This window comes from Lentibacter sp. XHP0401 (assembly GCF_025751535.1).
Classification (GTDB): domain Bacteria; phylum Pseudomonadota; class Alphaproteobacteria; order Rhodobacterales; family Rhodobacteraceae; genus Lentibacter.
The window spans coordinates 109758-164948 of sequence record NZ_JAOWLC010000001.1; the positions used below are offsets into that span (position 1 = coordinate 109758).

The window sequence follows — 55191 nt, forward strand, 5'->3', positions numbered from 1 at the left end:
AACGCGCTTTTGCTCCTTTATCCGCCCGAGAGGCTGGCGTTTTTTCTGCGCGGAAACGTCTGAGCCGTCAGTTTGTGCCTAAGCGCCTATCGCGCACTTCTTGCTGGCGCAAGGGGAGCTTGTCGATTGAGCGGGAGATTTCGCGCACGTTCCAGGGTAGCGGTTTGCGCAGGTATACTTGCCCGTCTTTGCCAACCAGCATCAACATAAATCCGCGCGGGCGGTATTGGGTGCGCAGCGCGCTTTTCAGGGCGGGGTCGGAATCCAGCACGATCTTCACATCACGTTCGGCCAGATCATCTGGGCGTTCGGCCAGAAGCTCGATCTGTTCGATGAACCGCGGATCGGCATCGCTTTCGGCGAAGACAATGACGAGCCTGTTTGTCCATAAAAATCGAGACAAATCTGCCTCTTCGGTGGCAACAAGCATGTCCTCAGGCAGCTCTGCACGGAGACTTTCGGCCTGTGCGAAGCTCGCGAAAAAGACTGCAATTCCAAAGCTTAAGACACGTAACATAGGCCCTCCTGTTGGCTATGATATAGGCGCTTTAACCTGCATTACGATAGAAAAAGCACCCCATCACGATTTTTCGATGCTGTTAAGTGCTTGCTTAGCATCTGTAAGCCACACTCTGTCCCAAAGAACCGGCTCTGCGCGCGAGTGCGTGCAGTCCAATGAGGGGCTGAGCAAAATGCAGATTATCTTCCATCTCGGTGCACACCGCAGTGCCACAACGACGTTTCAACACTACATGCGCAGTCATGCGGCTGGGCTCAGCACACTCGGGATCGGGTTTTGGGGGCCGCAGCGTTTGAGAGGCGGCGGTTTGTTTGACGGGCTTTATGCGGGGCCAAACGGAAGTGTGAGCGATGACGCGATCGCGGCAGCAAAACCACGGATTGCCCGTGCGCTGGCCGTAGCACACGCCCGGGGCATGCGGTACCTTGTGATCAGCGATGAAAATGCGCTCGGGTCTGTCAAAGGCAATTTGCGCCACGCTTCGCTTTACCCGGATGCATTGAGCCGCTTGCAAGGTTTTGCGCGGGCACTTGACCGCCCTGTTGACAAGGTGCTGCTCGGGATGCGCCCGCTGGACAGCTACTGGAGCTCGGCCATTGCCTATGGGGTGAAACGTGGGGCGGCTTTGCCTGACGATGTCCGGCTTGATGCCATTGCCAACAGTAAACGCAGCTGGCGCGATGTGGTTTGTGATGTGGTCGAGGCTTTTGACGGGGCTGATATCGAGCTGCACAGCTTTGCGGAGTTTGCCGATTACCCTGACACGCGCTTGGCGCTGGCGCTGGCCAGTAGTGCCACGCTGCCAACGGCAAAACGCGGGGTCAGATTGAATGCTGCGCCCGATCTTGAGGGGCTGCGCGCCTGCCTCAGTGACCGTGGCGCGACGACAAATGCGCTGCCAAGCGGAAAGGGGCGCTGGCTGCCTTTCACAGCGGCTCAAAGCGCCGTGCTTGCCGAACGCCACGCAGACGATGTGTTCTGGTGTGTGTCGGGCGCGGGCGGCATTGCCAAATGGATTGACGTAAAAGAGCCAAGAGAAGCAGGCATAAGTCTGACCGTGGCTGCAAGAAGAGGACATATCTATGACCAAGCGAGACACATGGGCCAAACAGGCTGAAAAAGAGCTGCGCGGACGCAGTCTTGAGGATCTGACGTGGAAGACGCTCGAAGACATCGAGGTGAAGCCCGTTTATTTTGAGGAAGACCTTGAGGGCATGAGCCACCTTGGTTCTATTCCCGGATTTGAGCCGTTTACGCGCGGCGTGAAATCTACCATGTATGCAGGCCGCCCTTGGACGATCCGCCAATATGCGGGCTTCTCCACTGCCGAGGAAAGCAACGCCTTTTACCGCAGGGCGCTGGCCGCAGGGCAGCAGGGCGTTTCTGTGGCCTTTGATCTGGCCACGCACCGTGGATATGACAGTGACCATCCCCGCGTTGTCGGCGATGTGGGCAAGGCGGGCGTTGCGATTGACTCGGTCGAGGATATGAAAATCCTCTTTGATGGTATTCCGCTTGATCAGGTTTCTGTGTCAATGACCATGAACGGCGCGGTAATCCCGATCCTTGCGAGTTTTATTGTGACAGGGGAAGAGCAGGGGCATGACCGCTCTGTTCTGTCGGGCACGATCCAAAACGATATTCTCAAAGAGTTCATGGTGCGCAACACCTATATTTACCCGCCCGAACCAAGCATGAAGATCATTTCGGACATCATCGAGTTTACCTCAAACGAGATGCCAAAATTCAACTCGATCTCGATTTCGGGCTACCACATGCAGGAAGCAGGCGCGAACCTTGTGCAGGAGTTGGCCTATACGCTGGCGGACGGGCGCGAATATGTGCGCGCGGCGATTGAGGCGGGGATGGATGTCGACAAATTCGCGGGGCGGCTCAGCTTCTTCTTTGCGATTGGCATGAACTTTTTTATGGAGGCCGCCAAGCTGCGCGCTGCGCGTCTTCTGTGGCACAGGATCATGACTGAGTTTGACGCCAAATCCGAGCGCTCCAAAATGCTGCGCACCCACTGCCAGACATCGGGTGTGAGTTTGCAGGAGCAAGACCCTTACAACAACGTGATCCGCACGGCGTATGAAGCGATGGCGGCTGCGCTTGGTGGCACACAGAGCTTGCATACCAATGCGCTTGACGAGGCGATTGCGCTGCCAACAGAATTCAGTTCGCGGATTGCCCGCAACACCCAGCTGATTTTGCAGGAAGAAACCGGCATCTCCAATGTCGTGGATCCGCTGGCGGGCTCTTACTATGTTGAAAGCCTCACGAGCGAGTTGGCCGAGAAGGCCTGGGCCTTGATGGAAGAAGTTGAAGAGATGGGCGGGATGACCAAGGCTGTGGCCTCGGGCATGCCCAAGCTGCGCATCGAGGAAAGTGCTGCGCGCCGCCAGGCCAAGATCGACCGTGGCGAAGAGGTGATTGTGGGCGTGAATAAATACCGCCTCGCCAAGGAAGACGCGATCGACATTCTGGATGTGGACAACGTGGCGGTGCGCGAAAATCAGGTGAAGCGCCTGGCCAGTATTCGTGCGAGCCGCGATGAGGCCGCCTGTGAAGCCGCTTTGGCCGAGCTTTCGCGCCGTGCGAAAGACGGTGGAAACCTGCTTGAAGCAGCTGTCGAGGCCGCGCGCGCGCGCGCCTCTGTAGGAGAGATCAGCATGGCTATGGAAAAAGAATTCGGCCGCCATAGAGCCGAAGTCAAGACGCTCGCGGGCGTCTATGGTGCGGCCTATGAAGGCGACGAGGGCTTTGCCAAAATTCAGGCAAGCATTGAAGCCTTTGCCGAGGAAGAAGGCCGCAGGCCACGCTTGCTTGTGGTGAAAATGGGTCAGGACGGACATGACCGTGGCGCGAAAGTGATTGCAACGGCCTTTGCCGATATCGGATTTGATGTGGATGTTGGCCCTCTTTTCCAGACTCCTGAGGAAGCTGCGCAAGATGCCATCGACAACGATGTGCATGTGATCGGAATTTCATCTCAGGCAGCGGGACACAAGACTCTTGCGCCGCAGCTCATTGAGGAACTGAAGGCCAAAGACGCAGGTGATATCATTGTCATTTGTGGTGGGGTTATTCCGCAGCAGGATTACGAGTTTCTCAAGAAAGCGGGCGTAAAGGCGATTTTCGGGCCAGGAACAAACATTCCTGAGGCGGCGGAAGATATCCTGCGGATCATCCGTGAGGCGCGCGGGTAAGAGAGCGAGGGCAGCTGCATGACTTATGAGTTTGACCATCTGGTGATCACGGCGGATACGCTTGAAAACGGTGTGGTATGGGCGGAAGAACACCTTGGTGTGCCGCTTCAGGACGGTGGAAAACATGCGCGTTACGGCACGCACAATGCGCTTTTGGGGTTGGCCGACGGGCTGTACCTTGAGGTTATCGCGGTTGATCCGGAGGCGGAGCCGCCGAGCGGACCCCGCCTGTTCGGGCTCGACACCTTCAACGGACCACCGCGTTTGGAAACTTGGGTGTGCCGTGCCTCGGGGCTGGCTGATCTTGCGTTGCCCAAAGGGTTTGAGCGCGTTGTGTTGCTCACGCGCGGAACACTGAGCTGGGATATGGCAGAGGCAACGGGGGGAATGTTGCCTTTTGGTCAGTGCCATCCTGGTCTGATTGATTGGGGCACAACACCGCATCCCGCGGCGTCGCTTTCATCGTCCGGATTGAAGCTGCTGAACCTGACCTTGGCGCACCCTGATGTGACTGGTTTGAAAGCTGCTTTGGAGCCGCTGGAAGACGCGCGAGTGTGTACTGAAAAAGCGGATGTGCCGCTGGTTTCGGCTGAATTTGAAACCGCGGATGGCCGGAAAATAACCTTGTGAGTGTGCGTTTGGCCAAAGCCCGTGATGCGCCGGCTATTGCAGTGATTTGGAACAGGATTATTCGTGAGACGCTGGCGACTTTCACCACCGTGGAAAAAGATGCGGATGCGCTGGCAGAGACAATTCGAACTGAACCGAAGCGCTGGTGTGTTGCGACGGTTGAAAGTGTTGTCGTCGGTTTTGCCTGCTACTCTCAGTTTCGCGGTGGGCCAGGATATGCACATTCAATGGAGTACACCGTCCATCTCGCCGAAGCTGCCAGACAGCGCGGGCTCGGGCGCGCGCTTTTGACGGCCATAGAGAGGGCCGCAAAAGCTGAGGGTGCACATTCGCTCTACGGCGGAGTGAGCGGGGCAAACCCTGAAGGGCTGGCATTTCACGCGAAAACCGGCTTCACGCTGCTCGCGATACTGCCTGAGGTGGGCCGCAAAAAAGACCAATGGATCGACTTGCATCTTTATCAGAAATTTCTCTGATTGCGCACTGACACTTCTGGCTGCGCGGGGTAAGCTCTGCGCATGTCGATTTGGAGCCGGATATCTGCTGCCGTTTCAGCGCTGTCACAGGGCGAGCCCCTGAGCGCTGTTTTTGCGCATCTACGGACGCCGCCCGAGCGTTCGATTGCTTTTACTATCGCTGTGATTGCGCTTGGTGCGAAGATGGCGAAGGCCGACGGCCAGGTGACACGGGATGAGGTGATGGCCTTTCGCGAAGTCTTCCAGATTGCGCAGGAAGATGAGGCGGGTGCAGCTAGAGTCTTTAATCTTGCGCGGCAGGATGTAGCGGGCTTTGAAGACTACGCGACACGCGTGCGCGAGATGTTTGGCAAAGGCCATGAGGCGCTTGCAGATCTGCTGGAAGGACTCTTTCATATCGCGGTGGCAGACGGAATGTATCATCCTAACGAGGATGAGTTTTTGCAATCGGTGGCCGATATTTTCGGGCTGGGCGAGCGCGAATTTCGCCAGATCCGGAGCCGTTTTGTACCAGAGGCCGAAGCCGATCCTTATAGTGTTTTGGGGGTTAGCCCCGAGGCGAGCATGGCTGACGTGCGCAAGGCATGGCGCGCTCATGTGCAGGAAAGCCACCCCGACAGGCTTGTGGCACGGGGCTTGCCGCAAGAGGCCGTGAAGATGGCCGAGAAACGGATGGTTGCGATTAACCGCGCCTGGAAAGAGATTAAGGATGCGCGCGGTTAATGCGGATTGCGACCTACAATATCGAGTGGTTCAACAATCTGTTTGATGATGCGGGGAAGCTTATGATGGATGATGGCTGGTCGGGCCGTCATGATGTGACCCGCGCGATGCAGATCGAGGCGTTGGGCTTTGTCTTTACGGCGCTTGATGCGGATGCGATCATGGTGATTGAAGCACCCGATGAGAACCGCCGCAGGCATACTGTGCCTGCACTGGATGAGTTTGCGCACGTGTTTGATTTGCGCGCAAAATCAACGCTCATAGGCTTTCACAACGATACGCAGCAAGAAATCGCACTGATGTATGACCCTGCTGCGCTGACAGTGCGTCACGCGCCTGTTGGTGACGAAACGGGTAAAAAAGGTTCCGGGCAATCGCCACGGTTTGACGGGACATTCCGGATTGATCTGGATGTGGATGCGCATGAAGATTTGGTGCAGTTCTCCAAGCCCCCCCTTGAGGTTGAGGCGATTACGGCCAAGGGACATCTGCTTAGGCTGATTGGGACTCACCTAAAATCAAAAGCTCCACATGGCGCGCGCAATGAGAGCGAGGCGATGAAGCTCTCGATCCAGAACCGCCGAAAGCAGCTTGCACAGGCGATTTGGCTGAGGCAGCGGATTGAGGAACACCTTGGTGCGGGGGAAAGCCTGATGCTTTTGGGTGATCTCAATGACGGTCCGGGGCTGGACCAGTATGAAGACCTTTTCGGGCGATCTTCGGTTGAGATTATCATGGGCGAGCATGGCCAGAACCGTCTGTATGACCCACATGCGCGGCTTGGCTTGCAGCGCCGCCTCGGGGCGACGCCAACCTCTGCGCGCTTCTATATTCGGGAACAGAAGCGTTATTTACAGGCGCTTCTGGATTACATCATGGTCTCATCAGACCTTGCCGCAAAGCAGCCAATCTGGCGCATATGGCACCCGTTTGATGACCCCGAATGCTGGCGTGTCCCCGAGCTACGGGATGCTTTGCTCACAGCATCAGACCATTTTCCCGTAACGATGGATATAGATATTTAGGGGGCCTCAAAGGTGAGGCCAAAGGAAATAAGACCATCTGCGCTGTCAGCGTTCATCGGGGTGAATTGCACAAAAGCGTGGCCCTGCCGTAGCTGTGCTCCGCCGATAAAGACAACATCACCGCCGAGATGGGTTTTGAAATTGCGCCCGTCTGTCGGGTAGTGAGCGAGGCCTGCAAAGAGGCCTGCATCGCCTGTTTTCCACTGTTTCAAGGGAAGGTAGCTTGTTGCGGCGATGGACACCCGCTCGTAGCTGTTGAGATAGATGCCAAGGCTGAGGGCAGTGCGTTCGCGCTCCCATGTTGCAAAAAAGCCTGGATTGAATTCGTTAAAACCAGTGCCCCCGATGTGTTTTGATCCGAGCAAAACAGAAAACCTGTCTGGCCCTGCGTGCAGTGAAGTTGCGAAAAAGCAGAGGCAGAGGGCAATGATGGTGCGCATTATGGTGTATCTTTCTAGGGAATGGTCGGGTGCCCGAGGCATTGGAAACTGATTTGAGAGAGCTTATATAAAGAGAATGAGACAATATTTAGCCATTGCCAGCATGATTTTTGGGCTTGCTTTTGTGCCCGCTGCGGATGCCGAAGAGAGCGGCAGTTCGCTTATGGAGCGGGGGGCAAAGCTGTTCTTTGAGGGCATCCTGAAAGAGGTTGAACCTGCGGTGAAAGACCTTCAGGGACTGTTGGAGGATATGGAACCCGCGCTGCAGGATTTTGTGCAGCAAATGGGCCCGGCGCTGGCGGATCTGATGGACGAGATAGAAGATTTCAGCGCGTATCATCCGCCCGAGATTTTGCCGAACGGGGATATTATCATGCGCAAGAAAACGCCTGATGAGTTGCCCCCTACACCTGAGGATGGTGAGGCGGTAGATCTCTAGGCTATTGTTTTAAAATAATGTTTGGCGTTGCCGGGAAGGCTGCTGCCAGAGAATTGAAGCGCGCTTCGGCGACTTCACCAAAGAGCGGCACAGCATCCGGACTGAGCGTAAGTTCGAGAATGCGTTTTTTGGGATAGAGACGCATTTTTCCGATGTGTGCATCTTTTTGCAGCCAGAGCATTGCCCCGAAGCGCATGGCTTTTCCAACCGTTTCAGCAACTTGCTGATCTGCTTCCGAGATAAGCTCTGCTATGGGCTCAAAGCGCGCGGTTGTAATGCGCGAATTTGAGTAACGATAGAGCAGAGCGAGGCCCAGAAATACCCGCTCGTTGTGACGGATGCCGCCCAGATTGGCTTGGGTGGCAAGGTTGAAGCAGGTTTCGGCGCGGTAATCGGGGTGCGCACGCCAGCTTACGTCATGAAGCAGGCAGGCGGCTTTGATCAGCTTGAGCCGCTCGGGCGAGGCCGATTTGAAGAGCGGTTGGATAAATTCGTAAAGCGTGCGGCCGAATCCGGGAAGGCGTGCATCTTTTGATTCAGCGAAGCGGCAAGCCTCGATGAGCGGATCACGATCGCGCAAAGCTTGCGGCATTTGCTCATAAAGCATTCCTTCGCGGATTCCGTAGGAGCTGATGGCGATATCGTGTGGTCTGAACTCTCGCACCACTTCCTTAAGAACTTCTGAAGCGATCGGGACGAGCTTCATGCGGCTTGAGGATACGCCCGCCTGATTCCTGACTTCTTCGGTGTCGTTTCGGGCAATAAATTCGGATGTTGCGGTGACGGCTTTGCGGCTCATCCTGTATTCATGTAGCACATGCAGCGGATAGCCGCGCCGCTCCATGTCGATCCGTGCGATGGCCCGCCATGAGCCGCCGACAAGAAACAGGCGGTTGTGCTGCGGGCCGAGCCGCGCGTGCAGGTCCTGAATCGTGCTGCGGATGATCTCTTTGCGGGCCTTTTTGCCACCCTTCACACTCATTAGACGCTGCGGACCGAGGGGCGAGCTGACGCGCTTGCCGACCACGCCATCGGAGATTTCAGCAAGCTCCATGGAGGAGCCGCCAATATCGCAGACGAGGCCGTAAGACCCTGGCCAGCCTAGCAAAACCCCTTGTGCCGAGAGGCGGGCTTCTTCTTCACCATCAATCACATGAAGCTGCAAGCCTGTCTCGGATTCGACAAGGTCGCGGAACTCTTGCCCGTCTTCGGCCTCGCGCACGGCGGCTGTGGCGACGGCTGTGAGAGGGCCTGTGTTCATACCCGCAGCGAGGCGCTGAAAGCGGCGGATCGCACTGAGCGCGCGGGTGCGCCCTGACGGGTTGAGGCGGCCTGTTTCGGCGATACCTTCACCGAGGCCGCACATGACCTTTTCGTTGAAGAAATAAGCGGGGGAGCGGGCGGCACCGTCAAAGACCACGAGGCGCACAGAGTTTGACCCGACATCCACCACACCGACGCGACTGAGAGCTCGCGCCTTGGGGTCTTGAAAGAGCGGGCGGCCAAAAAGCCCCCAATCACTTGAATTCGCTTGGTTTTCGCCGTCCATCCGCGCCCCCGAAAGCGTTCTGGCTCCCTTATGGCGCGCGGGGCGGGGTGCGTCAACACCGCAGGTTCGGGTTACCGATGCGTAAAAGCCGCGCAGGGGGGATTTACGAATTTTGGAGGGGCTAAAACAGGGGGGTGAAAAGCGTGCACAACGCGTGCACCCCCGTGCACCGCCAAAAGCGAGTCGTTTTGATGAACCATGCGGAGCGGAGGGTTAACGCCGTTTCAATCTTCTGCGTGGGTGAGCTTTGGCACATCCGATGCCCCTGCGGAGCCGCGCCCCGAGAGGGAGGGGTTTTCCATGAAGAAGCGATGACAGTTGAAGCTGAACGTGCCTTCGGGCAGCTCTTCACGTGTGAAGCGGCCCGAGGCGTCCATCACCCAGCTTTGGGCTGTATCGGCCATGTTCGCCGCCATGACCTGACTTGTGATCTGGGCTTTGACTGTGGGGTTGTTGATCTCGACCAGTGTTTCGACGCGGCGCGAGAGGTTGCGACCCATCCAGTCGGCCGAGGAGATAAACACGCGGGATTTCTTGTGTGGCAGGCCGTGGCCCGCGCCAAAGCAGACGATGCGAGAATGCTCAAGGAAGCGCCCGACGATGGACTTGACACGGATGTTCTCGGATAGGCCTTTGACACCCGGTCTGAGGCCGCAGATTCCACGGATCACGAGGCTGATCTCGACACCGGCTTGGGAAGCGGCATAGAGCGCGTCGATCACTTCGGGTTCGATGATCGAATTCATTTTGGCCCAGATTTGCGCAGGGCGGCCTGCGCGGGCGTGTTCGGCCTCGGCTGCGATCATCTCCAGCAGGCGGGGTTTGAGGCTGAGCGGCGAGATGGCGAGGTTTTCGAGCGCGTCGGGTTCGACGTAGCCGGAGAGATAGTTGAACACTTTGGTGGCATCGCGGCCCAAGGCTGCATCGCAGGTGAAGAGCGACAGGTCGGTATAGATGCGCGCAGTGATGGGGTGATAGTTGCCTGTGCCGTAGTGGGTGTAGGTGACAAGGCGGTCGCCCTCGCGGCGCACCACAGTGGAGATTTTGGCGTGAGTCTTGAGGGTGAGAAAGCCATAGACCACATGCGCGCCCGCGCGCTCGAGGCGGCGGGACTGGCGGATGTTGGCTGCTTCATCAAAGCGGGCCTTCAGCTCGACAAGGGCGGTGACGGATTTGCCTTCTTCGGCAGCTTCGCAGAGCGCTTCCACGATCGGGCTGTCGCGCGAGGTGCGATAGAGCGTTTGCTTGATGGCCACCACATCGGGGTCGCGGGCGGCTTGCTGAAGGAAGCGCACGACCATATCGAAGGTTTCATAGGGGTGATGGAGCAGCATGTCTTTCTGGCGGATCGCAGCGAAGATATCGCCCTCGTGGTCTTGCACACGCTCGGGGATGCGCGGGGAAAAGGCGGGCCAGAGCAAATCGGGCCGCTCGTCGAGCACGAGGCCTGACAGGTCGGCGAGGCCGATCATGCCGCTGATCTCGACGATCTCGTTTTCGGTGACATGCAGCTCGCGCTGGATCATTTTGAGCAGCCGTGTGGGCGCATCTGCCGAAATGGTCAGGCGCACAACCTCGCCGCGGCGGCGCCGCTTGAGCGCGGTTTCAAACTCGCGGACAAGATCTTCGGCTTCGTCCTCGACCTCAAGATCACTGTCGCGCAACACACGAAAGCCACATGCGCCTTTGAGGCGAAACCCCGGAAAGAGGCTTGGCAAATGCTCCAGCACCAACTCTTCCAGCGGCAGGAAGCGGAACTGACCTTCGGGGGCGGGCAGGGCGACAAACCGTGCGATCTGCGCGGGAATGGGCAAAAGCGCCTGAAGCTTGCGCTTTTCGCGTTCGCTCTCAAGCTCGAGTGCGAGCGCGAAGCCTGTGTTGGGGATAAAAGGAAACGGATGTGCCGGATCAATCGCCAGGGGCGACAGCACGGGGAAGACTTGCTCCAGAAACACTTCGCGCAAGAGAGATTTGTCCTCATCTGTCAGCTCGTCGCGGGTGCAGATATCAATGCCTGCTTCTGTCATTTCTTCGGTGAGGGCGGCAAAAATTTCTTGCTGGCGCGCGAGAAGTTCGCGGGCATTGTCATTGATCAGCACAAGCTGATCGGCAGGGGTGAGCCCGTCAATCGCGGGGGTGGTCACGCCCTCTTTGACCATCTCGCGCAGGCCCGCCACGCGCACGGTATAAAACTCGTCGAGATTGGTTGCGGATATCGAGACGAACCTGAGGCGCTCGAGCAGCGGCACGCGGGGGTTTTCGGCTTCTTCCAGCACACGCCAGTTAAACCCGAGCCAGCTGAGCTCGCGGTTCATGAAGCGGGCAGGGCCGGCCAGATCCCCTTCAAGTTCTTGGGGCTCGGGGAAGGGTGCGGCGAGAAAATCGGCAAGAATCGGAGCGTGGGTCATGGCCGGGGTATAGCCTTCATATGTAACAGTTTTCAGATGTCCGTCAGAATAATGCGCGGCACATGGCGCAATGTCCACCGCCGCTTTTGCGGCGCTCAATCGGGGCGGATGTTGTTGCAGGGGGCTACGGAAGGGGAAGCCTTCAGCTTTCCCCTTTGATTTTGCGCCGCATCGAGCGTTGATAGAGGGCCGGGGAGAGGCGCATCACCCAGCCTGCCAGCCGTGCAACACGGCCCACGGGGATAAACTCGCGTTGCTTTTTGACGCCGGTGAGGATTATCCGTGCGGCTGCGTCGGGGCTCATGTAATCTATCCCGTCTGTTGCTGATCCGGGGCGCGCGATGCCGTCTTTTGTGCGAGCGGGATTGCCGATGTTTGTTGCGACAAAACTGGGCGCCGCGATCAGGCAGCGCACACCGAAGGCCGCCTCTTCGGAGCGCAGGGACGAGAAAAAGCCCTGCAAAGCATGTTTTGAGGCAGCATAGGCTGTGCGGCCATGCAAGGGCGCAAAGCCCGCGACCGACGAGACCGCCAGATGCGTGCCTTGGCTTTTGCGCAGCTCTTGCAGGAACAGGCGCGCCATTTCGACGGCGGCGAAATAGTTGATCTCGAAAACGCGCCGGTGGCTTGTTGCGTCGGCCTCGGCGAAGGGGCCGATCTGGGACACGCCTGCGTTGTAGATCACCAGATCAATCGAAGGCCGCGCTGCGATGATCTGCGCGGCGGCATTTTCCAGCGCTTGGGTGTTTGTCAGATCCACGGATACAGGCGTTCGGCTTTCTGTTGTCTCCAGCCCCTTGATATCAACGTCCATCAAGACGCAGTGCCATCCTTCGGCTTCAAGCTGCCCGGCCAGTGCGCGGCCCAATCCGCCATTGCCGCCAGAGATAACAGCCGTCTTCATAGGCCTGCCTCGCGCGTCCAGAGGGCAAACACTTCAGCCGAGGTCAGCTCGGGTGTGTAGCCGAACACGCTTTTGAGGCGCGCATTGTCCAACACGGGGCGGTATTGCAAAAAACGCACCTGCTCGGGGCCGTATTGCGAGAGGCCCAGCGGATGCGCTACGGCCAGTGCGGCCTTTACGGCCCAAGCAGGCAGGCGCAAAACAGATTTGTTCAGAGCGCGGGCCAGTTCATCAACCGAGAGCCAGCCATCTCCAGCCACGTTATAGACGCCTGCGGGGCCATCCGTTGCGGCGCGTTTAACAATGCGGGCGAGGTCTTTTGTCCAGATGAAAACGAAGGGGCTGTCGCTGCCTTTGATGGCAAGCAGCCGTTTGCGGCGAAAGAGGGCTGTGATCTGGGTGTCTGTTCCGGCGCCAAGCACCGTTCCGACGCGCAGGACAACCTGCTCAAGCTGCGGGTGCTGTTGTCGTGCCGCTGCCAGCATCTCCTCAACCTGCCGCTTGTGATCGGCATAGGCGAACTCGGGGTTGCCGCGGCAAGGGTCATCCTCGCTCAGCGGCAGGGGGTTGTCGGGGTAATAGCCATAGGCTGCGCCCGAGCTTGTCACCACCAGCCGTTTGACCCCATGTGCGACACAGGCCTTGAGCACATTGCGGGTGCCGGTGACATCGACTGCAAAGGCCTGTTCACGGCTCATGCCCTGCGGTGGCGTGACGATAGAGGCGAGGTGAACGACAACATCGGGGCGCACCTCTTTGATGACGGTGTCAGGGTCCGTGCCTGTGACATCCATGCGCCGGAACTCCAGATGATCCGGCAGGCCCGCCCGGGTAAGGTCTGTGACCACAATGCTATCTGCGGGCAGGGCCGCAGCAAGGGCGCGGCCAACCATGCCCGCGCCGCCAGTGATGAGAATACGGGTCATGGCGCGACCTTTCTGCGGGACATGATGTTTGCAAGGGCCAGCCCCGAAATGGCGTGCCAGATGCCCCAGAAGGCAGCGACAATTGCCATGCCGCCGAGACCGCCGAAGAAACCGAAGATCAGAACCAGTCCGAGCCCCGAATTCTGGATGCCTGTTTCGATGGTGACGGCCCTGCGATCAAACGGGGACAACCCCGCAAGGGTTGCCAGCGCGTAGCCGCCGCCAAGGCCGAGTGCGTTGTGAACGATGACCAGCCCTGCGATGCTGCCCGCGAAGGCAAGGAACAGAGGCCAGTTTGCCGCCAGTGCCAAAGTGACAAAGCCCACAAAAATCGCCATCGAAAGCCATTGCAACGGTTTGCGCAAATTCCGGGTCAGATCGGGGCGGTTTGTGTTGAGGGCAACGCCCAGAACCAGCGGCAATATCAGCATGAGACCAACCGTGATGGCGACGCTGAGCGGGTCAATCGCTGTGGCGCGCAGGATTTCGGCGGAGGGGGGGTAGAGGCTGCCCCAAAAGGCGATATTGAGCGGGGTTAAAGCTATTGCGCTGACGGTTGCGAAGGCTGTCATCGACACTGACAGGGCGGTATTGCCGCCTGCGCGGTGGGTGATGAAGTTCGAGATATTGCCGCCCGGGCAAGCCGCGACGAGGATCAGACCGAGGGCAACCGAGGCTTGCGGCTGTGCTGCCATAACGAGCAGGAATGTCAGTGCTGGCAGCAGAATGAACTGCGAGAAAAGACCGACAATCAGAGGCTTGGGCGCTTTTGCCAAGAGCTTGAAATCGCGCGGCTTCAAGTCGATGGCAATCGAGAACATCACCACAGCAAGGATTGCATTGAGCAAGGTCAGCGAGCCGGCGGAGAAATCTATAACCGCGTCGTCGATCATGACTTGCCACCCGCAAGCTTGCCGATCCATTGCGTCACGGCTTTGCGGTAGGTTGCCTTGTCGACATAGTAAGCCATGCGCGGCAGGTCGATATAGTTCATCCCGCCTGTAGCGCGGTCATAGCCTCGGGCTTTGGTTTTTTGCAGCTCGAGCGCTGCCGGGGTTTGGGCGCGCAGACCTTTGATGTAGCGCACCACCATTTCGGCCTGTTCGTGCCGCCCCTGCCAGCCAAGGCCGGACGCCTCGACCATGCCGAGCACAAAGACATCGTCGCGCTCGGGGTGCATTGCGTTGAGGTATAGGTGAGGCGCATCGCCCTGCCAGTTGAGGTGCGCAGTGTCGATGAACGGATAGTCGAGCTTGTAGCCCGTTGCCGCGAGGATCATGTCGTAATCCTCTTGCGTGCCGTCTTTGAAATGCACGGTTTTGCCATCAAAACGGTCGATATCTGGGCGGATTCTGATATCACCGTGGCCCGCGTGATAGAGCACCAGCGAGTTGACCACCGGATGGCTTTCGTAAAGTTTATAGTCCGGCTTCGGGAAGCCGTATTTTTGCGGATTGCCCACAAACCATTTCAGGATTGCTCCGTCGATAATCCGCTTGAGCGCCATGGGCAGCTTGATCGCGCCGCCCAGCGTATCGGCGGGTTTTCCGAAGACATATTTGGGCACAAAGTAGTAGCCGCGCCGCATTGACAGCTCGCAGGATTTCCCAAGGTGAATTGCATCAACCGCAATGTCGCAGCCCGAGTTGCCTGCGCCGATGACGAGCACCCGTTTTCCATCAAACTGGCTGGCGTGGCGGTACTCTGACGAGTGGATCAGTTCGCCTGTGAACTCCCCCTTGAAGGTGGGCATGTTCGGTGTGCTGAGGGTGCCGTTGGCGATGAGCAGGCCTGAATATTCCCCGGTATGCTCGCCGGTGTCATCAGACCAGGTGATCTTCCAGCCGTCATTCGGGCCGCCAAGCGGTTTGCAGGACAGCACCTTGGCGCCGAAGCGGTAGTGTTTTTCCAGATCGAAGTGTTCAGCGAATTCCTTGAAATAGCGCTTCATTTCACGGTGCGAGGGGTATTCGGCCACCTCTTCACGCATCGGAAAGTCGGTAAATTCGGTCATTTTTTTGGATGAAATCAGATGTGCGGTTTCATACATGGTCGAAAGCGGGCCGTCGATGTCCCACAGGCCTCCGACGCCGGAGTTCAACTCGAATCCCTGAAATTCAATGCCTTGTTCGACCAGCAGCTTTGCCGCAGCCAGACCCATCGGCCCTGCTCCTATCAGAGCAAGCCGTTTGTTCGCGTCTCCCATCGCGTCCTCCCTTGTTGATCGTTAACTTGAACAATAGTTCAAAATAAGGCAAGATGTTTTCATGATGGTAGTGCAAACGACTGAAGAACATAGACAAAGAGCCCCTTCAGCGCGGGCTTTGGCCACCAAAGCCCGCGTGTTTGATGCGGCAGAAAAGGTGTTTTCCGAGCGGGGGTTCGATGGGTCATCGATCCGTGACATTGCCGCCGAAGCGGGGGAGCCTGTGGGAACGATCCACCATCACGGAGGGGGCAAGGCGGCGTTGTTTCACCGCACGGTGTTGCGCCGGGCTGAAGCGCTCTCGTCTGAGCGGTTGCAGGCATTGGAGCAGGCCCGGAGCGAAGGGGCTTTGACGCTTGAGGCTGTTCTCGCTGCGTTTATCCGTCCGTTTTTCGAGCTGTCGGAGCAGGAGCCGCGCTGGCGAAATTATGCGCGCCTTGTTGCGTTTGTTTCTGTCGATGACCGCTGGCGCGGCATCTCGGCGCAGTGCTTTGACCCGACCGCCGAGGCGTTTCTGGACGAAATCCTCAAGCTTTCCCCTCACGCCTCGCGCTCGCAGGTTGCGGAAGGGTTTGTCTTTTCTGTTTCGGCCATGCTCGCACTTTTGACATCGCGCGAGCGCATTCGTGCGCTCGGCGCCGGCCTTGAGACGGAGCACGACCAGATCGACCATCTCATCCGCTTTTGCGCAGCGGGTCTGCGGGGAAAGCCTTAGCCGGCTTCCCCCGTTGTCAGGCTGCTGCTTTGGCTTGAATGGCCGCGGCTTCCGAGCGGGCAAAGAGCAGGTCATAGAGGACGGGGGCCGCGATCAGTGTGAGCACCGATGCGAAGGCCAGGCCACCCATGATTGTGACTGCCATCGACACGAAGAAGGCGTCTCCGAGCAGGGGGATCATGCCGAGGATGGTTGTAATGGCTGCCAGAAACACCGGTCTCAGACGTGATACGCTTGCCGAGACAATCGCTTCGCGCAGGGGGGTGCCTGTTTCGCGGACGAGGTCGATTTCCTCAACCAGAACGATGCCGTTCTTGATCAGCATACCGGAGAGAGACAGGAGCCCCAGCAAAGCGGTGAAGGTGAACGGCAAACCCGTGCCGAGCAGGCCCAGAACGACGCCGTTGACCGACATGGGAACGAGGAGCCAGATGATGATCGGTTGTTTGAGGCCATTGAAAAGAAGAATGGAAATCAGGATCATGATGAGAGCCGACAGCGGGAGTTGACTGCCGAGGCTGGCTTGGGCATCTGCCGAGTTTTCAAACTCGCCGCCCCATTCCATCCGGTATCCTACGGGCAGCTCCATCGCTTCGATCGAGGCGCGAATTTCCGAGTGAACCTGCGCGGCTGTCAGGTCGGCCCGAATGTCGGCTCCGACTGTGATTGTCGATAGTCTGTCGCGGCGATGAACGAGGGTGTTTTGAACCTCGTAGGTGAAACCGTCCAGAATTTGCTCCAGCGGAACAGACGTTCCGGTGTTGGCCGATGTCGCCTTCTGGTCGAGCAGATTGCCGGACTCGCTTTCGGGGCGCTTGATAATAATGGGGATCAAACGCTCGCGCTCGCGGAACTGGCCGCCGGTCGTTCCGTCGGTTTCATACAGCATGACATTGGCCACATCATCGCGGCTGATCCCGGCTGTTTGGGCGCGCTGTGTTGCATAGATCGGCTTTATAACGATCTCGGGTTCGCGCCAGTCAATCCGTGTCGAGGTGATCCCGTCTGATGCTTCTGCCATGCGTGACATGGCTTCTTGAGCCAGTTCCCGCAGAATGTCGGGATCGGAGCCAGACAGGCGCACTTGTATGAGGTCTCCGCCACCGGGGCCGAAGACAAGCCGTTTGGTGCGGAATTCGCCATCGGGCAGTTGTTCTTTTCCGAATGCTTCAAGCTCTGATTGCAGGGCCGGGATTTCATCAATGGTTTTTGTGCGCACGATGAGATGGCCATAGGACGAATTGGGGCGTTCGGCATCATAGGTGAGCATGAAGCGCGTGGCACCCTGTCCGACAAATGTTGCGACGGATACCACATCGTCTCTTTCGGAAAGCCAGCTTTCAACCAGTTTCATCTGGTTTGAGGTGGCCTCGATCGACGTGCCCTGAGGCAGCTTGTAATGGACAAAGAACAGCGGTGTGTTCGAGTTGGGGAAGAATTGTTGTTTGACCATACCGAAGCCTGCGAAGCAGAGCACTGTGATCGCAACCAGACCCACCATGACTAGAGCGCGCGCATTGAGCGCCATTGTGAGGGTTTTGCTGTAGAGCTTGAAAAGCTTGCCGCCGTAGGGGTCATCGCCCTCGATATGGTCATGCTTGAAGAGGTAATGGCCGAGCAGCGGCGTGACTGTGATGGCCAGCACCCAAGACAGTAAAAGCGAGATCCCGATAACGGCAAACAGCGAGAACAGGAACTCGCCTGTGGCATCGGGAGACAAACCGATGCCCGCGAAGGCCATGATTCCGATGACGGTTGCGCCGAGCAACGGAATTTGGGTTTTTGCGGCGGCATCATCGGCGGCATCGGTTGATTTCCGCCCGTGGATCATCGAGATCTGCATACCTTCAGCCACAACAATCGCGTTGTCGACAAGCATCCCCATGGCGATAATCAGAGCACCGAGGGAAATGCGCTCCATTTCGATTGAAAACAGCCACATGAACATAAGTGTTCCGACGACCGTCAGCAGAAGTGTCGTGCCGATAACGACACCGGCGCGCCAGCCCATGAACAGTGCAAGAACGATCACGACGATGGCGACAGATGTTGCAAGGTTGACCAGAAAGTCGTTTGAAGCCTTTTCCACAACGAGGTGTTGTTGATAGATCGGGTGCAGCTCGACACCATAGGGGATTGCAGTTGAGAGCTCGGCCAAGCGCTGGTCAACCCTGTGGCCGACCTCGACGATGTTTTCCGATGAAAGCCCCGCGATCCCGAGGGTGAAGGCTTCTTCGCCATTGAAGCGAACCAACAGGCTCGGGTCATCAATGCGGCCGCGTCGCACGGTTGCGAGGTCGGCCAGATTGATGACCTTGCCCTGTGTGCCGACAGACAGACCTGCAATCGCGGAGACGGTGTCTGAGCCTTCCGGTGTTGTCAGGCGCACGCTGGAGCCGTTGCTGTCGATTGAACCTGCGGGCGCGACAGAGTCGGCTGTGGCAATCGCGGAGGCAATTGCGGCGGCGGGAATGTTCTGGTTTGCAACCAAAGTCGAGTTTGGCTCGACGAATATCGCCTCTTCGGGAAGGGCGGATACTTCAACATCGGCCACGCCTTGCACAGCCAGCAATTCGCGGCGCAGGAAGGTTGCAAGCTCGTGCTGCTCTGCATCGGTGAAGCCTTGGGCCGTGACGGCGTAATACAGACCGAAGACATCGCCGAAGCTGTCATTGACAGAAGGTGTGCTGACCCCGGAAGGCAGGCCCGCGGAGGCATCGCGCACGCGGGCGCGCAGTTTGGTCCAAAGATCGGGCAATTCGCTTCCGTCGAAGGTAGATTTCATCTCGACAGTTATTTGCGACATGCCCGGCTGGTTGATGGAGCTGATCTTGTCGACTTCGCCCATTTTCTGGATGGCGCTTTCAAGAGGCTCGGAAACCTCAAGGGCGACTTGTTCGGCGCTTGCCCCCGGATACTGAGTGACGATGACCGCCGATTTGATGGTGAAGGCAGGGTCTTCGAGGCGGCCCAGATTGAGGAAGCCGTAAATGCCGCCGAACAGACAGACGAGGATGATCAGCCATGTATAAAGCGGCTTCTCGATCGAGGCGCGTGCGATGTTTATCATGTTCTGTCCAACTCAGTTTGAAAATCCGGTGAAGCGGCGCACCGCTTGACCGTCTTCAAGGGCGTGACCGCCTGTCAGGACAATTTCCTCGCCGCCTTCAAGACCGGACAAAACCAGAAACTTGCCGGTTGGTTGCGGCTCGATTTTGACAATGCGGCGGGAGACGGTGCCCTGGCCGGTATCATCCGACGGGGTGAAGACCATCACCGAAAGCTCGTTATCATTGCCTGTCGGCAGCAGGGCTGTTGCGGGAAGGACGATCCGGTTTGTTTCGGAGCCCATGGAAACCGTTACGTTGACAGAGCTGCCGGGGAGAACATTGAGGCCTTCTTGTGGCTCCATTCCGAGGGTGATCTTGAAAGTTTGGCCTATACTGTCTGCCTCGGCCTGAAATTCGCGGATGCTGACCGGAAAACTCGTTTCATGGGCCGGAAACATGGCTGTGAAGACGACATCTGTTCGGTCACCGGAAAACTGGAAGAGGATTTCGGGCACATCTATTTCGATACGGATTTCCGACATGTCATGCAGGCGCACGACAGACGCGCCGGCGCCGACCATGTTGAACTCGGATGTGTTTCGTGAGGCCACAAGCGCGTCAAATGGTGCAACAAGTGTTGTGTGCTCCAGCGCGTATTCCGCATTTTTGAGGGCGATGGCCGCAAGCTGGACCTCGGTTTCGGCATCGTCGATCGTTACGGTGCTGACGGCATTGCCCGAGAGCTTTTGCAAACGGCTGAATGTGCGGTCTGCCTGGTCTTTTTGTAGCCTTGCCTGTTCCAGCGAGAGCTGGAAGGTTTCCTGATCCAGACGCGCAATCAATGCGCCTTTCGGGACGATTTCACCTTCACGCACGGGGAATTCGATAAGCTCGCCGCCGACCTGAAACGCAAGATCAACTGATTTTCGTGCTACGACCTGACCAAAGAAATGCCGGGTCGGGACGTGCTCGCCCGCGACGACCGTCATGAGTTTTACCGGTTTTACCGCTGCGGTATCTGCCATTGCAGGTGCGGCGGTGCATAGGGCCAAAGCGGCTATCCGGAGTATGGTTCTCAACACTTTGAAGTCTCCTGAAATGTTGTGTCGTAGATTGTTTTGCGCACGATGTCGCTCAGTTCGGCGAAGGTGCGTGTTTGTGCATCGTTCAGGCCTGTGACTGTCTGGAAAAGCTCGCTGGCCTGCTGCAGCATCTTGGAGCGCAGGTCGATGCCGTAAGGTGTGAGTGACAAGAGGAAGGCACGGCGGTCGCGTTCGTCGCGGTGTCTTTGCGCCAACCCTTTGCTTTCGAGCAGGTCTGCAAGGGCCGTTACGCTCGACGGCAGCGAATTGGTGATGCGGGCAAGGTCGCCGAGGCGACGGGGCTTGTCCAACTGGACCAGCAGGTGGCGTGCCTGATCGGTTAAGCCATCATTCTGGGACAGATCTTCGATTGCGACGCGGACGCGCGTGTGAAGTGCATATACGCCCAACAGGGCTCTTACCTCGGGGGGGAGGGCGCCATCATTATTCGGGTCTGTTGTTGGTACTGTATCGCAGTTCATATCGAATCCCGTTTTCCCGGTGTTATGCTCATTTACTTCGTTAAATGAAATATTCAATATCCAAAATGATTCTGCGAGGTAACATTTTTGTGGCCGTGGCGCGGGGCGCGCAAAGGCAGGGGCATACATGAACTGTATGAAAGGCAAAACGGGGATGTCGGTTTGTGGCCGGTGGCCGCATTGTCCGGAGGCCGGCGCTAGGCCATGCCCGCCAGAACCTCTGCCGCCAGTTTACGGCTCACCTCGCGGCCCTCGCTCAATGCCACAGCGTCAAGCGCCTCGACAATGCGCCGTGCGGCGGCAAAGCTGCGCTCCATGTTTTTGGTGAGATAGGCGAGCACATCGGGGCGCGGGTTGAGCTGGCGGTCGGCAAAGAGCTTCATCAGCACTGCAGCGAGCAAGTCATCATCCGGCGGTCCGAGCGGGACGGCGGGTGTGCCTTGCATACGGCTCGTCAGATCGGGGAGGGAAAGCCCCCAATGCGCAGCTTCGCCTGTGCCTGTCAGAAGTAGCGAATGTCCCTCGGCAAGTGTCAGGTTGTGCAGATGAAAGAGCGCATTTTCGCAGGCTTTATCCCCTGCAATCGCCGGCACATTCTCAACCGCGACGGGGCCGCGCGCCAGCGTTGCAATGTCGGCCCGGGAGAGGGCAGAGGCCTCGACGATTTGAGCCTTTGCAAGCGTGGCCCAGACATGGGCAAGGTGGGTTTTTCCAGCGCCTTCTTGACCGATAAGCAGAAGCTTGCGCGAGGGCCAGTTCTGCCAGCCCTCGATCATGGCCACCGCGGCCGCATTGGACGGTGAGACGAAAAAGTCGTCACGCCCGAGCGTTTGCAATGCGGGCAGATCAAAGGTGAGTTGGCGAGTCATCAGCTTTCGTCGGCGTCAAGTGCTGTGGCTTCTTTGGCGGCGCGCATCGCGGTTGCCGAGGGGCCGCCATTTTCGCCTTCAAGGCCTTGGTAGAGTTTGCTGGCTTTGTAATTATAGATGACAAACCGCGTCAGTACGCCGATGGCGGCGGCGACAGGCACAGCCACCAGCATCCCGACAAAACCGAAGAGCGTGCCGAAGACCGAGAGCGAGAAGATCAGCCAGACGGGATGTAGCCCGACAGATTTTCCGACCAGTTTCGGCGTGAGCACATTGCCCTCGATCACCTGACCGATCACGAACACCGCGGCAACGAGGCCGAGCGAGAGCCAGTCGCCCCAGAACTGGAACAGCGCCAGTCCGATGGCGAGGACGCCGCCGAGGATGGCTCCGAGGTAAGGAATAAAGGTGAGCAGGCCCGCGATGAAGCCGACGATGAGGCCGAATTGCAAGCCCACGAGCATGAGCGCAACCGCGTAATAGGTGCCGAGGATCAGGCAGACTGTGCCCATGCCGCGCACGAAGCTTGCCATGGTGCGGTCGACATCGGAGGCCAGTTGGCGAATGACGGGGGCGTGGTCGCGGGGGAGCACATCGTCGAGGGCGGCGACCATGCGGTCCCAATCGAACAGCAGGTAGAAGGCCACGACCGGCACAATGACCAGCAGCATCACCAGATTGATGATCGACATGGCTGAGGATAGCACGGTTTGCAGAAGCTCTCCGCCGCGTTCTTTTACGGTGTCGCCCACTGCAATCAGCGAGTTTCGCAGGGTGCTGTCATTGTCCATCAGCGAGGGGAAGCGCTCGGTGAGGAAGGTTTGCAGATCGGCAAAGAGCTTGGGGGCTGTGTTGAAGAGCGAAACGGCTTGCTCGACCATCACGGGGATGACCAGAAGCGCGAGGATCACGAAAAGCATCAGGGCCACGAGGGTGATAATGGTGGTGGATACCGCGCGGGAGAACCCCATGGCTTCCAGCCTGTCGGCCACCGGATCAAGAAAATAGGCCACGGCTCCGCCGAGCACGAAAGGCAGGATCACATCGCCGAGAAACCAGAGCGCAAGACAGAACGCGAGCGCGGCAACGCCCCAATATTTGAGCTGATCTCGGACTGGAAGTGCCATGTAAGCCTCGTTAAAACCCTTTGCCTTTAGACATGTCGCAACTGGCGCTCAAGCGCAAGAGGCCCGCAGATTATTCCGCGGGCCTCAAGCGGTTCGCCTGTCGCTTGGGGCTTAGTGACAGGCGGGCCGTGTGCCAGGGAGCAGCACTTTGTCGATCACATGGATGACGCCGTTGGAGGCTTTGATATCGGCAATCACGACATTGGCCATCGTGCCTGTGCCGTCATTGATTGTGACACCGCCAGCGCCTTTGGTGATGCAGAGGCGCTCGGATGTGAGCATGGGTTTGAAATAGGTCGAGCCATTCGGGATGCCTGCGGCCATGAGCTTGCGGTCATCGACATGATAAAGCAGCACATTGGTGAGCTGGTCTTTGTTCTCGGGCTTCAGCAGTGTTTCGACTGTACCATCCGGCAGGGCTGCGAAAGCATCGTTTACAGGTGCGTAGACAGTGAAGGGGCCGGGGCCTTGCAACGCTTCGGCGAGGCCTGCGGCGGAGACAGCGGCAACAAGGGTGCTGAAGCGGTCGTCGCCCGAGGCGATTTCGACGATGTTCTGGGTGCCGTGATTGTCGGCCATTGCGAGGGGCGCCGAGAGCGCAACGAAAGCTGCGGCAAAGGCCGCTTTTACAGTATTTTTCATGGTGTTCTCCGATGTTGGAAAGAGTGATGTTTGAAAGAGTGGGGCTTCAGGTGGCTGTGCCCGAAGCCCGTTTGATTATGTGTTCAGCACGAGGGCGCGTTGCCCGGCAGAACGACTTTGTCGACCACATGGATCACGCCGTTGGAGGCTTCGATATCGGCGATGACCACGTTGGCCATTGTGCCCGAGCCGTCATCGAGCATGACACCGGCATCGGATTTGGTGATGCAGAGCGTGGCGCCGTCCATGGCTGTGCCTGCGGCCATTGTGCCCATGGCAATATCGCCTGACATCACTTTGCCGGGGACAACGTGGTAGAGCAGCACGTTTGTCAGATCGCCTTTCATTTCGGGTGTGAGCAGGCTTTCGACTGTGCCCTCGGGCAGCGCCGCGAAAGCATCGTTAACGGGTGCGAAAACGGTGAAGGGGCCTTCACCCGACAGCGTCTCGCCCAGATCGGCGGCTGTGACCGCGGCGACGAGGGTTGTGAAACGCTCGTCAGCGGCGGCGATTTCAACGATATTTTTGCTGTGGCCATCTGCGAAAGCAGATGCGGCCGTCGCGGCGAAGGCGGTGGCGAGAGCGAATGTGCGTAGCATATGTGTAACTCCTGTCAGTGTGTGTCTCGTTTTGTTCGAGTAAAGGGGTTACGCGGGGTGTTGGCTGTTGGATGTGTTGATGACGGTTCTGTGATCAGGCGTGATTGCGCCCCCTTGCGAGGCGGGGCGCAAAGCCATAAACGGGGGGAAATAACTGGAAGGTTTTCCCATGCGTCTGAGCCGCTATTTTCTGCCCGTTCTGAAAGAAACCCCTGCGGAGGCGCAGATTGTCAGCCACCGGCTTATGCTGCGGGCGGGGATGATCAAGCAGTCTGCTGCCGGCATTTACTCGTGGTTGCCGCTTGGCTTCAAGGTTTTGCGCAAGATCGAGAATATTGTGCATGAAGAGCAGATGCGCGCGGGGCATATGCCGATGTTGATGCCGACGATCCAGTCTGCAGACCTGTGGCGCGAGAGCGGGCGGTATGACGCGTATGGCGACGAGATGCTGCGCATCAAGGACCGTGGCGGGCGCGACATGCTCTTTACGCCCACAGCCGAAGAGCTTGTGACGGATATTTTCCGCTCACATGTGAACAGCTACAAAGACATGCCGCTGACGCTCTACCAGATCCAGTGGAAATTCCGCGATGAGGTGCGCCCGCGCTTTGGCGTGATGCGGGGCCGCGAGTTTTATATGAAAGACGGCTACAACTTTGACCTCACCAAAGAGGACGCTTTGCACGCGTACAACCGCCACCTCGTGAGCTATCTGCGCACTTATGAGCGGATGGGCTTGCAGGCGATTCCGATGCGTGCAGATTCCGGCCCTATTGGCGGCGATGATACCCACGAGTTTCTTGTGTTGGCAGATACGGGCGAGTCCGAGGTGTTTTATGATGCCGAAATCACCGATCTCAAGTTTGGGGACCGCGAGATTGATTATGCCGATCATGCGGCTTGTCACGCGGTTCTCGAAGAGTTTACCAGCCGCTATGCGCGCACGGACGAGACGCACGACGAGGCAATTTTTAACGAGGTTCCCGAAGAACGCCGCCGCACCGCGCGGGGCATCGAAGTTGGTCAGATATTCTATTTCGGCACGAAGTATTCCGAAGCCATGGGCGCGACTGTTCAGGGACCTGACGGCAAGCCTGTGCCTGTGCATATGGGCAGCCACGGGATTGGCGTGAGCCGCTTGCTTGGGGCGATCATTGAAGCGAGCCATGACGACAACGGCATCATCTGGCCCGAGGGTGTAACACCGTTTCATGCCGGCATCGTCAACCTCAAGCAGGGCGATGCAGAGGCCGATGCGGCCTGTGAAGCGCTGGAAGCCGCGCTGGAAGCCCTGGGGCTTGAGCCTTTGTATGACGACCGCAACGAGCGGGCGGGCGGCAAGTTTGCCACGATGGACCTCATCGGCCTGCCATGGCGGATCACCGTCGGGCCACGCGGCCTCAAGAACGGTGTTGTCGAGCTGGCCAGCCGCCGCACGGGTGAAAGCGAAGAACTGCCGCCTGAAGAGGCCGTTGCCAAACTGGCCGAGATTTACAAGGGACATATGGTAAAGGGGCTGTGAGGCAGCCTGTCCTTTTGATCTGTTGAGGTTGATATGATCGGTGAGGTGTTTTCCGTTCCGGCCCGCATCGGTTTTACGGTGCTTTTGCTCTCGGTTCCGTTTGTTGCGGGGCTGAGTTTGGTCAGCCCGTGGTGGATATTGCCCATGGCGTTTGTCTTTGTGATGGCGGACGTGATGGGCAAATGGCGCCTGATGTTTCGCGGGGCACCTTTGAGCAAGGTTGCTGGCTTTGCGTTGAAGGCGTTGGCGGTCCAACCTTTTGTGGTGGGCGCGGTATACCTGCTTGGGCTGGCGCTGGGCCTTGTGACCGGTGCGCCCAGCTTTTCACCGTTTCTTGAGGGTATGACAGCGTTGCATATCGCAGTTTATGCGGTTGTCATGTATTTTGCCGGGCTGTTGCTGATCTGGCTGGAGCACGGCAAGCCAGACCTTGAGGCGGCGATGAAGGAAGAGTTCAAACGCGCCGCCAGAACATCGGCGCAGAAGAACGAGGGGATTGCAGCACTGGCCGAGCCGGTGACGGTCGAGACCTTCTTTGACTGGCATCATCATTCCAACAAGGATTACGAGGCAGACGCGCTGAAGGATACGGCCTATGTGAGGGAAGCAGATATTGCTGCGCGCGAGGTCGAGCTTGGCGTAACGCTGCCCGAGGGGGTGCGCGCGCTCTATCTCAGGCAAAACGGCGGCGGGCTGCGCGATGTCTACGCTGGCGATTGGCGTGTGCCGCTGGAAGATGATCTCACGCCATTTTCGGGCTATGAGGAACTTGTGCCGCTACACAGTATGCGCAGCCTTTACGAGAGCATCAGCGACTATGCTTATGAGGAGCAGTCAGAGATGTTTCCCAAGGGAGCGAAGCGGATGATCGTGCTGGCTCAGTGGTATCGGGAGACGTTATTTCTGGACTATCGCGGCGGCGACGTGCCGCGCGTAGGCTTTTTTGACTTTGACCGCTCCGAGAATTTGCAGGATGATAGCTGGCAGGACGAAGCTGTTTTCTGGGAAAGCTGGGAGACGTTTTTTGCGCAGCTTTATCGGCAGAAACGCCATGGGTGAGGCAGTATGATTGCACGGGTTGTGACATTGGCAGGCGGGTTGGCCGGGGCGGCGGGCTTCTCGCAATTTCCCGAATTTTCGCAGCAATACATCCAGCGGATGGGTGGGGCTGTGGACGAACTGGGGCGCTTTGTGGCCGAGTTTGATGCGGATGCGGCGAGCCTTAATGTGAGCCGCGAGCAGGCGTTGATCCAGATGCGCTACGGTGGCGCTATGGGGGCCGTGCGCGCGGACACGATGGAAAACACGATTGCGCGCCACGCGCGGCTTAGTGCTGATCTTGCTGCCTTGGAAGGTGTCGGGCCGTTTACCCGCGCCTACGAGATGCGCCGCTTTTCCGACAGCGAAATAGCCGCGCGGGCCTGGGAGGCGTATAAGCCTGCCGTGCCGCTCACCTTTGAAGGCGGGGTCTTTGCCGGCACTGGGTTTCTGGGCGGACTTGGACTTATCGGGGGATTGATTGCGCTGTTACGCGGGGTTTTCGGGCGGCGGCGCGCGCAGGGCGCCTAGCTGTCATCCTGAGCGCCCAAAACCTTCGATTTAGGCGGCAGAGAGCGTGTCGCCCAAGCGGTCTGTGGCGGGGTCGGGGCGACCTTGAATGACGGTGATGTTTGCCATGGCGCTCTCTTTATTGGGCCAAGTATAGGCCTTTGGGCAAATCGTGGCCATGATCTGCGGCAAGACGCGCTTCTGCTTGACCTTGGGGCCAAGCGCGCGCATTTTGCCGCGCAATTATAAAGAGAGCAGACCTATGGCCATGACCCCTCCTTTTGCGCGCTACGAGTGGATGATAGCGTGGCGCTATTTACGCGCGCGTCGTGCCGAGGGCGGCGTGAGCGTGATGACGTGGATTTCGCTGATCGGGATTACGCTGGCTGTTATGGCGCTGATTGCCACGCTGGCCGTACGGGCGGGCTTTCGGGCGGAGTTTGTTGATACCATTCTGGGCGCGAACGCCCATGTGACGGTGTATAATGCTGCCGAAGTGCAGGAAAACGGAGTGCTGGACCGCACAATTCAGGACTATGAGGGCATGGCGACGCGCCTTCGCGCGGTTGACGGTGTGACGCGGGCGGCGCCGCTTGTGAAGGGGCAGGTTATGGCCAGCGCGGGCGGGCGCAATGCGGGCATTGAAGTTTACGGGATCACGGCGGAAAACCTCATGACCATCCCGCGGATTGTGGAACCGCAGGACAGCTCGGGAGACATCACCCGTTTTGAAGAGGGCATTGCCATCGGCTCGGGGGTTGCGCGCGAGTTGGGTGTCGTGGCGGGTGACAAGATCAAGGTGATCAGCCCCAACGGTGTGAAAACAGCCTTTGGCACGAGCCCGCGGGTGAAGGCCTATGAGGTTGCCTATATCTTCACGGCGGGGCGCTATGACATTGACCGCACGCGCGTTTATATGCCGTTTGGTGAGGCGCAGACTTTCTTTAACCGCGAAGGGCGGGCGGACGAGATCGAGGTGATGGTGGCGACGCCTGACGCTGTGGACGCGATGACTCTGCCGCTCATTCAAGCGGGGGGGGAGCGGGCGCTGCTCTGGACATGGAAAGATGCGAGCGGCGGGTTTCTCAAGGCGCTCGATATCGAGGACAATGTGATGTTTGTGATCCTGTCGATCCTTGTTCTCATTGCCGCGATGAATATTGTTTCGGGGCTGATTATGCTCGTGAAGAACAAGGGGCGCGACATTGGGATTTTGCGCACCATCGGCCTTACGGAGGGTGCTGTCTTGCGGGTGTTCTTTATTTGCGGAGCGTTTACGGGGATTATCGGAACAGCGCTTGGCGTGTTGCTCGGCTGTTTGTTTGCGATCTATATCGACCCGATCTTTGCGATTGTGAACGGAGTGTCCGGCGGCGGGATATGGGACCCTGCGGTGCGGGGGATTTCATTCCTGCCTGCGAAGCTCCAGTTCAATGATGTGATGTCTGCTGTGGCGCTGAGCCTTGGGCTGAGTTTTATCGTAACGATCTTTCCGGCGCGGCGTGCGGCGCGGATGAACCCTGTGGAGGCGCTGCGCTATGAGTGATCCTGTGTTGCGCCTGACGGGCATCGAGAAGGTTTACAATAAAGACAAGCCCAACGAGGTGAGCGTTCTCAGGGGCGCAGATCTGACGATTGAAGCGGGTGAGATCGTGGGGCTTGTAGCCCCTTCAGGCGCGGGCAAATCGACGCTTCTGCACATTGCCGGATTGCTTGACATGGCGAGTGCGGGAACTGTCGAAATCGGCGGGCAGGATATGACGGGGAGAAGCGACCGCAAGCGCACACGGGTGCGGCGAGAGGATGTGGGTTTTGTTTACCAGTTTCACCATTTGCTGCCCGAGTTTACCGCTCTGGAGAACGTGATGCTGCCGCAGCTTGCCAACGGCGTGGCGCGTGGTGCGGCCAACACCCGTGCCATGGAGCTTTTGGGACATGTCGGCGTGAGTGAACGCTGTGAGCACCGGCCAGCGGATATGTCGGGCGGCGAGCAGCAGCGCGTTGCGTTTTGCCGGGCACTCGCGAACGGGCCGCGGCTTTTGCTGGCGGACGAGCCAACGGGAAACCTTGACCCCGGCACGGCAGATCAGGTGTTTTCGGCGTTGATGAGCCTTGCGCGGGAAACCGGACTGGCAGCGCTGATTGCCACGCACAACCTTGAGCTTGCCGCGCGGATGGACCGCCGTGTGCGGCTTGAAGAGGGCGTTCTTGTGCCTGCCTGAATGCGCCATTTGCAACTTGGAGTGGCACGGTAAGGCCAGAGAAAACGCACATTTTTGACAAATTGAAAGTAGATGCTTGAGCTCAACAGGGCGCTATGACCCTGACGAGCAAGAGGCAGATACGATGTTCACTTCAATGATTTTGATGGCGCTTATTGGTGCCCCGTTGATGTTGGTTCCGCTGCTGGACAATGGTGGCGGTGACGACGAGAACGATGTGAATGCGGCGGGAGCTGCCGATGTTGACACGGGAGAGGCTGCACAAGGACCCGAGACAGACGGTGCGGGTGTCGATACGTTTTTAAGCAATGATGAAACCTCCGGCGGGGATTTAAGCGCTGCTGAGGTCGATGACGCCTCTCGCGGACAGGTAACTGACACTGCGGGTGTGACGGCAAATGGCTCGGTTGAGGCAGATGTTATCACGGGCGGTTCGCTGGATGACGAGCTTTCAGGGTATTATGGCGATGATACGATTTATGGCGATGAGGGCGATGACGCACTGCGCGGCGGTTATGGCAACGATGTGCTCTATGGCGGTGAGGGAGATGACAACCTGAACGGCAATGCCGGAAACGACTATCTTGACGGCGGTGCGGGTGATGACCGTATCGACAGTGGCGAGGGTGACAATACGCTGATTGGCGGTGAAGGTGCTGACCTGTTGATGGCCACGCTGGGCGATGATGTGCTGAACGGCAACGAGGACGACGGCAGTTCGGATGACGAGATCGACCGGCTGATTGCCAGCTTTGGCGACGATACCCTAATGTTGGGCGAGGGCGATATCGGTACAGGCGGCGCGGGGGCGGATGCGCATTACATTCTGGCAGATGTTGATTTGGGAGTGACCATCACGGACTTTGATCCGGCTGAGGACAGTATCATCGTGTTGCATGACGAGGCCGATGTGCCGACGATCACCGAGCAGCGGATTGACGCGACGGGAGTGACTGTTGTGCTTTCAACCGGTGTCGAGATTGCGCTCAATGGGCTTGAGAGCACCGTGCCTGCGGCGCAGTTCGGCTTTGAGGCCTTTGGCGCGGTGGCTTGAGAGCCAGCTTTCCAAAGTGGTGGGAGAGCCTGACCTGCCCCAAGCGACGCTCTTCGGTGTTGAGGTCGGGAGTGTCACCACCTTGGGGCCATCCGGCTGCTTGAAGAGGCCTGTCTCACCGGCTTCTTCAAGCTGTTTCCGTTCTTTGCGACGCGGTTCGGCCTTTTCCGTATTGGTCGGGCCTTTTTCGGGATTTCTTTGCAAAGACTTGCAGGTGTTAAACCTGCTGTGTGAGCCAGACGCCTGAGGCCATGAGGGCGATGCCGCCTGCGCGGGAGAGCGAGAGCGGCGAGATACGCGCACCAAAAAGGCCGAAGTGATCAATGATCGCGGCAGAGATAAGTTGCCCGAGCAGCACGAAGAACACCGCATTGCCGACGCCGAAGCGCGGCGCGACCCAAGTTATCGAGAGCACATAGAAGGCCACGAGCAGGCCTGCCAGAAACAAGTGTTTGGGCTGGGCGGGAGCTTGGGCGAGCGCACTTGCGCTGCCTGTGAGAAAGAGCACCACAACAGCCGCGGAAAGCGCCACGCAAAACAGGATCAACCCTGCGGCGAAGGGCGTTCCGAGGCGCGTGCCGAGACTTGCATTAAGCGCGGCCAGAACGGGAATACCGATGCCTGCTGCGAGCATGATGAGGGCGTATGATGTGGGGCTGTGCATGGAGTTGTGCCTTTCAGGCGAGGTAGAATGTGGCTGTTGCTGTGGCGATGTCTTTGCCCAGAGGCTCGGCACGCATCACAGCGCGGGTGAAGATGAGGTTGCGGCCCGGTTTGACGATTTGGGCTTCGCAGACGACCAGATCGCCAAGGCCTGCGCGCAGGAACTGCACTTCGAGGTTGGTTGTGGCGACGGGTTTCATCTGGCCGAAAAGCCCCGCGCAGGCAAAGACCATTGCGGTATCGGCCATGGCTGCAAGCGCCTGACCCGAGAGCACATCGCCCATTCGGGTGAGATCGGGGGTGATGGGCATTGTGAGGGTTGCGCCATTTTTGCTGATATCGGTGATTGTGAGGTCAAGCGCGCGCACCCAAGGGGCGAAGGCTGTATCAAAGATGGTTTGGGCCTGGTCTGGTGTAAGTGTCATGGAGTTCTCTTGTGTGGTTGGGCCAAGAGTGGCATGGCGCGAGCGGATGATCCAGATCAAAGCGTAGGCAAGTGCCACGCTGTCAGAATGGCTCAAACAGGAGTGCGACATGAAAACGATAACGACAGAGGCGTTGGTTTTGGCTTTGGCCGCGATGGCGGGCCTTGCAGGATGTGTGGACGAGACAGCACGCAGGGACGACAGCAAGAGCGGCTCGATGTTGTTTGCCGAAAATTGCGCGGCTTGCCATGGCGCGAATGCGCGCGGACATGGTGATGCGGAGTCGGGGCTTGAGCAGGCACCAGCGGATTTAACACTTATTTCGGAGCGCAACGGCGGGACATTTCCGGCAGATGATGTGCTGGCCAAGGTGCACGGCTACGGCGGGCCGGGGCATTTTGGCGATATGCCCGATTTCGAAGATATCGGCGCGGGCAAAAAGGTGATGTGGGAGACGCAAAACGGGCAGAAAATCGCCACTCCGCGCGCGCTTGTCGAGATTGTGGGCTATCTGGAAGGCTTGCAGCGCTAGGGGCGTTTCTTTAGGCTTAAGAAAACCATAAAGGGGCGAGCAGATGCGGTTTGTTTTGACAGGGTTGGCGGCGGTTGCTGTCGCGGCTTGCATGAATACGGAAATGCCTGACGCCAGCGAAGGGCGCGCGGCCTATGATGCGAATTGCGCTATGTGCCACGGGGCCAGCGGCAAGGGCGACGGGGAGCTTGCGGGCGATCTGAGCGTGAAACCCGCGGACCTGACGACACTCACCCGCGACAACAGTGGAAAATTCCCTGTGAACCGCGTGCTGAGTTATATCGACGGTTACACGCGGCAAGGGCGTGAAGATGTGGAGATGCCCGAATTCGGCCTGCTGCTTGAAGGGCCAAGTGTGCCGATCAAGACGGGCGAGGGCGTGTTTACGCCGACGCCACGGCCTTTGGCAGCACTGCTGGCTTACTTGGAGAGCATTCAGGGGTAATCTCGAATTTGCTTCGCAAATCCGACCCGCTGGGGGCTTTGCCCCCAGACCCCCAGGATATTTATGGCAAAAAGAAAGGGGAAGGTTAGGTCCAATCGAGGACGACTTTGCCTGAGCCTTGCTGCATGGCATCAAAGCCTTTTGCATAGTCGGCCACTTTGAGGCGATGGGTGATGACGCCGCGCACGTCGAGGCCGTTTTCCAGCATGGCGATCATTTTATACCATGTTTCAAAGATTTCACGGCCGTAGACGCCTTTGAGGGTGATGGCTTTGAAGACGATGCGCGACCAGTCGACAGGGCTTTTGCCCGGCGGGATGCCTAAGAGGGCGATGCGCCCGCCCATGACGAGGTTTTCGACCATTTGATCGAGGGCGGTTTGGGAGCCGGACATCTCGAGGCCGACATCGAAGCCTTCCTTCATTTTGAGCGCGCCTTCGACCTCTTTCAGTTCTTGTGTGGCGACATTGACGGGGACGACATCGGCCACGGAGGCGGCGAGATCGAGGCGGCGCTGGTCGATGTCTGTGATGACCACATGGCGCGCACCCACATGACGCGCGACGCAGGCGGCCATGATGCCGATGGGGCCGGCGCCTGTGATGAGCACGTCTTCTCCGACCAGATCAAAGCTGAGGGCGGTGTGAACGGCATTGCCTAAAGGATCGAGGATTGCTCCGATTTCATCGTCAATCGCATCGGGGAGGGGAACTACGTTGAAGGCGGGGAGGCGGAGATATTCGGCAAAGGCGCCTTGCTCGTTGACGCCGATGCCGCGGGTTTGCGGATCAAGGTGGAACTTGCCTGCGCGGCTCTGGCGGGATTTTTTACCGATAAGGTGGCCTTCTCCAGAGCAGCGCTGACCAAGAGCCAGATCGGTCACATCACGGCCAAGCTCGACGATTTCGCCTGCGAATTCGTGGCCCGTGATGAGCGGGGTGGGGACCGTGCGCGCGGCCCAGTCATCCCAGTTCCAGATGTGCAGATCGGTTCCGCAGATGCCTGTTTTGTTGATTTTGATCAGAACATCTTCCGGGCCGATCTCGGGGAGCGGTTCTTGCCGGAGGGTGAGACCCGGCTGGGGTGCGGTTTTGACGAGGGCTTGCATAGAGTTTTTCATGGTGTGTCATCCCAGAGGTCGGTTGAGAGGTATTTGAGGCCGCTATCGCAGATAACGATGGCGACTGTGCCGCCTTGCTCGGAGTCTTGAAGGAGCTGCACGGCTCCTGCGAGATTTGCGCCTGCGGAGAAGCCACCGAAGATGCCTTCGTGCCTGGCGAGGAGGCGAGCGTGTTCGCGGGCTGCTTTGCCAGTAACGGTGAGGGTGCCTGCGAGGGGCACGCCTTTGAGGTGAGCGAGATTGGGCATGGAGTATCCGCCGCCCTGAATGGGATGAGTGGGGGTGTCGGGGTGAATGGCGTAGGATTTTACGCCTTGGGAGGCGAAGAAGCGGGCAGCGCCACCGAGGGTTCCGCCAGAGCCGATAAAGTCGCAGAATGCGGTGACGGAGCCTTCGGATTGTTCCCAGATTTCAGGGGCTGTGCCTGTCTCGTGCGCCTGCGGGTTGCTTGGGTGGACGAACTGGTCGGCGCGGAAGGCGGCGCGTTCGCGGGTGAGGGTTTGCGCGGCGGCTTCAACGAGGGCAAGGTCTGCGCCCGAGACTTCGCCGCGGGCAGAACCGTCAGCTTGGGGAACGAGGAGGACTTCGGCGCCAAGCGCGCGCATCATGGCGGCGCGCTCGGGGGAGTTGCCTTCGCTCATAACGGCGACGAAAGGGTGGCCATAAATGCCACATACGATGGCGAGGCCTGTTCCCATATTGCCTGAGGTGAGCTCGACGACGGTTTGACCCTCGGCCAGATCGCCTGTGGCTCGGGCCGACTGGATCACGGCGAGGGCGGCACGGTCTTTTTTGGAGAACCCCGGCGAGAGATAGTCGCATTTGGCGAGGATGCGTCCGTCAAGGCCCAGGTGGGCGGTGAGGCGGTCGAGCGCCACGAGGGGGGAGTTGCCGATGGCATAGGTGATGTCGGGGAGGATCATATCACGCCTGTTTCGCGGCCAGCTTCGGTGAAGGCAAAGAGTGCTGCGTTGAGATCTTTTTTGGTGAGGGCAGCATTCATTTGGGTGCGGATACGGGCGCGGTCCTTTGGCACGACGGGGAAAAAGAAGCCCGAGACATAGATACCGCGTTTGTCCAAAGCCTGCGCCATGTCTTGGGCTTTTTGGGCTTCGCCGAGCATGACGGGAATGATCGGGTGTTCGCCTTTAAGCAGGGTGAAGCCTGCGGCCTCAAGGCCAGCGCGCCAGTGCGCGGCGTTCTCGAAGAGTTGTTTGCGCAGGGCATCGCCATCTTCCACCAGCTTGAGCGCGGCGATGCCTGCTGCGGTGATTGAGGGGGGCAGGGCGTTGGAAAAAAGATAAGGCCGAGCGCGTTGGCGCAGCAGGTCAATTACTGGCTGGGGGCCAGCGATATAGCCGCCGAGCGCGCCGCCGAGGGCCTTGCCGAGCGTGCCTGTGAGGATGTCGACTGCTGTGCCGAAATGCGCGGGTGTGCCTTGGCCCTTTGGTCCCATGAAGCCTGTAGCGTGGCAATCATCGACCATAGTGATGGCGCCGTATTTGTCGGCCAGCGCTTTGATCTCGGGGAGCCTGGCGAGGTAGCCATCCATTGAGAAAACACCATCGGTGGCGATCATGATGTGGCGGGCGCCATCGGCTTTGGCGGCTTTGAGCTGTGTTTCGAGATCGTCCATATCGGAGTTGGCATAGCGGTAACGCTTGGCTTTGCAGAGGCGGATGCCGTCAATGATAGAGGCGTGGTTGAGGGCGTCGGAGATAATTGCGTCTTCGGGGCCGAGGAGCGGCTCGAACAAACCGCCGTTGGCATCAAAGCAGGCGGCGAAGAGGATGGCATCATCCATGCCGAGGAATTTTGCCAACGCGCTTTCAAGCTCGCGGTGCAAATCTGCCGTGCCGCAGATGAAGCGCACCGAGGCCATGCCGTAGCCGTGCTCGTTCATCGCCTGCGTGGCGGCTTTGATTAGCGCGGGGTGATCGGCGAGGCCGAGGTAATTGTTGGCGCAGAGGTTGAGCATGGGCCGCCCCTCGGCTGTGATGTGGGCCGACTGGGGCGTGCTGATAGCGCGCTCGCGCTTATAGAGCCCGTCTGCCTCGATCTCGCGGAGGGTGGCTTGGATATCGGTGAGAAAGGCGGACATGGCGGGCGCTCCCTTTGAGGTTTGCTCAAGGGTATCTTCGTGACGCAAAATGTCAATATAAAAGATGCGCGTCCGTTATAGCGGACGCGCACCTGTTTCGTGCTTTACAACGAGTATGGCGCGGGCCGTTTCATGCGCGCGGATCGCATGGGGCAGATCGGCGCGGTAGCGTAGGGTGTCGCCTGTGCCAAGAGCGGCCTCGGCCTCGCCGCTCCTGACGGAGAGTGCGCCTGTGAGCACGGTGAGATGCTCGACAGCGCCTGCGTCGTGTGGCTCGGAGACCAGGCTGCCGCCTGCGTCAAAGACCAGCTCGTAAAGCTCGGTTTTGCCCACATCGGCGGGTGCGGAGAGAATGCGGATGGTGCAGCCTTTGCCTGTCTCGGTGAAGGCGGGCGTGTCGGTGGAGCGCAGGTGCTCAAGGATCGGGCATTCGGGGCTGGCGGAGCTGTCTAGCAGCCCTGCGAAATCAACGCCCAGAGCGCGGGTCAGGTTCCAGAGGCTGGCCACGGTGGGCGAGGATGCGCCACGCTCGATCTGGCTGAGCATGGAGCGGGAAACGCCAGAAAGCTGTGCCAATGCTTCCAGCGAGAGGCCACGCGCGGTGCGTGCCTCTTTGAGGCGGCTCGCCAGATGCCGGGTGATATCGTGATCTATAGCCATGGGCGTTTATAGAGAGCTTTGGGCGCGGCTGGCAATATCGCGCGCAGCGGCGACGGCGGAAGACCATGCCCATTGAAAATTGAACCCACCGAGCCAGCCTGTCACATCGACGCATTCGCCGATGAAGTAGAGGCCTTTCCGGTGGGCGCTTTCCATGGATCTGGAGCTGATATCAGCCGTTGAAACACCTCCGAGGGTGACTTCGGCTGTGCGGTAGCCTTCTGTGGCTGTGGGCTTGAGCTGCCAGTTTTGCAAGGCACTCACGATCTCGCTCAGGCGGGCATCGGACTGATCGGCGAGATTGCCTGTGAGGGCGAGAGGGTTTGTGAGGTGATCGACCAGTTTGGCGGGCAGATGGCGGGCAAGCTCGGTTGTGAGCTGGCGGCGGCCCTGTGTTTGGCGCTGTGAGCGCAGAGCCTCGTAAAGCGTGTTTGCCGGATCAAGATTGAGTGTGATCGCTTCGCCCTCGTGCCAGTACGAGGAAATTTGCAGCATGGCGGGACCAGAGAGGCCGCGGTGTGTGAAGAGCGTGGCGTCTTCAAAGCTGGCGTGGCCCGCTGTGGCGATTGTGTCGGCGGCTGTGCCTGCGAGGGGCGTGAACGGATTATCGGAGAAAGTGAAGGGGACGAGGGCCGGGCGTGTCTTGGTTAGGCTATGGCCGAACTGTTCGGCAATGTCGTAAGCCAGACCTGTTGCGCCCATCTTGGGGATGGATTTGCCGCCTGTGGCGAGCACGAGATTGCGCGCGAGGACGGTTTTGCGCTTGCCGTTATATTCCAGCGTGGCGGTGAAGTCTGATCCGTCGTGGGTGATGCTGATCACGGAGGTTTCAAGCCAGAGCGAAGCCTCGGCGCGGGCCATTTCAGCCAGCAGCATGTCGATGATCTGGGTCGATTTGCCATCGCAGAAGAGCTGGCCGAGGGTTTTTTCGTGATAGGCGATGCCGTGCTTGGCCACCAGCTCGATAAAGTCCCATTGGGTATAGCGGGCGAGAGCGGATTTGGCGAAATGCGGGTTCTCGCTCAGGAAGTTTTCTGGCGTGCAATACATATTGGTGAAGTTGCAGCGCCCGCCACCGGAAATACGGATTTTCTCGCCCGGTTTTTTGGCGTGATCAATGATCAGAGTTTTTGGCCCCGCGTGGGCGGCGCACATAAGGCCAGCGGCGCCTGCGCCAAGGATGAGCGTGTTGACTTGCATAAGGGTGGGCTACGGTGCAACGCTACTTTTTGCAAGAGAGATGACGTTTGGGAAGAGGCCTGCGCAATGCACCAGATAGCGGCGGATAGCAAAGAGGTTGAGGCGGTTCTGGGTCTCATTCAGCGTGCATTTGCCTCTATGGATGGGCGGATATTTCCGCCAAGCTCGATGCACCGCTTAACTGTGCACGATGTATCACAGCAAGCCCGAGACGGGGAGGTCTGGGCGATCGGTGAGCCTGTTGTGGCCTGTGTTTTTATGATGCCACGGGTGGACAGCTTATACATTGGCAAGCTGGCGGTTGATGGGGCTGCGCGTGGACGAGGGCATGCGCGGGCCTTGGTTAAGCAGGCTGAAGCGCGGGCCAGAGCGCTTGGGCTGGAGCGGCTTGAGCTGATGACGCGGGTTGAATTGCGCGAAAACCACCGCGTGTTTGAGAAACTTGGCTTTGAAAAGACGGGTGAGAGCGCTCATGAGGGATTCGAACAGGCGACTTCGTTCACATTTGCCAAGTGGCTATGACCTAAGAGCGAACCATCTACTTCCCAAAGGCGAATCACCATGTTAGACTGGCAACAACAGACCCCGCAAAGGGGCGGTTGAGGCAGTGTAGCGGTGAGTTTCAGATGACAGAAATGGTGTATGGCACGATTCACGTGCATTCGGGCGAACCTGTGCTTCCGAAGTGGTGGCGCACAATTGACAAGTGGACGCTCTCTTGCATTTTGCTCCTGTTCGGGGTCGGGCTTTTGCTCGGCCTTGCAGCGAGCCCGCCTTTGGCGGAGCGCAACGGTTTTGGCGCGTTTCATTATGTGCAGCGGCAGGCGTTTTTTGGCGGGCTGGCACTTGTGGCGATGCTGATCACCTCGATGATGCCACCCCAGCTTGTGCGGCGTCTGGCTGTGATCGGCTTTCTGGTTTCGTTTGTTGCTCTTTTGGGCTTGCCGTTTTTCGGAACCGACTTTGGCAAAGGCGCCGTGCGCTGGTATTCGCTCGGGTTTGCTTCGCTGCAACCCAGCGAGTTTCTCAAGCCCGGGTTTATTGTTGTTACCGCATGGCTGATGGCGGCAAGTTTCCAGATCAACGGCCCTCCCGGCAAGATGCTGTCGTTTGCGCTGCTGATAATCATCGCCTTTATTCTGGCGATGCAGCCCGACTTCGGCCAAGCGGCTTTGCTGCTTTTTGGTTGGGGTGTCATGTATTTCATTGCCGGAGCGCCGATTATCTTGCTTGTGAGCCTTGGCGGAGTCGTCGCGGCTGTCGGGATGTTTGCTTACAATGCCTCCGAGCATTTTGCGCGCCGGATTGACGGCTTTCTGAGCCCCGATATCGACCCGCGCACGCAGCTTGGGTATGCGACAAATGCTATCCGTGAGGGCGGCTTTTTTGGCGTGGGTGTGGGCGAGGGACAGGTGAAGTGGAGCCTGCCCGATGCGCATACCGATTTTATCATTGCGGTGGCGGCGGAAGAATACGGGCTTATCCTCGTGCTCTGCATCATTGCGCTTTATGCAACGATTGTGGTGCGCTCGATGATGCGGCTTATCCGCGAGCGTGACCCGTTTATCCGCCTTGCCGGAACGGGGCTGGCGGCGATTTTTGGCGTGCAGGCGATGATCAACCTCGGTGTGGCCGTGCGGCTTTTGCCTGCTAAGGGCATGACCCTTCCGTTTGTGAGCTACGGCGGGTCTTCGCTGATTGCGGGGGGTATTGCGGTGGGCATGTTGCTTGCATTTACACGCTCAAGGCCTCAAGGGGAGATCGAGGATATCTTCAGAGGTCAGAAGAGATGAGTGAGAAACAGCCGCTGCTGATTATCGCAGCGGGAGGCACCGGCGGGCACATGTTTCCCGCGCAAGCATTGGCAGAACGGATGTTACGCGCGGGCTGGCGTGTGAAGCTGAGCACTGATGCGCGCGGCGCGCGCTATACGGGCGGGTTTCCTCATTCTGTCGAGATTGAACAGGTGGCAAGTGCCACTTTTGCGCGCGGTGGTGTGCTGGCGAAACTGCTGGTTCCATTCCGTATCGCGGGCGGCGTATTGCGTGCCACTTTCAAAATGATGCGCGACAAGCCTGATGTTGTTGTCGGCTTTGGTGGCTATCCGACCATCCCTGCGATGGGCGCGGCATGGCTTTTGCGCAAGCCGCGGATGATCCACGAGCAGAACGGCGTTTTGGGCCGTGTGAACAAGATGTTTGCCAAGCGGGTTGATGTTGTGGCCTGCGGCACATGGCCTACCACTTTGCCTGAAGGTGTTGAGGGCATTCACACGGGCAACCCTGTGCGCACCGCAGTGCTGGAGCGCGCCGGAGCGGGTTATATCACGCCCGGGCCTTACCCCATGTCATTGCTGGTGATCGGCGGCTCGCAAGGGGCGCGGATATTGAGCGAGATTGTGCCAAAGGCGATTGCGATTTTGCCCGAGGCGCTGCTTGAGCATCTGCGCGTGGCGCATCAGGCGCGTGATGAAGACGGTGAGCGCGTGGCGCAGTATTATACCGACCATGGCATTCCTGCCGAGGTGGAGCCGTTCTTTCAGGATGTGCCTGCGCGGATGAGCGAAGCACAGTTGATTATTTCACGCGCGGGTGCGTCATCGGTTGCGGATATTTCCGTGATCGGGCGGCCCTCGATCCTGATCCCCTATGCTGTGGCAGCGGGAGACCATCAGAGCGCCAATGCGCGCGGGCTGGCGCAGGCGGGCGGTGCGATTGTTATTCCCGAGAGCAAGCTGACGGCCGAGTCTTTGAGCGAGCAGATCCTGAGTGTGATGGATACAGAGCAGGGCGCATTGATGATGGCACAGGCGGCGCTGTCTGTATCAAAGCCGGAGGCGGCAGAAGAATTGCAAAAGCTGGTCGAAGAACTGGCGCAGAAAGGCAAGTGAGATGAGTGCAGCAGCAACCAAGCTTCCCGGAGATGTCGGGCCGATTCATTTTGTCGGAATCGGGGGCATAGGAATGTCGGGGATTGCCGAGGTGCTCTTGAACCACGGCTATGTTGTGCAGGGCAGTGACCTGAAGCGCAGCAAGATCACCGACCGCCTCGCAGAGATGGGTGCGCTGATCTTTGAAGGGCAGAAGGCCGAGAACCTCGCGGATGCCGAAGTTGTGGTGATTTCTTCTGCTATCAAACCCGGTAACCCGGAGCTTGATGAAGCGCGCCTCAAGGGGCTGCCTGTTGTGCGCCGTGCCGAGATGCTGGCGGAGCTCATGCGCCTTAAATCAAACATCGCCGTTGCGGGCACGCATGGCAAGACGACGACCACAACGATGGTGGCTGCGCTGCTTGACCACGGCAGGTTTGACCCGACTGTGGTGAATGGCGGAATTATCCATGCCTACGGCTCCAACGCGCGTTCGGGTGACGGCGAGTGGATGGTTGTTGAGGCCGACGAGAGCGACGGGACTTTTAACCGCCTGCCAGCCACGATCGCGATTGTGACCAACATTGACCCAGAGCACATGGAGCACTGGGGCACGGAAGAGAACTTGCACAAAGGCTTTTATGACTTTGTCTCCAATATTCCGTTTTACGGCCTTGCGGTGTGCTGCACCGACGACAGTGATGTGCAGGAGCTTGTCGGCAAGCTGACGGACCGCCGCGTTGTGACTTATGGCTTTAACGCGCAGGCCGATGTGCGCGCGGTGAACCTGACCTATAAGGCGGGTGTGGCGTGTTTTGACATTATCCTGCAAGCTGAGGGCAAGCGGATTGACGGTTGCACTTTACCGATGCCCGGCGATCACAATGTCTCCAACGCTTTGAGCGCTGTCGCGGTGGCGCGGCATTTGGGTATGAAACTTGATGAAATCCGTGAAGCCTTGGCTGCCTTTGGCGGAGTGAACCGCCGTTTCACGCGGGTCGGGGTTGTGGATGGTGTGACCATCATTGATGATTATGGCCACCACCCCACCGAGATTGCCGCTGTGCTCAAAGCCGCGCGGCAGGCCTGTGAGGGGCGTATTATTGCTGTGCACCAGCCGCACCGCTACACGCGTTTGCACCACCATTTTGCCGAGTTCTGCGCCTGTTTTAATGAAGCGGATGTCGTTGGCATCACCGAAGTTTATGCGGCGGGCGAAGAGCCGATAGAAGGCGCGAGCCGCGACGATCTGATCAAGGGGCTGATTGCCCACGGCCACCGCAACGCGCAGGCTGTACCCGACGAGGCGGCGCTTGTCGCGTTGGTGAAAGCCGAGGCCCGTAAGGGTGACATGGTTGTTTGCCTCGGGGCGGGCACGATCAGCGCTTGGGCCAACAACCTTCCCAAGCTGCTGGAAAGCTAAATTAGGGCAAGAGTTATGGCAGACGAGCTCAAACGCAAGATCGGCCTCAAACTTCTGACCGCTTATGGTGTCGGTGTTATGGTGGGCGCGGGCATTTATGTGCTCGTCGGAGCTGTGGCGGCGGAGGCTGGCGTCTGGGCCCCGCTGGCTTTTCTCCTCGCGGGTGTCATCGCGGCCCCTACAGCGCTGAGCTATGCAGAGTTTTCAACGCGAATACCCGAGGCGGCGGGTGAGGCAGCTTATGTGGCCAAGGGGTTTGCAGCGCCTTGGCTCGCAGTGCTTGTCGGGCTTGCCATCGTGCTGGCAGGGACGGTTTCGGCGGCGGCGGTCTTGCGCGGCGGTGCAGGGTATCTCACGGCGATCAGCGCATTGCCGTTTGTGCCGACGGTCATTATCCTGGGGGCTGTTCTTGCTTTTGTTGCTGTTGTGGGCGTGTTGGAAAGCCTCTGGCTTGCCGCCGTGTTTACCATCATCGAGGTATTCGGTCTGGGATTGGTTGTCTGGGCGGGTTTCAGTGTGGCACCTGTAGAGGCGTTTACGACCCCGCAGCCGATTGTCTGGGTTGGAGTTTCGTCGGCGGCGGTGCTGGCGTTTTTTGCATTCATCGGATTTGAAGACATCGTCAATATGGCCGAGGAAGTGGACAACCCTGTGCGGGTGTTGCCACGGGCAATTTTGTATTCATTGCTCATCACTACCTTGCTTTATGCTTTGGTGACCTTCGCGGCGGTGCGGGCTGTGCCGCTGAACATGCTTGGCAACAGCGAGCAGCCTTTGGCGCTTGTTTGGACGCAGGCGCATGGCGGTAGCGCGGTCTTTCTCTCGCTGATTGCCGTTGCAGCGGCGCTTAATGGAGTGCTGGCTCAGATTGTCATGGCCTCGCGCGTTTTGTTCGGGCTTGGGCGGAGGACGGCAGGGCTGGCGATGTTTCACCACACCCATGCGCGGTTTGGAACGCCTGTGCTGGGAACGGTACTGGTGGGCTTCGGTGTGGTTCTCGGTGCACTGATGTTGCCTGTAGCTGACCTCGCGGAAGTCACATCCGGATTGCTTTTGTCGGTTTTTGTTCTGGTAAACGCGGCGTTGATCGTGTTGAAGCGCTCGGAACCGGAGGCGCCGTTCCGCGTATCGATGGCTGTGCCTCTCTTCGGGCTGATCGCGTCGCTTGCGGCGCTAGGAATAACGATAGGAGCCAAGCTATGAGCGCACCTCTTTGGGCCGGCGTGATTTGGGTGATAGCCGCGACAGCAACCGCTTTTTTGGCGATCCGTCGTCAATTCTTGCCTGCTGGTGTGCTCTTGGTCGCGGCTCCGGCAGTCATTCTGTGGATCGGCTATGCGCATGGGTGGATTTTCAGCGCCTTTGCATTTGCGGGCTTTATTTCAATGTTTCGCAACCCGCTGCGCTACCTTTGGCAGCGTGTGCGCGGGCTTAAGCCGGAGTTGCCGAAATGACTTTTTCTCTTACTCTGGTTTGTATCTGGGCTGCCGTTGCCAACCTGTTTGCCATGCTGCCGAGCCGTGACAATTATTGGCGGGGTGCCTATGTTCTGATTGCCATCGGCATACCGCTATTGGGCTATGTGACCTATGAAAACGGTCCATGGATAGGGCTTATTGTGTTGATCGCGGCGATGAGCATGTTGCGCTGGCCTGTGGTTTATCTCATGCGCTGGATACGCGGCGCTCGCAAATCGGGGTGAGTGATATGATGCCAGAGGTGCGCGGCAAGTTGAGCCAAGGCAAACTTTTGAGCGAACTGACATGGTTGCGCGTGGGCGGCCCTGCTGACTGGCTGTTTATGCCTGCCGATGTGGATGATCTGGCGCAGTTTATGGCTGCTCTTGACCATGACGTTGAGATTTTCCCGATGGGCGTCGGCTCCAATCTCATTGTGCGCGACGGTGGCTTGCGGGCGGTTGTGATCAAGATGGGGCGTGAGTTTAACCACATTGAAGTTGAAGGCAATCGCGTGCGCGCAGGTGTTGCAGCGCTGGATGCGCATGTGGCACGCAAGGCCGCGGATGCGGGTGTGGATCTGACATTTCTGCGCACCATTCCCGGGGCGATTGGCGGGGCTGTCAAGATGAACGCGGGGTGCTATGGCAGCTACACGGCGGATGTGTTTGTCAGCGCGAAGGCGGTGACCCGCGAGGGGCGAATTGTCACCCTAACAAGGGATGACATGAAGTTTGCTTACCGTCAGAGCGAGTTGCCCGAGGGTTGGGTTTTGGTTGAAGCCACATTGGAAGGGCCGGGCGGCGCACCTGAGGCGCTTCATGCGCGAATGGAAGAGCAGCTTGCCAAGCGTGATGCGAGCCAGCCGACCAAGGAGCGCAGCGCAGGCAGTACATTTCGCAACCCTGCAGGCTTTAGCTCGACGGGTCAGGCCGACGATACTCATGAGTTGAAAGCCTGGAAGGTGATCGATGATGCGGGGATGCGCGGGGCCAGCATCGGCGGGGCGCAGATGAGCGAGATGCACTCCAACTTTATGATCAACACGGGTGGCGCAACTGCCGCAGACCTTGAAGGCCTTGGCGAAGAAGTGCGAAAAAAGGTTTACGAAAACAGTGGGATCACGTTAGAGTGGGAAATTATGAGGGTTGGCGAACCAACTCCGTGAGTCAGGCACTAAAAACGACAGAAGATAAATAGTAACGAGGGCCGCAAAAGGCCCCAATTTCGAGGCGGATCGGGATGTCGGGCAGGACAACCCCTAAAGTGACAGTGTTGATGGGCGGACCATCGGCGGAGCGCGAGGTGTCTCTCGTGTCGGGCCGTGAGTGTGCCAAAGCGCTGCGCGCAGAGGGCTATGATGTAACTGAGCTGGATGCAGGGCAGGATGTTGCCGAGCGCTTGCGAGTGCTGGCGCCTGACGTTGTGTTCAATGCGCTCCACGGTCGCTGGGGCGAAGACGGCTGCGTGCAGGGCATCCTTGAGTGGTTGCATATTCCTTACACACATTCGGGTGTTCTGGCTTCGGCTCTGGCGATGGACAAAGAGCGCACCAAGGACGTTTACCGCGCCCATGGCTTGCCTGTTGTGCCTTCGTTGTTGGCGAATAAAGCCGAGGTGAGTGCGCGCCATGTGATGGAGCCTCCCTATGTTGTGAAGCCTTACAATGAGGGCTCTTCGGTGGGCGTCTATATTGTGCAGGAGGCGGCCAACGGGCCACCCAGGCTTGACGAGAACATGCCTGACACGGTGATGGTTGAAGCTTATGCGGCTGGCCGCGAGCTGACGGCAACTGTGATGGGGGACAAAGCCCTGACGGTGACCGAGATACTCACCGAGGGCTGGTATGATTATGATGCGAAATACAAAGAGGGCGGCTCAAGACATATATGCCCTGCCGATATTCCGCAGGACATTTTTGATCTGTGCATGGAACACGCGGTGACAGCGCATAAGGCGCTTGGGTGTCGTGGTGTGAGCCGCACGGATTACCGCTGGGACGAGGCACGCGGCATTGAAGGCCTTGTGCTTTTGGAGACAAACACCCAGCCCGGAATGACGCCGACATCGCTTAGCCCCGAGCAGGGGATTGCGACGGGGATGAGCTTTGGCAAATTTTGCGCGTGGATGGTGGAGGATGCGTCATGTCCGAGATGAAGCCGCACCGCAGCCCCGCGAAGGCCGATCCTGCGCCAAGCCGCTGGTCTTACCGCTATCACCGTTTGATGCTGACGCCGCTTTTTCGCAAGGTGCTGCGTGTGGGCGTGCCTTTTACCCTCTCGCTGGGGATCGGGTTGATATATTTTTCCGATCAGGAGCGCCGTGACGGCTTTAACCTCGCGCTGACAGATTTGCGGGCCGAGTTCGAGAACCGTCCTGAATTTATGGTCAAGCTGATGGCTGTTGACGGAGCGAGCAGCGAAGTGGCCGAGGATATCCGCGAGATTGTGCCTCTCGATTTTCCGCTGTCTTCATTTGATATTGATCTTGAAGATATCCGCAGCAATGTGGCCGGTTTGCAGGCGGTCAAATCGGCGCGGGTGAAGATTAAGTCGGGTGGAGTTTTGCAGATTGAAGTTGACGAGCGCCAGCCGATTGCTGTGTGGCGCAGCTATGAGGGGCTTGAGCTTCTGGACGCTGAAGGGGTCGCTTTTCGGGCGCTCGATAGCCGTTTTGACCGCCCCGACCTGCCCCTGATTGTAGGCGAAGGCGCGACAGAGAACCTTGCCGAAGCCATGCAAGTGCTTGCGGCAGCGGCCCCGCTTCAGGAGCGGCTGCGCGGAATTGCGCGAATTGGCGAGCGACGTTGGGACGTTGTTTTGGACCGCAACCAGAAAATAATGTTGCCCGAAGAACTGCCCGTGCAGGCACTTCAGCGCGTGCTGGCGCTTAACACTGCGCGAGACCTTCTGGCGCGGGATGTGGCGGTCGTGGATATGCGTCTGGCTCATCGGCCGACGATTAGAATGAGTGACGAGGCAACGCGTGAGCGCTGGAAAGTGCGCGCGAGCGAAGCAGGGATAAAAACACAATGATCGAGCTATATGAATCACAGCGGGCCATGCGCAACATGCGCCGCGCCGCCATGCAGCGCGGTGTGATTGCCATTCTGGATGTGGGGAGTTCCAAGATTGCCTGCCTTGTGCTGCGGTTCGACGGGAGTGAAACGCTCGGTGAGAGCAACGGCATGGGCGCTATGGCCGGGCAGGCGGGCTTTCGGGTGATCGGCGCGGCAACGACACGTTCGCGCGGGGTGCGCTTTGGCGAGATTGATACAATGGCCGAGACCGAGCGCGCCATTCGCACTGCTGTTCAGGCGGCGCAGAAGATGGCGAATATCAGGGTTGATCACGTGATTGCCTGTTTTGCGGGGGGCGACCCGCGCTCATACGGGCTTGTCGGCGAAGTGGGTATCGATGGTCATGTCGTAACGGAAGAAGACGTGAGCCGCGTGCTGAGTGCTTGTGATGTGCCCGAGATCGGTATGGGCCGTGAAGTGCTGCACGCGCAGCCTGTGAACTTTGCGCTGGATCACCGATCGGGCCTTTCGGACCCACGCGGGCAGATGGGGGCACGGCTGGCGACAGACATGCACCTGCTGTCGGTTGATGGCACGGTCATTCAGAACATTGTGCATTGTGTGCGCCGCTGTGATCTTGAACTTGCGGGGATTTACTCCTCTGCCTATGCGGCAGGCTATGCCGCGCTTGTGGAGGACGAACAAGAGCTTGGCGCGGCTTGTATCGACATGGGCGGTGGCACAACCAGCGTTTCGATTTTCATCAAGAAGCACATGATTTACGCCGATGCCGTGCGCCTTGGTGGTGACCATGTGACCAGCGATATTTCTATGGGGCTGCAAGTGCCGATGACTATGGCCGAGCGCATCAAGACGTTTTACGGCGGGGTTGTGGCCACGGGTGTGGACGACCGCGAGATGATTGATATTGGCGGAGATACGGGCGACTGGGAGCACGACCGCCGCGCGGTGAGCCGCACCGAGCTTATCGGAATTATGCGGCCACGGGTTGAGGAAATTCTGGAAGAAGTGCGCGCCAAGCTTGATGCGGCGGGCTTTGACCATTTGCCGAGCCAGCAGATTGTGCTGACGGGCGGCGCAAGCCAGATCCCCGGGCTTGACGGGTTGGCGAGCCGTATACTTGGCCAGCAGGTGCGCTTGGGGCGGCCCGTGCGTGTGCAAGGGTTGCCGCAGGCGGCTGTAGGGCCGGGATTTTCAAGTGCTGTCGGGCTTTCGCTGTTTGCGGCGCACCCGCAGGATGAATGGTGGGATTTCGAACTGCCGGTAGACCGCTACCCTGCGCGCTCGCTTAAACGCGTGATGCGCTGGTTCCGCGACAACTGGTAAGAGATAAAAAGGCCGCTCGAATGAGAGCGGCCTTTGGTTTTTTGGGGGTGGTGGTTTATGGTTTTATGTACGTGAAGCCCTGCATCTGCAGATGCGACAGCTCGGCGACACCACTTGGAACAATGTCTTCCTCGTAGACATCAAAGAGATCGTTTTCGAACGAGATATTGCGACCGCTTAATGTGTTGTTGCAAACGTGGAAGGCTACGTTTTGTCCCTTGAGTCCCAGCACCTGTCCGCGCAGGGCTTCGTTTGTTTTGGCGTGTGACAGAAGGCCGAGGCCGTTGCCGTGAAGCACGAGTTTAACGTCCATATTCTCTGCGCCCACCGCGTTGATATGGTTCTGGATGTTGGTAAGTGCGCCGCGATAGGCTTTGTCGCTTTCACCGCCTTCGTAATTGATGTGATAGACGACTTTATGTTTACCATAGCGGTCGCTGGCGGCTGTATCCGTGGTGGTCAATGCCAAGCTTGCCATTGCGATCACAACGGTGAGTGCAAGTGAAATAATGTGTTTCATTCTGGGTTCCCTTTTGTGCTGGGCTGCTTTGCGCAACCTTGGGTCCAGCCTTGCAGAGAACTGGCGCCCGAACACCTAGGGCGAACCACGGGTTTGGTATAAAAGGGTCTGGGGAGATGACTAGGTTCGTTGATTTATCGGGGACTAGCTTGCCAGAGCCACAAGCTGGCTGGAGGAGCGGGCCTCGTATTTTTTCAGCAAATTGGCACGGTGAAACTCGACGGTCTTCGGGCTGATAGCAAGCTTGCGCGCTATTTCTTTAGAGGAATACCCTTCGGCGATAAGGTCAAGCACCTCGCGTTCGCGTTTGGTGAGCGTTGGGTGTGATGTGTTGTTGTTCACGTGGGGTGCGGAAATCGGTATGCGCCACCGCAAGATCAAAACAAGCGCGACGAGCGGGAGCAAAACTGTGCCGAGCAGAAGCGGCCAGCTGCGCAGGAGTTTTCGGGCAAGGCCGAGCTCTTCTATGCGTTTTGCATAGGCTTCATTCAGCTCGACGACCGATTGGTAGGATACAGGCGCTGTCCAGTAGTAGCGCAGGCGAACCTTTTGGGCGAGAGGCGTGTTCTTGGCGTTGAGCAGGGCCAGCGCCACAGGATCGCGCAACTCGGAAGGTGTCTGGGCCAGGGCAGCGAAAGGCCATTCGGGATAGAGCCTTGTGCTGACGCGATCAGCGTGATCGAACGTGGCACTTGTGTTGAGGTAGATGAAATCATCGGCTTTATAGTATCCCTCAGACAGCAATCGCTCCATGAGCCCACTGCGCACAATTCCGATATCGGCGCGGCCCGAGGCGACTTGGGTTACGATTGTATCCATCGGGAAGCCGACTGAGATGATGTTGCTTGTGTCGGTAAACAGATTGATCCCGACGTCCTGAAATTCGCGCCATGCGAGCTGGAAGCCGCCAAATGCATTTTTCCCGACGGTGACAACACTTTTGCCACGGGCATCGCTGAGCGACGTGATGTCTGTGCCACGACGTGCGAAGATGAGGCTTCCAAAGGTGCTTGAGAAGCCACCTTTGTTTTGTTGAACGTTGCGTGACGCGATCACGCTCATCTCATGTTTTTCGCTGAGGTCTACAAAATGGCCAGGATTGGTGACGAGGAAGTCGAGTTGGCCGGAAGCCAGCTGCCTGGAGGCAGAGGCAAGGGTGACGGGCACAAGCTCGAAGGTATAGTCTGGCACCGCGGCATCAAGATAGAGCTTGAGGCCGTGCCAACGAGCGAGCGCATCCTCATAGCCGAGATAGGCCAGCACTCCGATCCGTGCCGGATTTTCGCTGTTTTGCGCATGAGGTTGAGACGCCGGAGCCAAGAGTAGGCCGATCAGCGCCAAAATAATTCTGAGCATATGCTCCTCCCTGCCAAACTATAGGGGCGAGATCACGGAATAGGCAAACTAGCAGTGAGAAGACCGCGAAAAAGATTAGGCAGGAAAGGCCTGAACTTGGCTGTGAAGGGCTGGAAGTGATCGATTTCTTGTGTTAGATAGCCATCTAACGCTCATCTCAGAAGCGAATAGGCCGAGCAGGGCCCAATGACATTGAGTTTTTTTTGATACACCTCTCGCGAGAGGTGTCTATTGCGTTGGCTTGTGTCTGGCTTGTGGGGTTACGCAAGATTTCGGGTTTTCGGCGAAATCTCGCGGATAGTGACCATATATTAGCCATATTTTGTGGGATTTCGCAGTTTTTTACGTGACGATACGGCAAAGGCGCGGTAGAAATAGCTTGGAACAGGCAGAAATCGCACCCGCGTAAGCGGTCAAAGACATCAGGCGGACAGATAAAATGACACTCAACCTCACAATGCCCGGACAGGAAGACCTCAAGCCACGCATCACCGTATTCGGTGTGGGGGGCGCAGGCTGTAATGCGGTAAACAACATGATCGACAAAGAGCTTGAAGGCGTCGATTTTGTGGTTGCAAATACCGATGCGCAGGCTTTGCAGCAAAGCAAGTCACCCAGCAAGGTTCAGTTGGGTGTGAAGGTTACGGAAGGTCTTGGAGCGGGCGCGAAGCCCACGATCGGCGCTGCGGCTGCCGAAGAAAGCATCGAACAAATCGTTGATCACCTCGCGGGTGCGCACATGTGCTTTATTACTGCGGGTATGGGTGGCGGCACAGGCACGGGAGCCGCGCCTATCATTGCGCAAGCGGCACGCGAGCTTGGTGTTTTGACAGTCGGTGTTGTGACAAAGCCTTTCCAGTTTGAAGGTGCGAAGCGGATGCGCCAGGCGGAGGAGGGCGTCGAAGCGCTGCAAAAGGTTGTGGACACGCTGATCATCATTCCGAACCAGAACCTGTTCCGCCTTGCCAATGAGAAAACCACTTTCACAGATGCCTTCTCGATGGCGGATGATGTGCTTTACCAGGGTGTGAAGGGTGTGACTGACCTTATGGTTCGCCCAGGCCTTATCAACCTCGACTTTGCAGATGTTCGTGCTGTGATGGACGAGATGGGCAAGGCCATGATGGGCACAGGCGAAGCGACCGGTGAAGACCGTGCGACACAAGCCTCCGAAAAAGCTATCGCCAACCCGCTGCTGGACGAAATCAGCCTGCGTGGCGCGAAGGGTGTTCTGATCAACATCACCGGCGGCCACGATCTGACGCTGTTTGAACTCGACGAAGCGGCCAACCGCATTCGTGAAGAAGTTGACCCAGAGGCGAACATCATTGTCGGCTCGACGCTGGACACTTCTATGGAAGGCGCAATGCGTGTGAGCGTTGTGGCGACCGGTATTGATGCGAGCGATGTGCGCAGCGATATTCCTGTGCCGCGCCGTTCACTGGCAGAACCGCTGCGCCAGAAAGTTGCGGCCGAGGAAGACGTGCAGCACGAAGAGCGAACGCCGGAGCCTGCTGTAGCCTTTACGGCTGCTGCCGCATCGGTTGCTCATGAAGCACCGCAAGAGCCCTCACTGTTTTCAGATGTGCGTGAAGAAGAGCACGCGGCAGTTGAGGAGCAAGCCCAGCCGGTGTTTGCACCGCAGCGCGAAGCGTATCAACCGCCCGCGGCGTCAGCTGTTGAGGATGATCTTCCTCCGCCCGCCTACCAACCTCAGGCGCGCCGTGAGGAAACGATTGACGCTGCGCCAGAAGAGTTTGTTGCGCCCCGTGCTCCGGCCCCCGGCACACCTTCGCCCGAGGCAATGGCCCGTCTGCGCCAAGCGGTTCACAACACACGCCCGGCACAGCAACCTGCACCCCAAAGTGCAGAAGAAAAGCCGCGCTTCGGGATCAATTCGCTGATCAACCGCATGACCGGCCATGAGCAGGGTGCAAAACCGGCTGCGCCGCAGCAAGCGGCGCCACAAGCGACCCGCCCGGCGGCGCCCGCACCACGCGCACAGCCTCAGGTGAGCAGCGCGCAGCCTCAGCAACAGCCTGATGCTGACCAGGAACGCATCGAAATCCCCGCGTTCCTGCGTCGCCAAGCGAACTAGAACGGCCTGATACTTCACGAAAAGCCGCCCTTCAGGGGCGGCTTTTTTCTTTCTATATCAGCCGCTTGGGATAGGTGGGGCGCGGTTCCGCCTATTGTAACAGGTGATGTTACAAGCGGTTGCAAAGAGTGAGTTGAGCCAGAGAGTCCGAAGGCCTAAATTACACTCAATCGAGGCAAGCTTAGGCAAAATCCGTGCAGAGAACTTTGAAACAGACAGTCACCTTTGAAGGCGTTGGACTCCATTCAGGAAAGCCGGCGACCCTTACGGTGAACCCTGCGCCTGCGGGTCATGGTGTCAAGTTTCGGCGCACTGACATTGCGTTGGGGGATGCGATTGTGCCGGCTCGCTGGGATGCGGTTGAGCAAGGACCGCTATGCACCAAGATCGTGAACGCGAGCGGTGTTTCCGTTTCGACAATTGAGCATGTGATGGCCGCGCTTGCGGGCTGTGGTGTTTACAACGCGTTGATTGATCTGAACGGCCCTGAAGTGCCTATTCTCGACGGGAGTGCGGCGCCGTTTGTGAAACGCTTTCTTGAAACGGGGTTGCGCGGGCTTGACCAGCCTGTCTGGGCGATCCGTATCTTGCGCGATATCGAAGTAACCCGCGGTGAAGCTTGGGCACGCCTGAGCCCTGCGGATGAAATGCAAATCGACTTCTCGATTGATTTTGAGGATGAAGTGATCGGCCGCCAGCACAAAGCATTGAACATGGCCAATGGCTCGTTTGTTCGTGAGCTGTGTGATAGCCGGACATTCTGCCGCCAATCGGATGTAGATGCGATGCACGAGCAGGGGCTTGCCCTTGGTGGTACGCTGGAAAATGCGGTTGTGGTTGAGGGTGATAAAGTGCTCAGCCCAGGGGGCTTGCGCCACGCAGACGAAGCTGTGCGGCACAAGATGCTGGATGCTTTGGGTGATTTGACGCTTGCGGGCGCGCCTATTCTGGGCGTTTACACGGGCTCCCGCGCTGGACACGCTATGACCAACGCACTTTTGCGCAAACTTTTCGAGACGGAAGGTGCGTTTTGCTTTGTTCGCTGCACACCCGAGCAAGCTGCACGCTTGCCGGGAGCCGGTGTTCATTTGGGTGAAATGCCACAAGTGGCCTGAGGGCGGCTTTACATTCACTTGCTCATTGGGCTTATTACGTCATGTGCCTTGGGAACTGCGGTTCGAAAAAGGCGCATTAAGGCGTTTTGCCTCGGAAATTTCTATGCTAGGACAGAGGCACGGATGGCACTCTGCCCTCTATAAGACGAAGGTGGGATTATAAGCATGAAGAGCGGGCTTTCTCTGACGAGAATTTTCGGTTTCACACTGCTATGCCTTTCGCTTGCGGGCTGCGGGCAGGAAAGCCGTATTGCGCGCGGCGAAGTTCCGCTGGAAACCTTTGATGCCGAACAGATTTTCGAGCGTGGCGAATTCGAGATGAATCGCCGTCGTTTTGAAGATGGTGCGAAGTATTTTGGTGAAGTCGAGCGGCTTTATCCTTATTCGAGTTGGGCCAAACGTGCAGTTATCATGCAGGCTTATGCTTTCCACCGTGCCAAAGACTATGAAAATTCACGCTCGTCGGCGCAGCGCTACATCGATTTTTACCCGACTGATGAAGACGCCGCCTACGCGCAGTATTTGCTTGCCTTGAGCTATTATGACCAGATTGATGATGTAGGCCGTGATCAAGGGCTGACGTTTCAGGCGCTGCAAAGCCTGCGTGAAGTGATCGAGCGCTACCCAGATAGCGAATATGCACGCTCGTCTGTTTTGAAGTTCGACCTCGCCTTTGACCATCTGGCAGGTAAGGAAATGGAAATTGGCCGCTATTATCTGAAGCGCGACCGTTTCACCGCCGCGATCAATCGATTCCGTGTGGTTGTGGAGGATTTCCAGACCACGTCCCATACGGCAGAAGCTTTGCACCGCTTGGTGGAATCATACCTTTCGCTTGGCTTGACCAGAGAAGCACAGACAGCGGCAGCTGTTCTGGGGCACAACTTCCGCGGTTCGGTGTGGTATGAGGACAGCTATGCGCTGCTCACGGGACAGGGGCTGGAGCCCAAGTTCTTCAAAGGCAACTGGCTGGCTGCGGCCTATCGCCAGACTATCAAAGGCGAGTGGTTGTGACGGAGCCCGCTTTGGGCCGTCACTGACCAGAAAGCTGTGCAATGCTGCGTGCGCTAGACATTCGGGACATTCTGCTGATCGACCATCTTGAGCTTGGCTTTGAGGCAGGACTCAATGTGCTTACAGGCGAGACAGGCGCGGGCAAGTCTATTTTGCTTGATTCTTTGGGATTTGTGCTGGGATGGCGCGGACGTGCCGAGCTGGTGCGCAGTGGCGCAGAGCAGGGCGAAGTGACGGCTGTGTTTGATTTGCCTGAGGGGCATACGGCCTTTGCTGTGCTCGAAGAGGCGGGAATTCCGTCTTCCGGTGAGCTTATTTTACGGCGCATCAATACAGCAGACGGGCGCAAGACCGCTTGGGTAAATGACAGGCGGTGCTCTGGGGATGTGCTGCGCGCTCTTTCAGAGCATTTGGTTGAATTGCACGGGCAGAACGATGACCGGGGCTTGCTTAACCCGCGTGGCCACAGGGCATTGCTCGATGATTTTGCGGGGCTTGCTCCGAAGCTTGCCAGCCTGCGCGAGCTTTGGCGGGATAAGGCCGCTGCGAGAAAAGAGCTGAAAGTTGCCCAGAAGGCGATTGAGGATTTGCGCGCTGAAGAAGAGTATCTGCGGCACGCTGTCGACGAGCTAGACAAACTTGCGCCAGAAGCGGGTGAAGACGAGGCTCTGGACCGTGCACGCCGCCAGATGCAAGCGGCTGAAAAGGTGCGCAGCGATATTGACCGGGCATTGAGCGGTTTACGTGACGAGAAGGGCGCCGAGGATAGCGCCGCCCAAGCGCTGCGTTGGCTTGAGGGGGTTGGCGGTGAGGTCGGCGAGATGCTCGGCGAATCCGTTGAAGCACTTGAACGTGGGCTCCACGAACTTGCGTTGGCGGCAGATGGTGTTGAAAGCACGCTGCGGGCAATGGAATTTAGCCCAGCCGAACTCGAAGCTTGTGAAGAGCGGTTGTTTGCCATTCGTGGGCTTGCACGTAAGTATGATGTGCAGCCTGATGACTTGGCGGAGCATGCCGAGGAATTGCGCGCCAAGCTTGAGGCGATTGATGCGAGTGATGCGCAGCTGGGGGCCTTGGAGGCGGCGAGTGCCAAGGCTGAAGCGGCTTACAGTGCAGCGGCCGAGGCCTTGAGTGAGGCGCGTAAGAAAGCTGCAGCCAAGCTTGATAAGGCTGTTATGGCCGAGCTTGCCCCTCTGAAGATGGAGCGTGCGGTTTTTACAACCGAGGTGAGCGATGGTGAGGCCGGACCAGAGGGCTCTGACGTGGTGAGCTTTGTTGTGGCCACCAACCCGGGGGCTCCATCGGGACCTTTGGCCAAGATCGCTTCGGGCGGAGAACTCAGCCGCTTTTTGCTGGCGCTCAAGGTGTGCCTGACAGGCAGCGCGAGTGATGTGACGATGATTTTTGACGAAATTGACCGTGGCGTGGGCGGGGCGACTGCTGATGCGGTGGGTCGTCGT

General features: G+C 58.3%; 57 protein-coding genes (2 of these 57 running past the window's edge). 32 read left to right on the top strand and 25 right to left on the bottom strand.

Annotation, left to right across the window (positions count from 1 at the left end):
- On the top strand, nucleotides 1-63 hold the end of the coding sequence (locus OE750_RS00595; RefSeq protein WP_263760298.1) for a hypothetical protein. Its footprint begins 438 nt before the window's first position; only the last 63 of its 501 coding nucleotides appear in the window; the start codon falls outside the window, past its left edge; it ends in the stop codon at nucleotides 61-63.
- Between the two features lie 4 nt (nucleotides 64-67).
- On the opposite strand, the gene OE750_RS00600 is transcribed toward OE750_RS00595, so the two are convergent.
- Nucleotides 68-517 (bottom strand): DUF4174 domain-containing protein, encoded by a 450-nt coding sequence (locus OE750_RS00600; RefSeq protein WP_263760300.1) that lies wholly within the window; start codon nucleotides 515-517, stop codon nucleotides 68-70.
- 175 nt (nucleotides 518-692) lie between these two features.
- Here OE750_RS00600 and OE750_RS00605 point away from each other — a divergent pair, with 175 nt between their 5' ends.
- The 6 genes from OE750_RS00605 to OE750_RS00630 are packed head-to-tail and all read left to right on the top strand — an operon-like array spanning nucleotide 693 to nucleotide 6583.
- Nucleotides 693-1637 carry a hypothetical protein gene (locus OE750_RS00605; RefSeq protein ID WP_263760302.1) on the top strand — a complete coding sequence of 315 codons (945 nt, stop codon included), beginning with the start codon at nucleotides 693-695 and terminating at the stop codon, nucleotides 1635-1637.
- Entirely contained in the window at nucleotides 1603-3729 is a 2127-nt protein-coding gene (gene scpA, locus OE750_RS00610) for a methylmalonyl-CoA mutase (RefSeq protein WP_263760304.1), read from the top strand. The genes OE750_RS00605 and scpA overlap by 35 nt, the downstream gene beginning before the upstream one ends.
- An 18-nt stretch (nucleotides 3730-3747) precedes the next feature.
- Nucleotides 3748-4359, top strand: a complete 612-nt coding sequence (locus OE750_RS00615) for a VOC family protein (protein ID WP_263760306.1) — start codon at nucleotides 3748-3750, stop codon at nucleotides 4357-4359.
- The gene (locus OE750_RS00620; RefSeq protein ID WP_263760308.1) at nucleotides 4356-4835 is read left to right on the top strand and encodes a GNAT family N-acetyltransferase; all 480 of its coding nucleotides are present in this window, start codon (nucleotides 4356-4358) and stop codon (nucleotides 4833-4835) included. Before OE750_RS00615 ends, OE750_RS00620 begins: the two co-directional genes overlap by 4 nt.
- Nucleotides 4836-4877: 42 nt before the next feature.
- Nucleotides 4878-5558, top strand: a complete 681-nt coding sequence (locus OE750_RS00625) for a molecular chaperone DjiA (protein ID WP_263760311.1) — start codon at nucleotides 4878-4880, stop codon at nucleotides 5556-5558.
- Nucleotides 5558-6583 carry an endonuclease/exonuclease/phosphatase family protein gene (locus OE750_RS00630; protein WP_263760313.1) on the top strand — a complete coding sequence of 342 codons (1026 nt, stop codon included), beginning with the start codon at nucleotides 5558-5560 and terminating at the stop codon, nucleotides 6581-6583. Before OE750_RS00625 ends, OE750_RS00630 begins: the two co-directional genes overlap by 1 nt.
- Here OE750_RS00630 and OE750_RS00635 read toward each other — a convergent pair.
- The gene (locus tag OE750_RS00635) at nucleotides 6580-7023 is read right to left on the bottom strand and encodes a hypothetical protein (RefSeq protein WP_263760315.1); all 444 of its coding nucleotides are present in this window, start codon (nucleotides 7021-7023) and stop codon (nucleotides 6580-6582) included. The genes OE750_RS00630 and OE750_RS00635 overlap by 4 nt on opposite strands.
- A gap of 76 nt (nucleotides 7024-7099) precedes the next feature.
- Between OE750_RS00635 and OE750_RS00640 the strand changes: the two genes are divergently transcribed.
- On the top strand, nucleotides 7100-7462 hold the full coding sequence (locus OE750_RS00640) for a hypothetical protein (RefSeq protein WP_263760317.1): 363 nt from the start codon (nucleotides 7100-7102) through the stop codon (nucleotides 7460-7462).
- A 1-nt stretch (nucleotide 7463) separates the two neighbouring features.
- On the opposite strand, the gene OE750_RS00645 is transcribed toward OE750_RS00640, so the two are convergent.
- The 6 genes from OE750_RS00645 to OE750_RS00670 all read right to left on the bottom strand — a co-directional run bounded on the left by OE750_RS00645 (nucleotide 7464) and on the right by OE750_RS00670 (nucleotide 15455).
- A complete protein-coding gene (locus OE750_RS00645; RefSeq protein ID WP_263760319.1) occupies nucleotides 7464-9011 on the bottom strand; it encodes a Ppx/GppA family phosphatase in 1548 nt (515 codons plus the stop codon).
- Between the two features lie 224 nt (nucleotides 9012-9235).
- Nucleotides 9236-11419, bottom strand: coding sequence for an RNA degradosome polyphosphate kinase (locus tag OE750_RS00650; RefSeq protein ID WP_263761165.1), 2184 nt, complete (start codon nucleotides 11417-11419; stop codon nucleotides 9236-9238).
- Nucleotides 11420-11561: 142 nt separating this feature from the next.
- Complete coding sequence (locus OE750_RS00655) at nucleotides 11562-12323, bottom strand: SDR family NAD(P)-dependent oxidoreductase (RefSeq protein WP_263760321.1); 762 nt, start codon at nucleotides 12321-12323, stop codon at nucleotides 11562-11564.
- The gene (locus tag OE750_RS00660) at nucleotides 12320-13249 is read right to left on the bottom strand and encodes an SDR family oxidoreductase (protein WP_263760323.1); all 930 of its coding nucleotides are present in this window, start codon (nucleotides 13247-13249) and stop codon (nucleotides 12320-12322) included. Before OE750_RS00660 ends, OE750_RS00655 begins: the two co-directional genes overlap by 4 nt.
- A complete protein-coding gene (locus OE750_RS00665) occupies nucleotides 13246-14142 on the bottom strand; it encodes a bile acid:sodium symporter family protein (protein ID WP_263760325.1) in 897 nt (298 codons plus the stop codon). The genes OE750_RS00660 and OE750_RS00665 overlap by 4 nt, the downstream gene beginning before the upstream one ends.
- Nucleotides 14139-15455 carry a flavin-containing monooxygenase gene (locus tag OE750_RS00670; protein WP_263760327.1) on the bottom strand — a complete coding sequence of 439 codons (1317 nt, stop codon included), beginning with the start codon at nucleotides 15453-15455 and terminating at the stop codon, nucleotides 14139-14141. Before OE750_RS00670 ends, OE750_RS00665 begins: the two co-directional genes overlap by 4 nt.
- Before the next feature lie 61 nt (nucleotides 15456-15516).
- Between OE750_RS00670 and OE750_RS00675 the strand changes: the two genes are divergently transcribed.
- On the top strand, nucleotides 15517-16170 hold the full coding sequence (locus tag OE750_RS00675) for a TetR/AcrR family transcriptional regulator (protein ID WP_263760329.1): 654 nt from the start codon (nucleotides 15517-15519) through the stop codon (nucleotides 16168-16170).
- Nucleotides 16171-16186: 16 nt separating this feature from the next.
- Here the strand turns inward: OE750_RS00675 and OE750_RS00680 are convergent, their stop codons facing one another.
- From OE750_RS00680 to OE750_RS00710, 7 genes are all read right to left on the bottom strand, one after another.
- The gene (locus OE750_RS00680) at nucleotides 16187-19237 is read right to left on the bottom strand and encodes an efflux RND transporter permease subunit (RefSeq protein WP_263761168.1); all 3051 of its coding nucleotides are present in this window, start codon (nucleotides 19235-19237) and stop codon (nucleotides 16187-16189) included.
- Nucleotides 19238-19252: 15 nt separating this feature from the next.
- The gene (locus tag OE750_RS00685; protein ID WP_263760331.1) at nucleotides 19253-20245 is read right to left on the bottom strand and encodes an efflux RND transporter periplasmic adaptor subunit; all 993 of its coding nucleotides are present in this window, start codon (nucleotides 20243-20245) and stop codon (nucleotides 19253-19255) included.
- 50 nt (nucleotides 20246-20295) lie between these two features.
- Nucleotides 20296-20784 carry a MarR family winged helix-turn-helix transcriptional regulator gene (locus OE750_RS00690; RefSeq protein WP_263760333.1) on the bottom strand — a complete coding sequence of 163 codons (489 nt, stop codon included), beginning with the start codon at nucleotides 20782-20784 and terminating at the stop codon, nucleotides 20296-20298.
- 197 nt (nucleotides 20785-20981) lie between these two features.
- On the bottom strand, nucleotides 20982-21653 hold the full coding sequence (locus OE750_RS00695) for a chromosomal replication initiator DnaA (protein WP_263760334.1): 672 nt from the start codon (nucleotides 21651-21653) through the stop codon (nucleotides 20982-20984).
- Nucleotides 21653-22780, bottom strand: coding sequence for an AI-2E family transporter (locus tag OE750_RS00700; protein ID WP_263760335.1), 1128 nt, complete (start codon nucleotides 22778-22780; stop codon nucleotides 21653-21655). Before OE750_RS00700 ends, OE750_RS00695 begins: the two co-directional genes overlap by 1 nt.
- A gap of 111 nt (nucleotides 22781-22891) precedes the next feature.
- A complete protein-coding gene (locus tag OE750_RS00705; RefSeq protein ID WP_263760336.1) occupies nucleotides 22892-23422 on the bottom strand; it encodes a fasciclin domain-containing protein in 531 nt (176 codons plus the stop codon).
- A gap of 83 nt (nucleotides 23423-23505) precedes the next feature.
- Entirely contained in the window at nucleotides 23506-24021 is a 516-nt protein-coding gene (locus tag OE750_RS00710; protein ID WP_263760338.1) for a fasciclin domain-containing protein, read from the bottom strand.
- A 169-nt stretch (nucleotides 24022-24190) separates the two neighbouring features.
- Between OE750_RS00710 and proS the strand changes: the two genes are divergently transcribed.
- The 3 genes from proS to OE750_RS00725 are packed head-to-tail and all read left to right on the top strand — an operon-like array spanning nucleotide 24191 to nucleotide 27112.
- Nucleotides 24191-25543: a proline--tRNA ligase gene (gene proS, locus OE750_RS00715; RefSeq protein WP_263760340.1), complete on the top strand. Its 1353-nt coding sequence runs from the start codon at nucleotides 24191-24193 to the stop codon at nucleotides 25541-25543.
- A gap of 33 nt (nucleotides 25544-25576) precedes the next feature.
- Nucleotides 25577-26602, top strand: a complete 1026-nt coding sequence (locus OE750_RS00720; protein WP_263760342.1) for an SMI1/KNR4 family protein — start codon at nucleotides 25577-25579, stop codon at nucleotides 26600-26602.
- 6 nt (nucleotides 26603-26608) lie between these two features.
- On the top strand, nucleotides 26609-27112 hold the full coding sequence (locus OE750_RS00725) for a DUF2937 family protein (RefSeq protein ID WP_263760344.1): 504 nt from the start codon (nucleotides 26609-26611) through the stop codon (nucleotides 27110-27112).
- 30 nt (nucleotides 27113-27142) lie between these two features.
- Here OE750_RS00725 and OE750_RS00730 read toward each other — a convergent pair whose 3' ends face one another.
- Entirely contained in the window at nucleotides 27143-27334 is a 192-nt protein-coding gene (locus OE750_RS00730) for a hypothetical protein (RefSeq protein ID WP_263760346.1), read from the bottom strand.
- 19 nt (nucleotides 27335-27353) lie between these two features.
- Here OE750_RS00730 and OE750_RS00735 point away from each other — a divergent pair, with 19 nt between their 5' ends.
- From OE750_RS00735 to OE750_RS00745, 3 genes are all read left to right on the top strand, one after another.
- Nucleotides 27354-28637: a lipoprotein-releasing ABC transporter permease subunit gene (locus tag OE750_RS00735; protein WP_263760348.1), complete on the top strand. Its 1284-nt coding sequence runs from the start codon at nucleotides 27354-27356 to the stop codon at nucleotides 28635-28637.
- Nucleotides 28630-29313 (top strand): ABC transporter ATP-binding protein, encoded by a 684-nt coding sequence (locus OE750_RS00740; RefSeq protein ID WP_263760350.1) that lies wholly within the window; start codon nucleotides 28630-28632, stop codon nucleotides 29311-29313. Before OE750_RS00735 ends, OE750_RS00740 begins: the two co-directional genes overlap by 8 nt.
- Before the next feature lie 76 nt (nucleotides 29314-29389).
- Nucleotides 29390-30367 carry a calcium-binding protein gene (locus tag OE750_RS00745; RefSeq protein ID WP_263760352.1) on the top strand — a complete coding sequence of 326 codons (978 nt, stop codon included), beginning with the start codon at nucleotides 29390-29392 and terminating at the stop codon, nucleotides 30365-30367.
- A 217-nt stretch (nucleotides 30368-30584) separates the two neighbouring features.
- Here the strand turns inward: OE750_RS00745 and OE750_RS00750 are convergent, their stop codons facing one another.
- Both OE750_RS00750 and OE750_RS00755 read right to left on the bottom strand, forming a co-directional pair.
- Nucleotides 30585-31031, bottom strand: coding sequence for a DMT family transporter (locus OE750_RS00750; protein WP_263760354.1), 447 nt, complete (start codon nucleotides 31029-31031; stop codon nucleotides 30585-30587).
- A gap of 13 nt (nucleotides 31032-31044) precedes the next feature.
- Nucleotides 31045-31566 carry a PaaI family thioesterase gene (locus OE750_RS00755; protein ID WP_263760356.1) on the bottom strand — a complete coding sequence of 174 codons (522 nt, stop codon included), beginning with the start codon at nucleotides 31564-31566 and terminating at the stop codon, nucleotides 31045-31047.
- On the opposite strand from OE750_RS00755, the gene OE750_RS00760 reads away from it, so the two are divergent.
- Nucleotides 31565-31987, top strand: a complete 423-nt coding sequence (locus OE750_RS00760) for a cytochrome c (protein ID WP_263760358.1) — start codon at nucleotides 31565-31567, stop codon at nucleotides 31985-31987. The two genes, OE750_RS00755 and OE750_RS00760, sit on opposite strands and share 2 nt — an antisense overlap.
- Nucleotides 31988-32030: 43 nt before the next feature.
- Nucleotides 32031-32432 carry a c-type cytochrome gene (locus tag OE750_RS00765; RefSeq protein WP_263760360.1) on the top strand — a complete coding sequence of 134 codons (402 nt, stop codon included), beginning with the start codon at nucleotides 32031-32033 and terminating at the stop codon, nucleotides 32430-32432.
- An 85-nt stretch (nucleotides 32433-32517) separates the two neighbouring features.
- On the opposite strand, the gene tdh is transcribed toward OE750_RS00765, so the two are convergent.
- From tdh to OE750_RS00790, 5 genes are all read right to left on the bottom strand, one after another.
- Nucleotides 32518-33552: an L-threonine 3-dehydrogenase gene (gene tdh / locus OE750_RS00770; protein ID WP_263760362.1), complete on the bottom strand. Its 1035-nt coding sequence runs from the start codon at nucleotides 33550-33552 to the stop codon at nucleotides 32518-32520.
- Entirely contained in the window at nucleotides 33549-34475 is a 927-nt protein-coding gene (locus OE750_RS00775; protein ID WP_263760364.1) for a PLP-dependent cysteine synthase family protein, read from the bottom strand. Before OE750_RS00775 ends, tdh begins: the two co-directional genes overlap by 4 nt.
- Nucleotides 34472-35653 carry a glycine C-acetyltransferase gene (locus tag OE750_RS00780; protein WP_263760366.1) on the bottom strand — a complete coding sequence of 394 codons (1182 nt, stop codon included), beginning with the start codon at nucleotides 35651-35653 and terminating at the stop codon, nucleotides 34472-34474. The genes OE750_RS00775 and OE750_RS00780 overlap by 4 nt, the downstream gene beginning before the upstream one ends.
- A 75-nt stretch (nucleotides 35654-35728) precedes the next feature.
- The gene (locus OE750_RS00785) at nucleotides 35729-36313 is read right to left on the bottom strand and encodes a helix-turn-helix domain-containing protein (protein WP_263760368.1); all 585 of its coding nucleotides are present in this window, start codon (nucleotides 36311-36313) and stop codon (nucleotides 35729-35731) included.
- 6 nt (nucleotides 36314-36319) lie between these two features.
- On the bottom strand, nucleotides 36320-37513 hold the full coding sequence (locus OE750_RS00790; RefSeq protein WP_263760370.1) for an NAD(P)/FAD-dependent oxidoreductase: 1194 nt from the start codon (nucleotides 37511-37513) through the stop codon (nucleotides 36320-36322).
- A gap of 66 nt (nucleotides 37514-37579) precedes the next feature.
- On the opposite strand from OE750_RS00790, the gene OE750_RS00795 reads away from it, so the two are divergent.
- From OE750_RS00795 to ftsA, 11 genes are all read left to right on the top strand, one after another.
- Entirely contained in the window at nucleotides 37580-38035 is a 456-nt protein-coding gene (locus tag OE750_RS00795) for a GNAT family N-acetyltransferase (protein WP_263760372.1), read from the top strand.
- 104 nt (nucleotides 38036-38139) lie between these two features.
- Nucleotides 38140-39306: a putative lipid II flippase FtsW gene (gene ftsW, locus OE750_RS00800; RefSeq protein ID WP_263760374.1), complete on the top strand. Its 1167-nt coding sequence runs from the start codon at nucleotides 38140-38142 to the stop codon at nucleotides 39304-39306.
- Nucleotides 39303-40403 carry an undecaprenyldiphospho-muramoylpentapeptide beta-N-acetylglucosaminyltransferase gene (murG, locus tag OE750_RS00805; protein WP_263760376.1) on the top strand — a complete coding sequence of 367 codons (1101 nt, stop codon included), beginning with the start codon at nucleotides 39303-39305 and terminating at the stop codon, nucleotides 40401-40403. Before ftsW ends, murG begins: the two co-directional genes overlap by 4 nt.
- 1 nt (nucleotide 40404) lies before the next feature.
- Nucleotides 40405-41805, top strand: coding sequence for a UDP-N-acetylmuramate--L-alanine ligase (gene murC, locus OE750_RS00810; protein ID WP_263760379.1), 1401 nt, complete (start codon nucleotides 40405-40407; stop codon nucleotides 41803-41805).
- Nucleotides 41806-41820: 15 nt separating this feature from the next.
- On the top strand, nucleotides 41821-43008 hold the full coding sequence (locus OE750_RS00815) for an APC family permease (protein WP_263760381.1): 1188 nt from the start codon (nucleotides 41821-41823) through the stop codon (nucleotides 43006-43008).
- Nucleotides 43005-43259, top strand: coding sequence for a DUF2484 family protein (locus tag OE750_RS00820; protein WP_263760383.1), 255 nt, complete (start codon nucleotides 43005-43007; stop codon nucleotides 43257-43259). Before OE750_RS00815 ends, OE750_RS00820 begins: the two co-directional genes overlap by 4 nt.
- Nucleotides 43256-43507 carry a DUF2484 family protein gene (locus tag OE750_RS00825; protein ID WP_263760385.1) on the top strand — a complete coding sequence of 84 codons (252 nt, stop codon included), beginning with the start codon at nucleotides 43256-43258 and terminating at the stop codon, nucleotides 43505-43507. Before OE750_RS00820 ends, OE750_RS00825 begins: the two co-directional genes overlap by 4 nt.
- Before the next feature lie 5 nt (nucleotides 43508-43512).
- The gene (murB, locus tag OE750_RS00830) at nucleotides 43513-44430 is read left to right on the top strand and encodes a UDP-N-acetylmuramate dehydrogenase (RefSeq protein ID WP_263761170.1); all 918 of its coding nucleotides are present in this window, start codon (nucleotides 43513-43515) and stop codon (nucleotides 44428-44430) included.
- Between the two features lie 68 nt (nucleotides 44431-44498).
- A complete protein-coding gene (locus OE750_RS00835) occupies nucleotides 44499-45419 on the top strand; it encodes a D-alanine--D-alanine ligase (RefSeq protein WP_263761172.1) in 921 nt (306 codons plus the stop codon).
- A complete protein-coding gene (locus OE750_RS00840; RefSeq protein WP_263760387.1) occupies nucleotides 45407-46297 on the top strand; it encodes a cell division protein FtsQ/DivIB in 891 nt (296 codons plus the stop codon). The genes OE750_RS00835 and OE750_RS00840 overlap by 13 nt, the downstream gene beginning before the upstream one ends.
- A complete protein-coding gene (ftsA, locus tag OE750_RS00845) occupies nucleotides 46294-47628 on the top strand; it encodes a cell division protein FtsA (RefSeq protein WP_263760389.1) in 1335 nt (444 codons plus the stop codon). Before OE750_RS00840 ends, ftsA begins: the two co-directional genes overlap by 4 nt.
- A 55-nt stretch (nucleotides 47629-47683) precedes the next feature.
- Here ftsA and OE750_RS00850 read toward each other — a convergent pair whose 3' ends face one another.
- Both OE750_RS00850 and OE750_RS00855 read right to left on the bottom strand, forming a co-directional pair.
- A complete protein-coding gene (locus OE750_RS00850; protein ID WP_263760391.1) occupies nucleotides 47684-48148 on the bottom strand; it encodes a DsrE family protein in 465 nt (154 codons plus the stop codon).
- 144 nt (nucleotides 48149-48292) lie between these two features.
- Complete coding sequence (locus tag OE750_RS00855) at nucleotides 48293-49504, bottom strand: PhnD/SsuA/transferrin family substrate-binding protein (RefSeq protein ID WP_263760393.1); 1212 nt, start codon at nucleotides 49502-49504, stop codon at nucleotides 48293-48295.
- A 439-nt stretch (nucleotides 49505-49943) separates the two neighbouring features.
- Between OE750_RS00855 and ftsZ the strand changes: the two genes are divergently transcribed.
- From ftsZ to recN, 4 genes are all read left to right on the top strand, one after another.
- Nucleotides 49944-51602 carry a cell division protein FtsZ gene (gene ftsZ, locus OE750_RS00860; RefSeq protein WP_263760395.1) on the top strand — a complete coding sequence of 553 codons (1659 nt, stop codon included), beginning with the start codon at nucleotides 49944-49946 and terminating at the stop codon, nucleotides 51600-51602.
- Between the two features lie 194 nt (nucleotides 51603-51796).
- Nucleotides 51797-52717, top strand: a complete 921-nt coding sequence (gene lpxC / locus OE750_RS00865; RefSeq protein WP_263760397.1) for a UDP-3-O-acyl-N-acetylglucosamine deacetylase — start codon at nucleotides 51797-51799, stop codon at nucleotides 52715-52717.
- A 165-nt stretch (nucleotides 52718-52882) separates the two neighbouring features.
- Nucleotides 52883-53731 carry an outer membrane protein assembly factor BamD gene (locus tag OE750_RS00870; protein WP_263760399.1) on the top strand — a complete coding sequence of 283 codons (849 nt, stop codon included), beginning with the start codon at nucleotides 52883-52885 and terminating at the stop codon, nucleotides 53729-53731.
- Nucleotides 53732-53772: 41 nt separating this feature from the next.
- Nucleotides 53773-55191: the 5' portion of a DNA repair protein RecN gene (gene recN / locus OE750_RS00875; protein ID WP_263760401.1), read on the top strand. The gene runs 228 nt beyond the window's last position; only the first 1419 of its 1647 coding nucleotides appear in the window; it begins with the start codon at nucleotides 53773-53775; its stop codon lies off the right edge, out of view.

What these genes read in the sequence shown, in the direction of transcription:
- OE750_RS00695 (WP_263760334.1), bottom strand. Translation starts at nt 21,653, where the DNA reads ATGACTCGCCAACTCACCTTTGATCTGCCCGCATTGCAAACGCTCGGG.
- OE750_RS00780 (WP_263760366.1), bottom strand. Translation starts at nt 35,653, where the DNA reads ATGTCCGCCTTTCTCACCGATATCCAAGCCACCCTCCGCGAGATCGAG.
- OE750_RS00650 (WP_263761165.1), bottom strand. Translation starts at nt 11,419, where the DNA reads ATGACCCACGCTCCGATTCTTGCCGATTTTCTCGCCGCACCCTTCCCC.
- OE750_RS00675 (WP_263760329.1), top strand. Translation starts at nt 15,517, where the DNA reads ATGATGGTAGTGCAAACGACTGAAGAACATAGACAAAGAGCCCCTTCA.
- proS (WP_263760340.1), top strand. Translation starts at nt 24,191, where the DNA reads ATGCGTCTGAGCCGCTATTTTCTGCCCGTTCTGAAAGAAACCCCTGCG.
- murC (WP_263760379.1), top strand. Translation starts at nt 40,405, where the DNA reads ATGAGTGCAGCAGCAACCAAGCTTCCCGGAGATGTCGGGCCGATTCAT.
- murB (WP_263761170.1), top strand. Translation starts at nt 43,513, where the DNA reads ATGATGCCAGAGGTGCGCGGCAAGTTGAGCCAAGGCAAACTTTTGAGC.
- OE750_RS00630 (WP_263760313.1), top strand. Translation starts at nt 5,558, where the DNA reads ATGCGGATTGCGACCTACAATATCGAGTGGTTCAACAATCTGTTTGAT.
- OE750_RS00765 (WP_263760360.1), top strand. Translation starts at nt 32,031, where the DNA reads ATGCGGTTTGTTTTGACAGGGTTGGCGGCGGTTGCTGTCGCGGCTTGC.
- OE750_RS00850 (WP_263760391.1), bottom strand. Translation starts at nt 48,148, where the DNA reads ATGAAACACATTATTTCACTTGCACTCACCGTTGTGATCGCAATGGCA.
- ftsZ (WP_263760395.1), top strand. Translation starts at nt 49,944, where the DNA reads ATGACACTCAACCTCACAATGCCCGGACAGGAAGACCTCAAGCCACGC.
- OE750_RS00600 (WP_263760300.1), bottom strand. Translation starts at nt 517, where the DNA reads ATGTTACGTGTCTTAAGCTTTGGAATTGCAGTCTTTTTCGCGAGCTTC.
- OE750_RS00820 (WP_263760383.1), top strand. Translation starts at nt 43,005, where the DNA reads ATGAGCGCACCTCTTTGGGCCGGCGTGATTTGGGTGATAGCCGCGACA.
- OE750_RS00670 (WP_263760327.1), bottom strand. Translation starts at nt 15,455, where the DNA reads ATGGGAGACGCGAACAAACGGCTTGCTCTGATAGGAGCAGGGCCGATG.
- OE750_RS00790 (WP_263760370.1), bottom strand. Translation starts at nt 37,513, where the DNA reads ATGCAAGTCAACACGCTCATCCTTGGCGCAGGCGCCGCTGGCCTTATG.
- OE750_RS00615 (WP_263760306.1), top strand. Translation starts at nt 3,748, where the DNA reads ATGACTTATGAGTTTGACCATCTGGTGATCACGGCGGATACGCTTGAA.
- tdh (WP_263760362.1), bottom strand. Translation starts at nt 33,552, where the DNA reads ATGAAAAACTCTATGCAAGCCCTCGTCAAAACCGCACCCCAGCCGGGT.
- OE750_RS00685 (WP_263760331.1), bottom strand. Translation starts at nt 20,245, where the DNA reads ATGGCAGATACCGCAGCGGTAAAACCGGTAAAACTCATGACGGTCGTC.
- OE750_RS00725 (WP_263760344.1), top strand. Translation starts at nt 26,609, where the DNA reads ATGATTGCACGGGTTGTGACATTGGCAGGCGGGTTGGCCGGGGCGGCG.
- OE750_RS00625 (WP_263760311.1), top strand. Translation starts at nt 4,878, where the DNA reads ATGTCGATTTGGAGCCGGATATCTGCTGCCGTTTCAGCGCTGTCACAG.
- OE750_RS00815 (WP_263760381.1), top strand. Translation starts at nt 41,821, where the DNA reads ATGGCAGACGAGCTCAAACGCAAGATCGGCCTCAAACTTCTGACCGCT.
- OE750_RS00665 (WP_263760325.1), bottom strand. Translation starts at nt 14,142, where the DNA reads ATGATCGACGACGCGGTTATAGATTTCTCCGCCGGCTCGCTGACCTTG.
- OE750_RS00635 (WP_263760315.1), bottom strand. Translation starts at nt 7,023, where the DNA reads ATGCGCACCATCATTGCCCTCTGCCTCTGCTTTTTCGCAACTTCACTG.
- scpA (WP_263760304.1), top strand. Translation starts at nt 1,603, where the DNA reads ATGACCAAGCGAGACACATGGGCCAAACAGGCTGAAAAAGAGCTGCGC.
- OE750_RS00705 (WP_263760336.1), bottom strand. Translation starts at nt 23,422, where the DNA reads ATGAAAAATACTGTAAAAGCGGCCTTTGCCGCAGCTTTCGTTGCGCTC.
- OE750_RS00740 (WP_263760350.1), top strand. Translation starts at nt 28,630, where the DNA reads ATGAGTGATCCTGTGTTGCGCCTGACGGGCATCGAGAAGGTTTACAAT.
- ftsW (WP_263760374.1), top strand. Translation starts at nt 38,140, where the DNA reads ATGACAGAAATGGTGTATGGCACGATTCACGTGCATTCGGGCGAACCT.
- OE750_RS00640 (WP_263760317.1), top strand. Translation starts at nt 7,100, where the DNA reads ATGAGACAATATTTAGCCATTGCCAGCATGATTTTTGGGCTTGCTTTT.
- OE750_RS00825 (WP_263760385.1), top strand. Translation starts at nt 43,256, where the DNA reads ATGACTTTTTCTCTTACTCTGGTTTGTATCTGGGCTGCCGTTGCCAAC.
- OE750_RS00750 (WP_263760354.1), bottom strand. Translation starts at nt 31,031, where the DNA reads ATGCACAGCCCCACATCATACGCCCTCATCATGCTCGCAGCAGGCATC.
- OE750_RS00605 (WP_263760302.1), top strand. Translation starts at nt 693, where the DNA reads ATGCAGATTATCTTCCATCTCGGTGCACACCGCAGTGCCACAACGACG.
- OE750_RS00755 (WP_263760356.1), bottom strand. Translation starts at nt 31,566, where the DNA reads ATGTCGCACTCCTGTTTGAGCCATTCTGACAGCGTGGCACTTGCCTAC.
- OE750_RS00710 (WP_263760338.1), bottom strand. Translation starts at nt 24,021, where the DNA reads ATGCTACGCACATTCGCTCTCGCCACCGCCTTCGCCGCGACGGCCGCA.
- ftsA (WP_263760389.1), top strand. Translation starts at nt 46,294, where the DNA reads ATGATCGAGCTATATGAATCACAGCGGGCCATGCGCAACATGCGCCGC.
- OE750_RS00735 (WP_263760348.1), top strand. Translation starts at nt 27,354, where the DNA reads ATGGCCATGACCCCTCCTTTTGCGCGCTACGAGTGGATGATAGCGTGG.
- OE750_RS00775 (WP_263760364.1), bottom strand. Translation starts at nt 34,475, where the DNA reads ATGATCCTCCCCGACATCACCTATGCCATCGGCAACTCCCCCCTCGTG.
- OE750_RS00700 (WP_263760335.1), bottom strand. Translation starts at nt 22,780, where the DNA reads ATGGCACTTCCAGTCCGAGATCAGCTCAAATATTGGGGCGTTGCCGCG.
- OE750_RS00655 (WP_263760321.1), bottom strand. Translation starts at nt 12,323, where the DNA reads ATGAAGACGGCTGTTATCTCTGGCGGCAATGGCGGATTGGGCCGCGCA.
- OE750_RS00660 (WP_263760323.1), bottom strand. Translation starts at nt 13,249, where the DNA reads ATGACCCGTATTCTCATCACTGGCGGCGCGGGCATGGTTGGCCGCGCC.
- OE750_RS00855 (WP_263760393.1), bottom strand. Translation starts at nt 49,504, where the DNA reads ATGCTCAGAATTATTTTGGCGCTGATCGGCCTACTCTTGGCTCCGGCG.
- OE750_RS00720 (WP_263760342.1), top strand. Translation starts at nt 25,577, where the DNA reads ATGATCGGTGAGGTGTTTTCCGTTCCGGCCCGCATCGGTTTTACGGTG.
- OE750_RS00690 (WP_263760333.1), bottom strand. Translation starts at nt 20,784, where the DNA reads ATGAACTGCGATACAGTACCAACAACAGACCCGAATAATGATGGCGCC.
- OE750_RS00840 (WP_263760387.1), top strand. Translation starts at nt 45,407, where the DNA reads ATGTCCGAGATGAAGCCGCACCGCAGCCCCGCGAAGGCCGATCCTGCG.
- OE750_RS00785 (WP_263760368.1), bottom strand. Translation starts at nt 36,313, where the DNA reads ATGGCTATAGATCACGATATCACCCGGCATCTGGCGAGCCGCCTCAAA.
- OE750_RS00870 (WP_263760399.1), top strand. Translation starts at nt 52,883, where the DNA reads ATGAAGAGCGGGCTTTCTCTGACGAGAATTTTCGGTTTCACACTGCTA.
- OE750_RS00795 (WP_263760372.1), top strand. Translation starts at nt 37,580, where the DNA reads ATGCACCAGATAGCGGCGGATAGCAAAGAGGTTGAGGCGGTTCTGGGT.
- OE750_RS00760 (WP_263760358.1), top strand. Translation starts at nt 31,565, where the DNA reads ATGAAAACGATAACGACAGAGGCGTTGGTTTTGGCTTTGGCCGCGATG.
- OE750_RS00645 (WP_263760319.1), bottom strand. Translation starts at nt 9,011, where the DNA reads ATGGACGGCGAAAACCAAGCGAATTCAAGTGATTGGGGGCTTTTTGGC.
- murG (WP_263760376.1), top strand. Translation starts at nt 39,303, where the DNA reads ATGAGTGAGAAACAGCCGCTGCTGATTATCGCAGCGGGAGGCACCGGC.